Source organism: Wolbachia endosymbiont (group A) of Phasia obesa (genome assembly GCF_964028125.1).
GTDB classification, from domain to species: Bacteria; Pseudomonadota; Alphaproteobacteria; order Rickettsiales; family Anaplasmataceae; genus Wolbachia; species Wolbachia pipientis.
The window spans coordinates 519,045-575,765 of the sequence record NZ_OZ034764.1 but is presented as its reverse complement, the minus strand read 5'-3'; the positions used below and the strand labels follow the sequence as shown (position 1 = coordinate 575,765).

Genomic DNA, 56,721 nt, shown 5'->3' with positions numbered 1-56,721 from the left:
AAGCGAAACGCTATATAAGCAAGCAGCGCCCACACAAAAAGCATTATTGTAACCATCACAAGCATCACAAACGAATGTGACCTAACTACAGCCTCCATTACTTCAGTTGCAGGAGCAGGAAATCCAAATTGCCAGGAAGTAGGAGCAGAGGCAACAGATATATTTGAGTAAAATATTATCAATAGTGCAAATAACTTCACCATATCTTTTGTTTGTTTGCTATAAAACTAAGTGATATACTGTATAATAGTATATATAAACTTACTATGCAAATAGAGATTAGTGATGGTTAATAATTTTTTAGCATTCAACAAGTATAATAGTACAATACTAATTGAGGAAAAAAGCATTTACATAAATCTATTGTAAGTAAAAATATTATAATATTTTAAATTAAGTATTTACTTTAAGTAAATTTTATAATAAGTTTAATAGTGTCTGTTACTGCTAATAACCCTCTAGCCTCACACCTAAAAGCAGTAACAGACACTATTAAACTTTATGACAAGTTTATAATCTGTAAGATCAAAGTCTTACAAGTTTCTTTATTTAATTATACATTGCAGTTTGTTAATTAACTTTTAATGCCTATGGTGGCATTTACAGCTTGGACCAAAGGTTTATGTATTATAGAAAATAATTATAAAAAAACACACTATTTGTATACCATACAAACTTTTTTTATTCTGCATAGCTGAGTTACTAGATTCTGTAAACGAAATCTTTAGAGAAGCCAAATGGGCAAAGTTTCATGAAGGTCTTTGGCATCTCTTAGCATAGATCCCTTACTTAACCATCATACCGCGATTCATTCGCAGTATCTCAAAGCATAGATCCCGCTAACACGTAGCGGGATGACGATTGTCAGGCTAGCTGTCATCCCAGTGTCAAGCACTGGGATGACAAGGTATAAACCTTATCGTCATGCCGCCACAAACCGTCATACCGCGATTCATTCGCGGTATCTCTAGATCCCGCTAACAAGTAGCGGGATGACGATTGTCGTTTAGCCATAAACATTAAGAAATTTACCAAATAAAAAAAAGGCAAAAGAAGCCCTGGGGTTATTATCCGCTTTAAAATATTGGCGTTTTTTATGTTTTAAACGCTTGACAAGCGAAATTCAGCTGCTTTTAATTGCAACTAACCTACGCTGCAAATGTTTAAGAAATTTACTAAGCAGAAAAAAAGACAAAGAATCCCCGAGTTAGCTAGTCTTTTACTATCTCTGTCGAGTATTGGCATTTTTTGATGTCTTGTAACGCTTTATAAGCGCGTTTCGGCTTATATAGGTAAAAACCCAGAAATTTTTAAAGACATGCGATGCACGTAGTGCGAAAAATTAAACATGAGACGCCAAATACCCTAAGTTTGACTCGCGACATAATGTTGAACATTTTTTTTTGCATTTCCAGAGCAAGTTCTTGAAACCTAAACATTATATGTACATCATCATGATCAATTCTAATGCATCTAACTAATGCTATGATGACCTTACCCAGAAAAAGTGGAGAGAAAGTTTGGAATGTTTTTTACAAAAAGAATGATGCATCAAATTGTTCTGGAATGCAATAGTTAATAGTGACGTTGTTTGTTATAAAAAATTTCTATATATTCAAATATAGCAGTTTTGATATGCTGTTTAGAGTGCCGAGAGGTGTCTATTGGTAACTCCCTTTTTAGAGAACTGAAGAAGCTTTCCACAACAGAATTGTTGTAACAACAACCTTTATGACTCATCTATGTTTTTTATGGATAAGAGATATTGATAACCTTGCGAAGTATATTGTGAACCTTGATCACTATGTAATAGTAGATTTTTGGCAGGTTTACGCTTGTTAACGTCCATTAATAAAGAGTCCATAACCAATTGTTTATTTATTGAACTGCTCATTAACTACCATGCGTGAATATAGATCGATTATTGTTGCCAAATATAGCCATCCTTCTTTGGTTTTTATATAAGTAATCCCATACTTTATTTGGTTGATCGACAATAAAGTTTTGGTCTAATATATTGGGAGCTACTGTCCGTTTGTTGTTTCTTAATTTTAAATTTTCTTCTCAATATAGCCTGAATACCATTTTTCTGCATAATACTTTGCACTGTTTTTAAGTTGCAACTTTTACCCAAAGCCTTTAATTCAGCATGAATTTTAGGAGCTCCATATCTACATTTAGAAGCTTGATATATTTTTTGAATATCTGCTAATAACTCTTTATTTGCTGATTCTCTACTGCTTATTTTCCTTGTAGTCCACTTATAGTAGCCACTAGCAGAAAACCCTACATAATTCCTGCACTTTATAGTGTTTACTATGCTCTTTTATGAAAAAATATTTTACTCTTTTTGACTGGCCAGGGCTTTTTTTAAAATGTCTCTTTCCCTTGTTACTCTTGCTTTGTAAATCAAATCTCTCTTTGTCATAAGGTGCTACATCTGGAAATGCATTTGCCGCTGACTTTTTTTCGTTATATTTCTTCATCCATTTTCCTAATACACTATCCCTTATTCCTAGATCTCTTGCTACTTTTGCAACTGGTTGACCTACCTTTCTTTGTTCATTTGCCAGCTTAACAGCTTCCAATTTGAATTCTGCCGTATATTCTCTTGCCATTTCTAATCCTCCAAAATTTTATTTTACCCAAAAAAACTCTTTTCTTTCTCTCCACTTTTTCTGGGTAAGGTCAAGAAGCCTATTGTCTAATTATGTACCTAAATTTTATTACGGCACTTTCACTACTACTTTAACGAGTGAGCTACCTTTCTATAAAAGACCTATCGACTGTTGCAATTATAGGCGTAAACAAGAATGATAAAAGAGTACGAGATTGAGTAACTATGTACACTTCTGCTGGCATACCAGGGTATAGGTATACGTTTTTAAACTGAGCAAGCTCTGGTTTTGGTATCACTACACGTACTGAATAATAACGCCCTAGCCTTGGATCATCAAGGGCATCGGGAGAAATATTGCTTACTATACCATTAATTAAACTTAAACGACGTGCACTGTAAGCACTTAAACGAACTTTAACCTTTAGCCCTTCTAGCCCATCAATAGAGACTATGTTGCTATCTTTCTTTTGTGCTGACAGTATCTCTTCTATGTTTCTGGTCTGAATTTTAGCATCTATTATTAGGTCATCATCCGATGGCACTACGCTCATGATCGGAACTCCAGATTGTATAACACCACCTTCAGTATGGTATCTTATATCTGTGACTATCCCATCTTGAGGCGATTTAATTATTGTACGTGCTAATGAATCTTCAGCAACCATCAGTCTCTCTTTCAAGTCTGCAATAGACGTACTAACTTCCTTAAGTTCAGCGTTTGCTCTTTCTTGAGAATCATTTCTCACGTTTATAATTTCTAATTCGTTCTCTCCAATTTTTTGCTGCACTTGAGATATTGCAGAACGGTAATGTCCAACTCTGCCTTCAATTTCAGCAAACTGCTTTTCTAAAGCTAAAATGTGTGGTTTGCTTATATGGCCACTATCAAGTAATTGTCTTTTTGTTTCCAACTCCTCAGTTATCAAGTCATATTGCTTATGAGCTGCATTTAGTTGAAAGTTTAGCCCCGCTAATTCATCATTTAACTGCTTTATACGTTGTTGCAGTATGTCTGTTTTTCCCAATATGCTCTTTCTCTGAGAGTTGAACAACTTTACTTGATTCTTTATCGCTTTATTTACAAGTTCATCGTGAGATAATTTTTTAACCTCATCAGGAAACTCGAGCGTGTCCAAATCTACTCTGATTGCAAGAAGCCTTGCTTCTGTTGCTAAAAATGATAAGAGCTTCTCTTTGATGATACTTAAATTCGCCTTCTCGTTAACATCACTCAACAAAACTAGAGGCTCATCTTTTTTAACTGCTTGACCCTCTTTTACTAAAATTTTGCTTATTATTCCTCCGCCCAAGTGTTGAACTATTTTTCTATTTGAAGATACAATAACTTCTCCACTTGCATGCACCGCACCGTCAATTGGAGCTATAGCCGACCAAATACCACCTATCCCAAAAAAGATGAGTATTACTACCAGACCAAAAAATAGTGGTCCCCACGTTACTTTCAGGACTTCATTTACGTTATTACTTTCGCGTTTTAAAATAAAATTTATCACTGCATCAATCAATGCAAACGTCTTATCCAAAAATTTTGGGTACTTCTTCTTTTTATTTTTTGCTCCTTGCATATTTATATTATCACCATGGCCAATCAAGCCTGTCAAAGAAAATCCAGCGCTAAGCTTTTTTAACTTACTTATCATAATACTACTGTGAATTTGTGTTAACTCAAGATAACACACAAAAACAAAGAATCTATAATTTAAGCATTCCATTTAGACTGTAGAGCACCAGAATAAACTATTTAGTAACAATTCCTGCATCAACTATGTTTTTAAAATTTTTTGACGTTTAACTTTATTATAACTTTTTCTTTATTTTGTGAATATCTGAGTTACTTATATTATGTAAGAAATCTATTGCCAACTAGTCAATATTCTGTTAGGAATTAAGATAATATAAAGTTATTATGCTTAAATTGGAAAGCAGAAAGTTCCTGATTACTGGCGCATCAGGCGGAATAGGGCAAGCAATTGTAAAAATTATGCACAAAGCCGGAGCAACTTTATGTATTTCTGGCACAAAAAAAGAAGTGCTCGAAGAAGTTGCTAAACAATATGAAAAAAACATGCATGTACTCCCTTGTGATTTATCAAATGCTGAGGAAGTAAATCAACTAATAAATAGAGCAAGTGAGCTGATGGAAGGCTTTGACGGGCTCGTATGCAATGCGGGTATTACGCGAGACAGTTTATTATTGAGAATGACAGATGAAGCATGGCAGAAAGTAATTGATATTAACTTGAGCTCTACATTTAAGCTGAGTAGAGAAGCATGCAGAAAACTAATTAAGAATAATTGGGGAAGAATTATAAATATTTCCTCAATAATAGGGCTGACAGGAAACGCCGGGCAAGCAAATTATGCGGCGTCTAAAGCTGGAATAATAGCTATGAGCAAATCCATAGCAAAAGAAGTTGCAAGTCGTAATATAACAGTAAATTGTATTGCTCCTGGGTTTATAGATACTAAAATGACTGAAGTTTTAAATGAAGGACAAAAGGGAAAAATATTAGATAATATTCCAATGAAAAGAATGGGAACAGGGGAAGAAATAGCAGCAGGGGTCTTGTTTTTAGCAAGTGATGAAGCAAAATATATAACAGGGCATGTGCTTAACATTAATGGTGGGTTATTTATGTAGCAACACTTATGTATGGACAAATTATAATTTTTACTTTAAAATAAAAATATGTGTAGGTTTAGGTTTGCGTTAATTTATTATTTAGAGGCAAAAAAATGAGCTCTATAATAGGATTTTTTGGTGTTTTGTGTGTAGTATTGCTTTTCTCTTTCTCAGGTTATGCAGATAACCCTGGTGTTGATATGGATGACACAACTAAAGTAATATGCAATATTATTGGTTATGTTTGGGGGATAGGCGGTCCACTTATGACGGTAGTAATAATTGGTGCAGCTTTGCTTGCAATATTTGGCAGGATGCCGTGGCCAGCCCTCTTTGCTCTTGGCATGTTCTGTGGTGTATTTTTTGGCGCTAAAACTATCATAACGAAAATTATGCCCAACGTAAGCGATGAAGCAAAAACTATGTTGGAAAAGTGTGGACAAAAATAATCCAAAAAGTGCAGAAATGCTTTTTTGTTATCCATTAAACCGCTTCATATCTTCAACTTGCAACAAATAAGGGCTATCTTTTGGTAGAGTTTTAACAGCTAACTCAGCGTATTTCATAAATTGCTTTAAATCACCTTCAATACAAGCCTTTTTTGTCAAGGCAAAATAATGCATTGCCGTATCAGCTTCACATTTATATGCAATGCTTAAATATTTCCAGACAAAAGCGTTATTTGGTTCTACATTCAAAATCTGCTCCAGGTAAAAAATCGCCTTTTTTGCATCACCGTGTAATAATAAAGTATGAGATAATGCAAGTTTCACTAAATAACTGTTTTTCTCAGATAAATACCTAAGCGATTCCTCATACATTTTTATTGCTTCACTTAAATTTCCGGCCTTGTATAGCATTTCTGCTTTTAATTCATATAGGTATGGATCACTGTGTGATTCTTGAATCAATGAGTTAACTTTAGCAATAGCCTCTTCTATCTTTCCTTGCCTATAGCAAACTATAGCATTTACATACTCAGAATTATCTTCATATTTATTAGATAACACATGAATAGGAGCAAAGAAAGAGTCTAGCTTTGCAACCACACGCTCAAACTTTAGTAACTTATCCGCAAAAATTGGTTTTACGTTGTTTTTAACCTTATAATTTTGTACAGCAAATATGCGTTTCTCACTAAGTGGGTGAGTGCGGAAATATTCCTCGGTGTTCTCATGCTCAATACTTTTAAAATAATCAAAAATCTCTTTCATACCTGAATTATCATAGCCAGATTCATCAAGATACCTTAAAGCATAGCTATCTGCTACACTTTCTTGCTCTTGAGAATAGTTAAAAAATAGCCTTGAACTAAACGCTACACCACTAAGCAAAATTGCACCAGCAACCTGAGGGTTAATGATAATACTAGAAACTAATCCTACCATATAACTAATCATTGCTATCGATTGAAAATAACCCATAGCACTACTCATTTGCAATATATGACCAGCAGATATGTGAGCAATCTCATGTGCTAATATACCAAGCAGGACATAAGGTTTAGCCGAATATTGTAAAAGTCCTAAATGAATGAAAATACTGTTATTGTTAATTACAAAAGCATTAATCGAATTGTCATTAATTATAAAAACTTTTATTTGCTCATGATCAATATCCGCAGCAGAAAATAAAGGTTGCGCTAGCTCTTTCACTATTGCTTCCACTTCACTATCTCTAATAATGTTAATAGAGTAAGCATTATTACAATATGCAAAAAAGAACAATAAGGTCAAAAACTTAGCAACTCTAAACATGAAAATTCTGTGCTTGTATAATTTATAGAAATCCTATATTTTAACACTTAAATTATACAAATTTATAAACGCTAGTTTAAATTTTTAACGTAACTGATAAGTTTGTCGATGGTAGTTAACTTAATTTTATGTTGTTCAGCAAATTTAAGTAACTGAGGTAAGCGCATCATAGAGCCATCATCATTCACTAATTCACAAATAACTGCTGAATGATCAAACCCTACTAACTTCGCCATTTCAACACTCGCTTCAGTATGACCAGCACGTTGTGCCACCCCACCTTTATGTGCAATTACAGGAAAAACATGACCTGGAGTTATGATGTCATCCTGAGTACCATCCTTGTTGATAGCAGCATGTATAGTTTTCGTTCTATCCTCTGCTGAAACACCGGTTGTAATGCCATAACGTGCATCAATTGATGTAGTAAATGCGGTATGATTTTCACCAATATTTTTCTTTTCCATGAAATTAAGGCCCAACCTTTTCATGTGAAATTTAGTCATTGCTAAGCAAACAACCCCTGTACCGTACCTAACCATAAAAGCCATATGTTCCGGCTTTATTTTCTCAGCTAAGACAATCAAATCGCCTTCATTTTCTCTATTTTCATCATCAACTAAAATGAATAATTTACCGGAACGAGCATCCTCTAATACATCTTCCACAGAAGAAATACCTGGTAGACTCATTGAAGCATAAGTGGCCTGTACCATAATAATTTACTTAAATTCAATCTTAACTATTTTATACAATTTCTCTCCATTTGGCACTGTCACTTCCACATATTCACCGACTTTTTTGCCGATTAAGGCACTCCCAAGTGGTGAACTAGTAGATATTAACTGCTTTGAAACATCAGCTTCATATTCGCCTACAACCTTATAAACATATTCCACTTCACCGTTATTATCACTTAACATGCTTAATGTCACAGTTGCACCAAACATTACTGAATCACCAGACAAATTTTTTACTTCTATTACTTCCGCATGTGAGAGCTTACTTTCTATCTCCATTATACGGCCTTCAATAAAACCTAACCTTTCCCGTGCTGCATGATACTCTGCGTTTTCAGACAAATCACCTTGATCACGAGCATCAGAAATAGCCTGTATCACAGAAGGTTTTTCTTCCTTTAATTTTTCAAGTTCGGCTTGCATATTCTCAAAACCTTCCCTCGTCATAGGAAATTTATTAATAATGGATGAAGCCATAATCACCACCTAAACGCAATTAAATTGAGTAACGAAATTACTCACAATGTTAAAAATATCACCTTTTATATCATCACTCATGTCATTTGACAACTTTTTTAAAACCCCAGGGTGTACAGTATGAAAATAATTAATAAGATCATGTTCAAATTTATTAATGTAACTTATTTGTATTTTACTTAACTGATTATATAGGTTAGAAAAAATATACATCAGCACTACTTGCTCTTCTATTGACATAGGTAAATGTTGTTTTTGCTTTAATAACTCGACAAGATATTTACCCTTATTCAAGGATAATTGAACACTAGCATCAAGATCAGAACCAAATTTTGCAAAATCTTCTAATTCTCTATACTGAGCTAAGCTTAGCTTTATAGAACCAGCAACTTTCTTCACAGACTTTAGTTGTGCAGCAGAACCAACCCGTGAAACTGACAAACCTATATTTACTGCAGGTCGAAATCCTTTATAAAATAATTCAGACTCAAGAAAGATCTGCCCATCGGTAATTGAAATAACATTTGTTGGCACATATGCAGATACATCACCAGCTTGAGTTTCGACAATTGGCAAAGCAGTTAAAGAACCCTGCCCTTTTTTATCAGACATTTTAGCAGCTCTTTCAAGCAAGCGAGAATGTACATAGAATATATCTCCAGGGTAAGCTTCACGACCAGGAGGACGTCTGAGCAATAAAGACATCTGCCTATATGCCACAGCATGCTTAGATAAATCATCATATATAATCAAACAATGCATTCCATTGTCACGGAAAAATTCCCCAATAGTGCAACCAGCATAAGGTGCTAAAAATTGCATAGGCGCGCAGTCAGATGCACTAGCCACAACTACAGTTGTATACTCTAATGCTCCGCTTTCTTTCAGCTTATTTACCACTTTTGCTACTGTTGAAATTTTTTGCCCAATAGCAACATAAACACAGTAAACTTTTTGATTTTCGTTTACCTCATCGTTAATCTTCTTCTGATTGATAATAGTATCAAGCGCAATAGTAGTTTTACCAATTTGTCTATCACCAATAATTAATTCACGCTGCCCTCTACCTATTGGAATTAGCAAATCTATAATTTTAATTCCTGTTTGCAGTGGCTCATGCACAGACTTACGATCAATAATGCCTGGCGCTTTAGATTCTATATCCATTCTGTTTTTGGCTCTAATTTCCCCACCGTCGTCCATAGGATGGCCCAACGCATCTACAACTCTCCCTAACAATTCATGCCCTACAGGCACCTGCACAACATCACCACTACATTTTACAACGTCCCCTTCTTTCACATCACGGTCATTACCAAGCACAACTATTCCAGCCGTATCATGATCTAAATCGAGAACTATTCCTTCTACACCACTTGCAAAAAATACCTTTTCACCGAATTTTGCTTTTTCCAGCCCATAAACCAATGCGATACCATCTGTTACTGAAATTACTTCACCTATATTTTCCCGCTTTATAGGATTATCAAACGTCTCAACCTTTTCTCTTATTATACTTGCTATCTCAGAAACATTCATACTGTTCTTCATACAAAATTCCTTACTTTTAATATTTCCATTTTACTTAAGTCAACTAACCTATCCAAGTAACTTTTTAGCGAAGCATCGATCAAATTAAAACCATACCTAACTACGAAGCCACCTAGTATAGAAGGGTCAACCACATTGCTTACTTTTATTATTTTACCAAGAAAGCTCAAAGATTCAGTAATTATTTTTATATCAGATTCCTTTAAAGTTTCTGCTGACTTTATAGTAATTTCGAATTCATTTTCATTTTCTCTTGCAAGACTTAAGAATTTTTCTAATATAAGGATCAATAAACTAGAGCGTTTATTTGCAAATATAACCATAATAAATTTTACTAAATTCTCACTCAAGTGCTCATTTATAGAAAGCATCACTTCTTTTTTGTGTGCAAAAGAAATCATAGGATGAGATAGGTACACAAAAACATCACGTTGATCCTTAAAAAAAGCCAACAAAAATTCTACTTCTTTCCTTATAATACCTAACCTGCTTCCTGAGACATGAAATAGCACTCTAGCGTAAGATGAAACTAAATTATTGTATTGGGTCTTTTTCATATTAAATCCAGTAAATCTAAATTAATTCAGCTACAAATCTTTCATTCTTCAATCCAAGCATTTTTTATATAAACAGGTCTTCTCTTTAAGGAAAGAAAATATAAATCATATCTGACTGAATAATCTAAAAAACTAAGGTTTTTACTTAAGAAATACTTAGAAGAATTTATAATAGACTGACATTGAAGATGAGATATCGGTATTTCTTTTCCAAGTAAACTTGTTTTAACTTCTATAAAAATCAGCTCCTTTTTTTTAGATACAATTAAGTCAATTTCACCGAACTTACAACGGTAACGGCGTTTTATAACATTATACCATTTCAGTTTTAAATATACTAAAACTAATAACTCGCCAAAGTAACCTACAAAGTAGCGTAACCTACTTACCACAAGAAGAACAATTATGATAACAATTAACTTTGTGTAACTACTTTGCCTCCTTCTTTATTTTTACTATAAACCTTACCTCTTGCTGCAATATCCCTATCAACCAGTTCTATCACTGCCATTGAAGCGCAATCACCCTTTCGAGTGCTAAATTTTATTATTCTAGAATACCCACCTTTACGATCTTGATAACGGCTGGCTAAGACGTTTAATAACTTATCAACTGCTAACTTACTATTATGAAGGCGTGAAAGCAAAAGTCTTCTACCATGTAAAGTATTCTTATTCTTAGCAATTGTAATAAACTTTTCGACATATGGACGAAGTTCCTTAGCTTTTGGTAAAGTAGTTACAATCTGCTCATGGTTAATTAATGAGATAGATAGATTCTTTAACGTCGATAATCTATGTTCAGTACAACGAGATAGTTTACGTTTTTTTATTCCATGTTTCATATATCACCTAATCTTCATCAGTATGTTGTTTAGCCAACTCATCTATATCCTTAGGTGGCCAGTTTAGCACATTCATACCCAAAGACAAGCCAAAATTAGTCAAAACTGCCTTAATCTCATTCAAAGACTTTCTGCCAAAATTAGCAGTTCTTAACATTTCACCTTCTGTCTTTTGCACAAGATCACCTATATAAGTGATGTTTTCGTTTTTCAGACAGTTATGAGACCTGACAGATAATTCCATTTCATCTACCTTACGCAATAAGACAGGGTCATAACCCAAATCTTTAGCACCACTAGACGAAGAAACCTGCGATTTTTTATAACTTACATCAGAACTAATAAAGGGCTGAAGTTGCTCCTGTAATATTCTTGCAGCAGAGTCAACAGCTTGACTCGGAGAAATTGTACCATCAGTTTCAATTGACAATATCAGCTTATCCTTATCAGTCACTTGGCCAACACGACTGTTCTCTACCCTGTACGAAACCCTGTTGACAGGGCTATACAAAGCATTAACTGGAATAAAACCAATTAAATCCTGTTCACTCATAAGCTTCAAAAGTTCATTTTCTTTATATTTAGTTACAGGAAGATAACCTTTTCCGCTAGCCACATATATGGTCATGTTAAGCTCCACATTTTGCCCCAGCGTACATATTAACAAATCTTTATTAACAATAGAGCATTGATCATCAGTTTCTATCATCCCAGCTAATACCTGGCAAGGCCCTTTAGCGTTTAAATTTAAGCATTTATTAGAAGCACCATTTAATTTACACCTCAACATACCCATATTTAATACTATATCAGTTACGTCTTCTCTCACCCCTTGAATTGAAGTGAACTCATGAGTTACACCTTCAATTTTTATTCCATAAACAGCACTACCTTTAAGAGAAGATAACATTACACGTCTTAATGCATTACCTAATGTTAAAGCAAAACCACTTTCCAACGGTTCTAGCACTATATCACTTTTTTCACTTGAATCATCTGATATTACCTTAACTGAACTAGGTTTAATCAATTTATCTAAATTGCTACAGAGAGAAACATCATTATTATAATACATAAAACAACCTTTTCAAATATCCTATACTCTTCTTTTTTTTCTTAACCTGCACCCATTATGAGGAATTGCGGTTTTATCTGCAATTGAAGTCACAGTCAACCCACAGCTCTGAAGTGCTTTAACCGCAGCTTCGGTACCAAAGCCAGGACCGCGAATTATTACAGAGACAACCTTCATACCAAATCTCTCCATTGCGTTCTTCGCAGCAGACTCCGCAGCCTTACCTGCAGCATAAGGTGTGGATTTTCTCGAACCTGAAAAACCACATGCACCCACAGAAGTTTGACATAGCGTATTACCATGAACATCAGTTACATTTACAAAAGTATTATTAAAAGTTGCACGAATATGGACAACACCAGTAATAAACTCCTTCTTACTCTTACTAACCGTTTTGACTTTTTTCATTAAAACTCACAATAATAATAAATTTTATTTTTTCCCAGCAATAGGCAACCGAGATCTACCTTTACGAGTCTTAGCATTAGTATGAGTCCTTTGCCCTCTCACAGGTAAACCTTTTCTATGTCTCACCCCTCTATAGCATCCCATTTCCACTAAAGATTTTATGTTCATAGCCACTTCTTTTCTGAGCTCACCTTCTATAACATAATTTTGTCTAATGAAACCGCTGATCTTTTCTATATCTTCATCTCGTAATTCTGAAACACGTTTGCGCTTATCAACTTCGCAAGCGTGACAAATTACATTCGCAGTAGCAATACCTATACCATATATATAAGTTAATGCAAAAGGAACACATTTCCTCACTGGAATATTTATGCCTGCAATACGTGCCACTGGTACCTCGATACTTTATTAATAACAACTCTTAATTTATACCATAAAACAACTCAGAGTCAAACCAAATTACAAGAAATTTTACTTTCAATCTCTTGCGTTACCTCATCAACACTCAAATTAGCGTCAATTGTTAATAATTTGCCTTTATAATACTCGCGTAAACCTTTCATTTGAAGGTGATATTCACTTATTCTCTTATTAATTGCAGACATATCAGCATCATCAATTCTTTTCTCTAACCTCGTACTTTTACATTTAGCACAAGTAGTACTCTTAAAAGAAGATACACTATATATGCTTTTACAGTCCAAACACGCGAGACGATTTTTTAACCTATCGATTGCAATATTATCGTCAAGCTGCAGCTCAACTACAATGTCAACATCCCTATTATATTTTTCTTGCAAAACTTGAGTCAAAAAATGAGCCTGGTTTAAATTTCTCGGAAAACCATCTAATAAGCAATTATCATCCACTAATGCAAGCTGGTCACGTAATAATCCACATATAATTTCATCTTGAATTAAATTACCAGATTCCACGGTACCCTTTATTTTTTTACCTAACTCACTACTGCTAGATATAATATTCCTTAATAAATCCCCTACTGAAATTAATTTTAAATTATATTTTGCTATTAACAAGCTTGACTGAGTACCTTTACCAGAACCTGGAGGACCAAAAATCGCAATGATCATCTTACTTTCCTCGTTTTAGACTCATATTTCTTTATCCAGTTGTCGTACCTATTTGAAAAAATATAAGATTGTATTTGCATAATAGTATCAGTAATAACGTTCACTATAATCAGTAAGCTCGTCCCACCAAAAATAAATGGTATATCATAATAATATCTCATAACTTCAGGTACAGTACATATGACTACCAAATACGCAGAGCCAATGAATGTCAACTTAAAAACTATATCTTGAAGGTAATCAGAAGTATGTTTCCCAGGCCTTCTACCAGGTATAAAACCACCATTTTTTTTAAGAAAATCTGCGTTTTCCTCTGGATTAAATATAAAATTGGTATAGAAAAAATTAAAAAATACTATCAGCACCAAATAGGCTACAATATATACTACTTTATTTGCCATAAAGTAATTCAAAATAAAATCAGAAAAAGCGTGCCCCTTATAGAAATTTGCAATTGAAATAGGTGTCAATAAAATTGCATTAGCAAAAATGGTTGGTACTACACCAGATAAATTAATCTTCAATGGAATATAAGTAAAATCGTCATTATGTAATCTTTTAAATTGCTTTTTAGGATGTTGAACAATAACCTTTCTATAAGAAGACTCTACAAAAATGACTAAGAGTAGCAGCAAAAAAAACAATACCAAAACAAAAAGGATAATAAATAACGATACGCTACCGTTTTTATTTAACGTTAACAAAGATGACAAAGCGCTGTGTAACTCTGATATTATACCCGTGAAAATGATTAATGAGATACCATTGCCTATACCGCTAGCGCTGATTCGTTCACCAAGCCATATTAAAAGCATAGTTCCACCTAAAAGGCTGAAAACACCTATTGTACGAAACATAACACCAGGTTCGATTACAACCAATACCCCTTCCCTATTCATCCCTTCCAATCCAACCAAAATTGGAATTGATTGAAATACACAAATTACTATGGTCAGATAGCGTATATAAGAATTCATCTTTCTACGGCCTGACTCTCCATCATTCTTAACTTCCTTCATTCCTTTAATCGCAGAAGAAAGTAACTGAATAATGATAGAAGCCATTATATATGGCATAACGTTCAATGCTAGAATTGTCATTCTAGCCAATGCACCACCAGAAAATAAATTAAATACTCCAAAAACGCCTGAGCCATCTTTGGGAAATATATCATTAATTACATCAAGATTAATTCCAGGAATAGGCACATAAGTACCCAAGCGATAGCAAATTAAAGCTATTAGCGTAAAAAATATACGCTTTAATAAATCGCCTTTATATAACAACGTAGGATCCAAGCTATTAAATGCCGATTTATTGCCCATGACTTACGATAGTATTTCCACACTACCACAAACTGAAGCTACAGATTTTTTTGCAGCTTCTGACGCAAAATCAACATGAAACACAAATTTTTCGCTCAACTTACCTTTATTAAGAAGTTTAATTTTATCCTTAATAGACTTTATAAAACCTAATTTATACAGCCTCTCCTTATCTATAACAGAGTCTTTCACTATTTTTTTAGCTTCCATTAAGCGCTGTATATCGCCAACATTAATTATAGAGTATATGCTCCTACGTATAGGCTTAAAACCTCTTTTAGGCAAACGAGTATATATAGACTGTTGTCCACCCTCAAAACCATTTATAGAAACTCCACTTCTAGCCTTCTGCCCTTTATGCCCTCTACCGGATGTTTTACCTTTACCACAACCGATACCTCTACCCAGCAACTTAGGCTTCTTTTTCTTAGATAATTTAGTAAATATAGAGTTTAATTTTACAGCATTATTCATACTTTACCTGTTTCCAACTATCTCGCTAATCTTTTTGCCTCTTTTGCTTGCTACCTGACGAGGAGATAACATACTATCAAAAGCCTTAAACACCGCACATATAACGTTATGAGGATTATTTGATCTAGTGGATTTAGCTACCACATCCTTTATACCTAACACCTCAAAAACTGATCTAATCGCTCCACCAGCAATAATACCTGTTCCGGCTCTTGCGGTTCTTAAAACTATCTCACCAGAACAAAATTTAGCTTTAATATCATGATGCAAAGTTCTACCTTCACGCAAGTACACTCTAATCATTGATTTCTTTGCAGCATTTACAGCTTTGACTCTTGCTTCAGCAACTTCTGCGTGCTTACCTATTCCACACCCTACCCTACCCTTCTCATCGCCAACAACAACCAAAATTGAAAATGAAAATCTTCTACCACCTTTGGTAACCGTTGTCACTCTTCGTACCGAAACTAAAAGCTCTGATAAATCATTATTATTTTGTAAATTCTTTATAGCCATATTCAAAACCTTCTAAAATTCAAATCCAGAACTTCTTAAAGCCTCAGCAAATTGAGAAACTAATCCTGTGTATTTATACGCTCCACGATCAAACGTAAGCTGCTGCTCTAATTTCATGCCAGACAGACGCTCAACCATTAAAGAAGAAACCTGTTTTATAGTTTCAGCGTTGACTTTCCCTTTACATACATCCTTAATTTTAGCATCCAAAGTAGAAGCTGAAGTGAGAGTTATTCCTTTTACATCATTAATTAACTGGACATAAAAATGCCTATTAGATTTAAATATGGATATACGTAAACGTTCAGCGCTCTTGTCAAGCTTCGCTCTATTACGTAACTTCCTTTTTTCAGAATTACTTAAAAAATTATACGATCTTTTCATTTTTATTACTTCTTTTTACTTACAACCTTACGCAGCATAAATTTGCCTTTTATTACAACACCCTTACCTTTATAAGGATCATATTTTCTAATTTTGCATATATCAGACGCCACCATATAGACCTTCTGCTTATCCATACCACTAACTACTAAGTGAGTTGGCTTTATGCACTTAATCTCAACATCTTTAGGCACTTTATATTTAACATTATGGCTATAACCAAGATATAAAGTCAAATACTTACCATCACACTCTGCCTTATATCCCACACCGTTAATCTCAAGATTAACAGAAAAACCATCAACCATGCCGTTAATGATATTATTAATATTACTCCTATAAGTGCCCCACATAGGCTTTATTTTATCATAATTATCTTTATCTTGATCAACAGAAAGCAATAGCTGATTATCAATAATCTGACACACAACATCCCTGATCAAGCTAACTTCCTTTTCAGCCTTAGCGCTCTTTATTAACATACTACCATTATTATATTCAACTGAAACACCAGCAGGAATATTGATAGGAGCAGCACCTATACGAGACATGAATTTCTCCTATTATTTAAAACACACGACACAAAACTTCTCCACCAACCTTTAACTTATGTGCATTATAATCAGTCATCACTCCTTTGGGTGTCGATATAATAAAAATACCAAGACCATTATATGCTTTAGAAATGTCCTTATACTTAGAATAACGACGACAACCAGGCTTTGACACCCTAACTATGTCACTAATTACAGGTGACTTCTCATAATACTTCAATTTTACAATGAAAGAAGGTAAATTATCTACAACTTGCTTTTCATAATCAAGGATATACCCTTCCTCTTTTAAAATCTCCAATATAGAAGAATTCATCTTAGAAAATAGTACCCTTGTTGCCCTATGCATTGCCAATTGAGCATTACGTATCCTTGTTAAAAAATCACCAATACTATCAGATAACGCCACAATATACTCCTTATATTATATTTACCAACTAGACTTTGTAACTCCTGGAATTTGCCCAAAAGAACATAAATCACGCAAAACAATTCTACATAAACCAAATTTTCTATATACTCCTCTTGGTCTCCCAGTTAAAGCACACCTATTTCTAATTTTGGTTTTAGAAGAATTTCTAGGCAATTTTTTAATTAATTTATTTTGAGCTGTAAACCTTTCTACAATAGACAAATTCTTATTATTTATTATAGATTTCAATTTTTCTCTTTTTTCTTTATATTGATCGCACAACTTTATTCTGCGAAGATTTCTTTCTATCATAGATTTTTTTGCCATATATTTCTCCTCTCAATTAATCAAAAAAAGGAAATTTAAGAGCCAGTAATAATTCCTTTGCTTCCTTATCACTAACTGCACTTGTTATAATATTAATATCCATACCTCTAATTTTACTTATTTTATCATAGTCTATTTCTAAAAACGAGATATGTTCCTTTATACCAAAGGAAAAATTACCATTACCGTCAAATTGCTTCACACTAAATCCTCTAAAATCTTTCTCCCTTGGCAAAGCAATATATATCAATCTTTCTAAAAACTCATACATTTTATCTCTACGCAAAGTTACTTTGCAACCTACTGTAGCACCTTTTCTGATCTTGAAGCCAGAAATAGATTTTTTTGCAAAAGTTGATAAAGGCTTCTGCCCAGCAATCAAATATAGGCTATCAAGTGGTTCATTTATTGCTTTACTATCTGTAGCAGCATCTCCAACGCCCATATTGATACACACCTTGACAAGTTTAGGCACTTGCATTATATTGCCGTAATTAAACTTATCCTTCAAGGACTTTACTATGCTATCTTTATACAATTCTTTAAACATATCAACCTAATCTATCACTTCTCCAGAAACTTTTGCAAAACGCACTTTTCTACCGTCTATAACCTTAAACCCCACTCTAGTTGGAGTTTTATATTTAGGGTCCAATGTTGCAACGTTGGATATATCAATAGCTAACTCTTTATTTAATATACCACCACTACTACCAGCTTTTGGTTTAGTATGTCTCTTATGCACATTCACTCCAGAAACAATTACTTTCTTTTTAGCATCACGTGCTATAACTTTGATTACCTTACCAATTTTTCCCTTATCTTTACCAGTTAAAACTATAACGTTGTCACCACTTTTTATTTTAGCACTCATTATAAAACCTCAACAGCTAATGACATTATCTTCATAAAAGAACCAGATGATAACTTTTTTACCGGACCAAACACCCGAGTGCCAAGTGGTTCACCTTGATCATTAATCAAAACTACAGCATTGCTAGAAAAACGAATTACAGAACCATCAGATTTTCTAATAGGGCTTTTCACCCTCACCACAACTGCTCTATATACTTTTCCCTTCTCAACTTTCCCTCTTGGAGTAATAGATTTAGTAGATACAATAACTGTGTCACCTATAGATGCAGATTTTCTACCACCCAATAAACCAATACAAAGCACTGCACGCGCACCAGAATTATCAGCTACTTCCAACAATGTATTTTTTTGAATCATATAAATATCCTATTCAATGTGAGCTATTAACAATAACCCATTTTTTAGTAGTAGAAATAGGCTTGTGTTCTTGTATTAAAACCTTGTCCCCTTCTTTACAACTATTATTCTCATCATGTGCTGTATACTTCTTGTATTTTTTTATAACCTTTTTATACAGCTCATCCTTATACACTTGTAATACCGAAACCTTTACAGTCTTATCACACTTAGCCTTAGTTACAGTACCACAAAAAACCTTTTTAGGCATTCTTTTCCTCTCTTCTTCTTTTATTTAATGTAGTTAAAATACGAGCTATGCTCTTTCTTATTAAGCTAAAACGCGAAATATTGTTGCACTGGCCCAGCTTCTTTTGAAAAACCAAATTAACAAACTCTTTTCTCAAATTCACAAGAATTTCATGCAATTCTTGCGAGGACCTCGATTCAATGTCAGCTATATCCATTGCAACTCCATTTAATTATGATTAGATACAAATTTACACTTCATAGGAAGCTTAGCAGTTGCCTTTTCAAGCGCCAATCTTGCTAAATGCATGGGAACATCACTGCTAATTTCAAACAACATTCTACCGGGCTTAGCTTTAAATACCCAAAACTCAACACTACCTTTCCCTTTACCCATACGCACATCCGCCGGCTTTTTACTAACAGGGGTATCAGGAAAAATTCTTATCCACACTTTACCAGAGCGTTTTAATGTTCTAGATATTACACGCCTTGCAGTTTCAATATGCTTAGATTGAATCCTACCTGCTTCCATAGCCTTTAGACCATAATCTCCAAAAGATAATGTGCTACCACCTTTCGTGTTACCCTTAATTCGTCCTTTAAATACTTTTTTATATTTACTTTTTTTAGGAATAAACATTTCAATATACCTAATTAGTTACCAATATAAACCCAGACCTTAACTCCTATGATGCCATATATAGTTTTTGCTTCAGCAAAAGCATAATCTATATTAGCACGTAAAGTATGCAAAGGCAAACGGCCTTCTTTATACCACTCAGTACGAGCTATCTCAGCTCCGCCAAGGCGCCCAGAACAACTTACTTTAATACCTCTAGCACCCATCCTCAAACAACTTTGAATAGCTTTTTTCATCGCTCTTCTAAATGAAACCCTTTTTTCTAACTGCTGTGCAATGCTGTTTGATATTAAAACTGCATCTATTTCAGACCTTTTAACCCCTACTACATTCACTTCCACATTATTTTTTACTTTTTCAGCTATCTTTTGCTTTATCTTCTCAATATCCGAGCCTTTCTTACCTATTATCACTCCAGGTCTAGAAGAATGTATTATTACAGATACCAAATCGATCGTACGCTCTATAATTACTTTAGAAACACCAGCATGCTTAAAAGATTCATTTATATAACTGCGAATAGATAAATCTTGATGCAACCCTTGTTTATAACCCTTCTCAGCATACCAAATAGATGACCAAGTATTAATTATTTTTAACCTAAATCCTTTAGGATTAACGTTTCCCATATTTTTGCACTTTCCTTATTAATTTTCTATTTTTATGAATCATATAATTTCCCCCAATTTTACAGTTATATTACTATAACGTTTACTAACTCTATTAGCTCTACCCATAGCTTTTGGACATACCCTACGCAAAGTAAGAGACTTACCTATTAAAATTTCTTTTATATATAAATTATCGATATCCAATCCATAATTTTGAGCATTAGCAATCGCAGAATTTAATACCTTCCTTATAAGACCTGCAGCTTTCTTTTCACAAAATCTTAATTGCACAGTGGCAAAAGAAACTTTTTTATTACGTACTAAACCAGCAACCAAATTCAATTTACGAGGAGTTGATTTTAAAACCCTAGAACCAGCTTTAACTATTACATCTCTGTTTTTCATATCAATTACCTTCTTGTCGCCTTTTTATCACCACTATGCCCAGTAAATTTACGAGTGGGTGAAAACTCACCAAACTTATGACCTATCATATTCTGATCATTAACATTCACAGGAATGTAATCCTTACCATTATAAACAGCAAACTTTAAACCTAAACAATTAGGAAGAATTACAGAAGCCCTGGAATGAACTTTTATAGCCATGTTAACAAACCCCTTGTTTAAAGCATTATTCACCGACTTTAATATAGAAGGATGACAAAAAGGAGGCTTCCATGCAGATCTACTCATAAACTAACCTTTCAATTGTTTTATATACTTATCACTAGATTTATTTCTCCTTCGAGTTTTCTTTCCTTTTGTTGCAACACCCCAAGGAGTAACAGGATGACGACCACCAGAGGTTTTTCCTTCCCCGCCTCCATGAGGATGGTCAACCGGATTCATTGCAACTCCACGTACAGTAGGTCTAATCCCAAGCCACCTACTTCTCCCAGCTTTACCCAACTTTCTATTCTTATGGTCAGGGTTAGATACTACACCAATAGTAGCCTTGCAAGAAGATAAAATCAACCTAATTTGACCAGACCTGAGTCGTAATAAAACATATTGGCCATCACGACCAACGATTTGTGCATAACAACCAGCAGCTCTAGCAATCGCAGCACCATTACCTGGCTTCAGCTCAACATTATGAACGAAAGAACCAACAGGTATATGCTTGAGTAGTAAACAATTCCCTGGCAAAATATCAGCATCATTCCCAGCTGTAACAACATCACCTGGCTTCATACCTTGAGGAGCTAATATATAAGACTTAATATCATCTTCCTTATATGATATTAACGCCAAAAACCCACTTCTATTTGGGTCATACTCTATTTTTTCAACTATACCTTGACCACTTCTATTACGCTTAAAATCTATCACTCTATACTTCTTTTTGTGACCACCACCCCTATGACGAGTCGTAATTCTACCATGATTATTTCTTCCACCACTGGACTTTTTACCGGATGTAAGAGACTTTTCTGGCTCATCTTTTGATAAACCAACTTTACTTACTAACACAGTCCCACGAGAAGACGGAGTAACAGGATTAAAAAATTTCATACCCATACTAAACGCTCATTATATCTAATTTTTGACCATCCATCAAAGAAAAATAAACTTTCTTTTTCTGTTTTTCACAACCAATCACACCCCTAAAACGCCTATATTTAGGCTTAATTCTAACAACATTTATAGAAGAAATTTTAACATCAAATAGAGACTCTATTGCCAACTTTATTTGACGCTTATTTACATTTACAAAAACATACAAAGAATATTTATTAAACTTCTCCCTCAAAAAAGAGGCCTTTTCTGTAATTATAGGAGATTTTATTATATTATTATATTTGATCATAACAATCTACCTTCAAGATGCTTTAAAGTATCCTTTGTCAACATCACGCATTCGTGATTCAATATATCAAAAACATTTAACCCAATAGGTTTGATTAAGTCTACATAGTGCAAGTTTTTAGCCGCACGCAACAAATCATCTCCATAATCACCAACTATCAAAAAGGAAGAAAATTTAAAATTTTTAATACATTTACACATTTCAGACGTTTTCTTCACATCAATATTTAAATTATCCAGAATAATTACTTGATTATTTAAATACTTTAGAGATAAAGCAATTTTTAAACCAAATTTGCGTACCTTCTTATTAAGAGAATAAGTATGACTCCTCACAACAGGGCCGAAAATAATCCCACCACCTCTAAATTGAGGAGATCGCAAGCTCCCTTGTCTTGCCCTACCGGTACGTTTTTGATCATAAGGTTTAGCTGTTGTACCAGAGACATCACTAATACCTTTTGTTTTATGAGTACCAGCTCTTCTCTTCGCTAATTGCCATCTCACTATATCATGCAAAATACTCAATTTTTGCTTAGCAGAAAATATCAAAGGATTGAGCTGAGCAGTACCTACATTATCATTAGATAGATTAACTAAATTACATTCCATAACTAACTTACCAAATTACTAGCATCATCATTTACATCTAACAGTAAACCTACCGGAAAAGGAACATCTTTATGTAAAGATTTTTTAACTGCATCTCTTACAAAAACATAGGAATTTTTAAACCCAGGAACATTATTACCCTTCACAGCAATTATACTATTTTCATGATCAATGGATAATATCTTCATATTTTGTGCAGTTATCCTGCTGTTACCTAAATGACCAGCCATTTTCTTTCCTTTGAATACTCTACCAGGATCCTGACATTGGCCAGTGGAACCTTGTGATCTGTGAGCAATAGAAACACCATGAGATGCCCTAAGCCCACTGAAATTATGCCGCTTCATCACACCAGCAAATCCTTTACCTATAGAATAACCCGTAATATCAAGATATTGACCAACCACAAAATGATTGATTCCCACTTTTTTACCACATTCTATTCCCGACAGGTCATTTAATCTACTTTCGTATAACTTACATTTATTATTTATACCCTTTTTCTTTAAATATTCCAACTGAGGTTTTGCTATATTTTTAAAATCTCCTGTGCCTAAAATGACTGAATTATAGCCACATTTATCTTGTCCTTTTATATCAATAATATAAGTTTCGCTGAGATGCAATAAAGTTACAGCCATGCGACTATTGTCAGAATACATAGCAGTATGACCAATATTCATCATTAGTAAACCAATTCTCCTCAGCGAATTTATTCTCTTCATTTCCTTCTCCTAAACCTTAACTTCCTTGACTTTTAAATCCACTTCTACGCCAGCAGAAAAAGATAAACCTGTAAGCATCTGCATCATAGTAGGAGTAAGATCATGTAAAACAATCAAACGCCTAGAAGTTCTCATTTCAAACTGTTCACGAGATTTTTTATCAACGTGAGGAGATCTATTAACAATAAATTTAGAATCTTTCCTTGGCAACGCAATCGGACCAGATAATTTTGCACTGGACCGCTTTAATTCATCAACAAATTTTCGAACACACTCCTCCAATAAAGAACAATCGAAAGCCTTAATGTTAATATATATATCTTGCTTCATCTTAGTTACTACACTCACTCCAAAATTTCAGAAACAACACCAGAACCAACAGTTCTACCGCCTTCTCTTATCGCAAAACGCAATCCCTTATCCATTGCTATCGGTACTTGCAATTCTACTTCTACACTCACATTATCTCCTGGCATTACCATCTCCTTCCCATCTAGCAATTTTATGCTCCCAGTTACATCCGTTGTCCTTAAATAAAACTGTGGCTGGTAATTCGCAAAAAATGGTGTATGCCTTCCTCCTTCCTCTTTCTTTAATATATAAACCTCCGCCTTAAACTTTCTATGCGGTGTTATCGTCCCCGGTTTCGCTAATACTTGCCCTCTCTCCACTTCTTCTCTTTTTGTTCCTCTTAACAATATTCCTACATTGAGTCCTGCACTTCCCTTATCCAGCAACTTCTTAAACATCTCAACACCTGTGCATATCGTCTTTTGCGTCGCTTTCAGACCTATTATCTCTATCTCTTCTCCCATCTTTATCTCTCCCTTCTCTATTCTTCCTGTTACCACTGTTCCTCGCCCCGATATCGAAAATACATCTTCGATTGGCAATAAAAATGGTAAATCCACAGGCCTTGGTGGAACCGCTACATATTCATCTAACTTTTCCATCAATTTGTCTATTGATTTCTTTCCATATTCGCTGCTGTCATCCTCCAGCGCCTTGAGCGCTGAACCAACCACCACAGGCACTTCATCCCCTGGAAATCCGTATTTACTCAGTAATTCCCTCACTTCCATTTCTACTAAATCTATCATATCAGTATCAGCAACATCAGCTTTATTTATATACACCACGATATATCCAACACCTACCTGCTTCGCCAGCAATATATGCTCTCTCGTTTGTGGCATTGGCCCATCAACCCCCGACACTACCAATATCGCCGCATCCATCTGTGCTGCACCTACTATCATGTTCTTTACATAGTCAGCGTGTCCAGGACAATCAACGTGTGCATAATGCCTTTTTTCCGTCTGATACTCAACATGCGCTGTTGCTATCGTTATCCCCCTCTTCCTTTCTTCTGGCGCTTTATCTATCTGATCGTACGCTACAAAATTTCCATAATGCTTCGTTATCGCCGCTGTTAATGTCGTCTTCCCATGATCCACATGTCCTATTGTTCCCACATTTACATGCGGCTTTCCAAATGCTTCCACTACTGCTGTCATAATTTAAACTTTTCTACCTAAAATACAAATACATCAATAAATAATATGTTGATTTTATAAAAATACAACAAAAAAAAGAGCGGATAGTGGGAATCGAACCCACGTCACTAGCTTGGAAGGCTAGAGCTCTACCATTGAGCTATACCCGCACAATGGAGGAGGTAGGATTCGAACCTACGTACGCTCACGCGGACAGATTTACAGTCTGTTACCTTTAACCACTCGGTCACTCCTCCGCAAAAATTTGTTAAGAGAATACTATTTTAGCATCTTAACTTAAGCTCTTATTGTATTTAATACTAAACCCCTAAAATTAAAAAATCAAGCAATAAAACCTACCCTGATTAAAATCACGCAGATTTCATTTTATACAACACAATATTGTCAATAAAACGTTTAAACAAATAATGCGAATCATGCGTACCTGGCGCTTCTTCTGGATGGTATTGCACAGAAAAGACTGGGTAATCCTTCATCATTATTCCCTCTACACTATTATCAAATAGAGAAATGTGAGTAATTTCAACATTACTTAGAAGAGAAGCTGAATCAACAACGAAACCATGATTTTGGCTAGTGATCTCAACTTTTCCACTAATTACATCATAAACTGGATGGTTACTCCCTCGGTGACCTATATCCATCTTGATGGTCTTTGCCCCCAAAGTAATCGCAAGTAATTGATGGCCCATGCATATGCCAAAAATTGGTATTTTAGATTTTATAATAATGTCTATTTCTGAAACTACACTTTCTCCTATTTCTTGCGGATCACCAGGACCATTTGAAAGCACTATCCCATCTGGATTCATACTCAACACTTTTTGAGCAAAACCTGTGCTTGGTCTGATTAATTCAACTGTACAACCAAGTTCTATTAAGCGTGAAACTATACTGATTTTTACGCCAAAATCAACGATTACAACCCTATATTTTGCATTAAGGTCACTTTTAAAATTACTATGCAAGCTGACTTTATTGGTTATTTCTATCCCATTTACAGATTTGTATTCCTTCAATTTGTCCAACGCATGCGCCTTACTCGATGAGCATATCATTCCATTTTGAGATCCATGTTCTCTCAAATGTCTCGTTAAAGCTCTAGTATCAACTCCTGATATCCCAATCACGTTATTTTTCTCTAACCAATCATTTAAACTGATATATGAAGAAGGGTGGGACATAGAAGAAAGTTCACGCATAACCACACCACTTGCAAAAATTTTCTTTCCTTCATTATCCTTATGGTTTATTCCAACGTTACCAATATGAGGAAAAGTGAACGTTATAATTTGATCGGCAAAAGAAGGATCAGTTATAGTATGCTGATAACCGGTCATACCAGTGGTAAAACAGACCTCACCTATGCATTTGCCTTTTTTACCTACTGATTTTCCCCAAAAGCACTTGCCATCTTGTAAAATTAAAACTGCGTCCTGCACTTCATTATCTATTTAACTGATTCAAAACAGTATACAAGAATTTCAAATAATACGTAACTCTTTCTAAAATTCCAAATTTAACCACGAAGCAGCAAAAAATAACATGAAAAACTTTTAATACAATCTTTCATATAAAATATATAGTTGACTACCTTCATATTTCGTATTAGATATAGGTAAATCATAAGTAAAGTGGAGGGTAATAATGAACACTGGTACAAATCAATCAAAAAAAATAAATGAGAAGTGGTTAGCTGGAGGAATTGGCGCGCTATTATTTGTAATGATGCTACCGTCGATTCTTCTTTTAGCAAAAATAGCTATAGAGCTAATTATGGTTTCAGTTGCAGCAATAGCGATAAAAGTTGCCTTAAAAACAATATCGAATGCTTTAGAGGATAAACAGGCAGATCAAAGCCAAGCGACGCAACAAACAACACAAAGTAAAATTATAAACCTGGCTATTGGATTAACATCTATATTCGTAGGAGGATTATTACTATTCATTATAGCACAAACTGGCTTAATTGCAGCATGTGCAGCTATAACTGCTTTAGCTCTACACGAATATGTTAAAAATCAAGAAATAGGAAAAGAGATAAATGATAAATTCGATAAGGTAGCTGACGATACAATCAATTTTATTGTTAGCAGTGTTGAAAAACTTATTCCAACAAAGCCGCCAGGCATAACAGCCTAAACTGTCTCCGTTCAGGGCATAAGTGTTACAAGTAGCATTATATAAAGCGATTAATGGCATCCTCCTGATAATAGAATAATTGTATCTGTTCAGGGGCATCGCAAATATTGAAGCAAAAGTGGTCAGTGCTTACTATACGAATATTGTGATTTGAATCCACTAGGGAGGATGTCATCCCAGTGCCCAGACACTGGGATCCAGGAATTTTGATTAGAGATTAAATTGGTGAGTATAAAAGTAGCTAATCCTACGTTAAAATACAACGTTTTTAATGGGACTGCGTAAAAGGGCTGGATTCCAGTGTCAAGCACTGGAATGACACCTTTGTGTTTGAGGCAAAACCTGCTATAACATTTCTTCGCAAACAAACGTTCGTACAGTTATGTATCAGCTACTTTCATGGCACCATTTGTTGTAAACTCACATTTCTCTATGATTATCTTTATTTGCCGCTTTCCCGAACGGATGCTCTACAGTTATTTCCTCATTAATAGAGCGAGGTGCACCGGAACCAGGTACAACGATATTCTCGTGCGATTGCATATCCTTCTTTTCCTCACATGGTGTTTGCTTAATGAAATGTGCTGCTAAAACTTCATGTAAAGCTTTACCTTTTATAAGCACAGCCTCGTTTTGCTTAGCTAACTCTAAAATTTTCTTTGGTTCAACATCTTTACCGTCAATAGTTGATTTTTTAATACTAACTTGACCTAAATTTATATTTAGAACAACAGTACAGTTAAGGTCTTTTCCAGATTCATCTTTTGCACCCCAACTAATTTCGATGTCACATATTGCAAATTTTGTAAAGGAGTAGTTCCTCTATTGTTTCTCATTCTTCTCAATTGTTACTATTCTTTCACCATTGCTGTATATTTTTGCTCTTTTTACCTCGCTTTTCTCTTCTTCCATTCTTTTAGTTTTTTCAGTGAAAAGACGACTGGTTTCTAAACTTTGTTCAGGTTTAGTAATGTTGATATTAAGATGGTCATAATGATTAAGAAGACGGTTTGCATATGGACATGGCACATAACACCCATCAAAGAAAGCAATTGCACTACCAGTTTTTAGAAATTCTTGTCCATCGCTCATTCCTTCACCAATTCGAATAAGATATCTACCCAACCTCTTTTTAAAATTTTCTTTTAACTCCTCCTGATCTTTAGAAGTAAGCTTCTTATCCAATATACCCATTATTTCTTTTCGCTTACTCAATACCACATAATTGAAAAGGAAAATATCATCCTCTCGATAATAATTTGCTATCTTGTCAAATGGATCTGCCGGCCAACCGTTATTATAATTTACAGAATCAGAAGAATCTTCACACTTATTATCCTTAAAATCAAAATTCAATCTTTCAAAATCTGATAATACTTTTTCTGCCCTATCTTCAAAAGACCGAAGTCCATCTTGAAGTTCTTTTCCATAACTCATTCCTTTGTCAATTTGAAGAACATATTGACCATATTTCTTTCTAAACTCCTCCTGTTCTTCGAGGAGAGGAAGATTCCTATCTAATATATCGATTATTTCTTTCCGCTTATTCAATATTACATAGTTAAAAAGGGCACTCTCCCCCTTCTTTTCATAATCGTCTGCTATTTTGTCAAAACACTTATTATCCTTAAACTCCAATTCCTCAAAATCTGAGAGCACACTTTGTACCTGAGTCTCATCGAATTGAAGATTTGCTTGAGGAGATAGAAGAGTCAACTTTTCTTCACTTTCCTTGGTACTCGAATTTTTGAAAAAACCATTCAATAGATTTACAATACTAGAAAACATTTCACACCTCTATTGTTATAAGTAAACTTAATTATATCTTAATGCTAAATGTTGTAAAGCTAAAATTAGAAACTAAAAAAGCTAACATAAGTTCTGCATTGTTTGCAGCTTTATCAGGTTGTTAGGTAGAATTATTAAAGAACTAGTTGAACATATGTTATCAACTCCATCCACAAGTTCTCCGCTTGTTACTCCAGTTGCAATGAACACTGATTCACCTCTTGCCATATCTTTTACGGCGTAGACTTTTTCTGGGTCATCAATATTTAAATTTTTTGCTCTTTCTTTTAACTGATCTGTGTCAAATATCAATCTTCCCTCCATCTGCCCACCGATTGAACTCAGCGCTGCAGCCGCAAGCACCCCTTCTGGTGCCCCTCCTATTCCGATATACATATCATGATTGCCATTTACTAGTGAAACTACGGCCACAATATCACCATCATCTATTAGTTTAATTTTTGCTCCTAACTTCCTGATTTTTACTATTAATTCATTGTGCCTTTCACGATTAAGTATAGTTACCACGAGATCATTTACTTTGCATTTTTTTGCCTTGGCTAAATTGTCTAGATTCTTTTCAATGCTATTTTTTAGTGAGACTACACCCTCTGGAAGATTTTTTCCTACCGCTATTTTTTCCATATAAACATCAGGTGCATGTAAAAAATTACCTTTTTTCGTTGCAGCAAGAACAGACATTGCCCCTGGTTTGTAATGAGCACAAATCGTAGTGCCCTCAAGTGGGTCAACGGCAATGTCGATTTCAGGACCATTTCCAGTGCCAACCTTCTCGCCAATATATAGCATCGGTGCTTCATCTCTCTCACCTTCACCAATTACGATAGTACCATTTATTTCCATTGAATTTAATACTGTACGCATTGCATCAACTGCAACCTGATCAGCCTTTTTTTCATCGCCGAAGCCTGCTAGTTTATATGCAGCAAGCGCCGCAGCTTCGGTCACTTTAACTAATTTATAGGCTAAATCTTCCATCATTTGCTTTAAGAACTATATTCAATATGTATCATGATATATCATGCTGCTTGAAACTGCAATATGTCTTGACTGATTATTAGGGAGTTGATATAATATAAGCATTATAGTAGTGGGATTATAGTTATGGCATATAGTGATGATGATGTTAGAAATTTCTATCTAGATATAGATAGAATTACAGGACGTGATAACACAGTTACTAGTTTGGAAGAACTAAAAAAGAGGTTAAGGAAAGAAGTTAATTTTCAAGATGAATGTGAAGGAGGCAATTCATTAGGGAACCTACTTCTAAAACATGCAACCGAAAATAACAACCCACGCGTTAAGGATTTTCTCCTCCAAAATGGGTGTGAACCCCTTCAACAAGAGCAAATAACCGCAGCAATAAACAAGGAAGAAGAGGCACCTAATGTGGAAGAGAATAGAGCAGACAGTAATGAAGTAGATTCTAGTAACTTCATAAACCCTGGTATGACTGCTGAAGTACTTTACGAGCAACTAATACAAGGGAAAGAAACAAATCTGGCAATTTTTGACTCGTTTGCAAATGCTGTAAGAGAGTCCAATATTACCGGCGATCGTGGCATATTTCTAGATGTTGTAAAATTGTTTACAGATTTAGATGCTGTAATCCATCTTACAGATACTGCTTCCAGAACTATATTGGGCATAGCTACAATAACAAAACAAGCTGACGTTGTTAAGGTACTTTTGGATAGTGGCAAATTTTATGAAGAAGAAAAATTTAACGCTCTGTGTCTTGCTATTACTCAGGATAATGCCCAAGAAGCTGAGCTAATTTTAGGTTACGTGAGTCCTGCAAACAGGAAAGAGGCTTTACAAGTGGCCATACAGGTAGGTAAAACTGAAATTGTTAATGCGTTCTTGAATAGAGGTAAGCTTAATGAAGAAAATAGAGCAGAACCCAGCAGCAGTAATGGAAACATTGGTAGTAGACCTGTAGCAACAGTGCCTCCAGTTAGTACTAATGGTGATAATCGCAATCACGACAATGAAATACCTGTAGTAACAGAGACTAACCAAACTACCACGCCAAATAGTGATAATGTTAATGGCCAATCAAATCATAATAACAAAAATAAAACGCCTGTAATACCAGAGGCTAAGCAAACTGCCACACCAAATAATGATAATAAAGCTAACGGCTTTGTAGATGCTCAATTTTCTGTGCCAAATGAAAAAGAAGCTAAATATAAAAAAAGCAAGGAAAATTTTTACACCTCATTAACAAAAGATGTTGTTGGAGTTGTTATTACAGGATTATTCATTACTGCTGCTGTGATGGTTCCATTTGTAACTGGTGCAGTGATTTGTGGTGTTATAGCTGCTTTGGTTGCAATAGCTACCGGGTTGCATGTAAAAAATTCTACATTACCAAGCTATAGAGAAATGGAAGAAAATAAAGTTGAACACGTCCAAAAAACTGCAAAAACGTTGTGATTCAATTTCGCTAGGGAGGATGTTATGCCAGTGCGTGACACTGGCATCTAATTTACCCAACACACTTAGATTTTATGCTAAACTGTGCTGCCACTAACTTTGCAACCGGCACTCTATAGGGTGAGCATGAAACATAATCCACCCCTGATTCGATGAGAAACTCTATAGATTTTGGATCTGCTCCATGCTCTCCACATATACCCAGTTTTATTTCTTTTCGGGTTTTTTTGCCTCTTTCAATGGCCATCTTGATTAACTCCCCTACCCCTTCGATGTCCAGCACTTCAAATGGGTCGTTTTCGAATATGTTGCTTTCCTTATAAGAATCGAGGAAATTAACTGAATCATCTCTTGAAAGTCCCATGGTTGTTTGCGTTAAATCATTAGTGCCAAAACTAAAGAACTCTGCATGTTTTGCTAACTTATCAGCAATCAGTGCTGCTCGTGGTAGCTCTATCATTGTTCCAATTGAGTACGCCTTGTCTGATGTCATTCCAGCGCGTGACGCTGGAATCTGCTTCTTGATCCTAGCTGAGATGACAGAGGATTCTTTCTTCACTAACTCGCATATCAAAACAAACTCTTTCTCATTCATGATAAAGGGGACCATGATTTCAGGCTCCACTTCTATCTTCTTTTCTTTCTTTAATTCACTTGCAGCACTAAGTATTGCCCTAATCTGCATGCTATATATTTCAGGATGAGAAATGGCAAGTCTACAACCTCGATGGCCAAGCATTGGGTTCTTTTCTGATAACTGTGCTATTTTATTTTTTACTGATTCAACTGACTTACTAAGTGATTTGGCGATTTTTTCTATAGTAGACTGATTATTGGGTAAAAATTCATGCAAAGGTGGATCAAGCAACCGTATAGTGACCTCCCTGCCCTCCATAATAGAAAATATTTCTTTGAAATCAGACTTTTGCATTTCTTCCAGTTTAATGAGCGCATTTGCCCTTTCATTTTCATCGTCAGCCATTATCAACTTTTGAATGAATTCGATTCTATCACTAGCGAAAAACATATGTTCTGTGCGACATAAGCCTATACCTTCTGCACCGAATTCTTTTGCAATTTTTGCGTCTTTTGGAGTATCAGCGTTCGCTCTCACTTTGACCGTTTTGATTTCATCTATCCAGTTGATTATCGTTTTGAATTCTTGCGATAATTCAGGTGAAATTGTAGGAAGAATGCCAAGCATAACCTCCCCTGTTCCTCCGTTGATGGTAATTGGTTCACCTTTATTTACTTTTGTATCCCCCACAGAAAAGAAAGTTCCATCTTTATCGATATAAAGTCCACTTACACTGCAAATGCATGGCTTACCCATTCCACGGGTTACAACAGCAGCGTGCGAGGTCATCCCTCCCCGTGCTGTTACTATGCCACTTGCAGCATTCATTCCATTAATATCTTCAGGACTCGTTTCTGACCTTACTAAAATCACTTTTTTACCCTGCTCTGCAGCTTTTTCAGCATCACTTGCACTAAACACTACATATCCAGAAGCAACCCCTGGAGAAGCCGGCAGTCCCTTCCCTATTACTTTTTGGTCACTCTTAACGTCAAGAACTGGATGCAATAAATTGTCAAAAGTTTTTGGATCAATTCTCAATATTCCTTCTTCTTTTGTAATCGTTCCTTCGTTTACCATATCAACTATTATGCGAATAGCAGCTTCAGCCGTGCGCTTGCCAGACCTAGTCTGCAAAATCCATAATTTACCGTCCTGTACAGTAAATTCGATATCCTGCATGTCTTTATAATGCCTTTCAAGTTTTTCACATACCGCGCATAATTCCAGGTAGACACTTGGCAGCAACTTCTCCATGGTGTTTTTTTGCTCTCCGTCAATTGGCATAGGAGTATAAACACCAGAAACCACATCCTCACCCTGAGCATTAACCAAAAACTCACCAAAAAGCTTTTTTTCCCCAGTTGAAGGATTTCGTGTAAATATCACACCAGTTGCAGAATTATCATTTAAATTACCAAAAACCATTGCTTGCACGTTGACCGCTGTTCCAAGGTTTTCAGGAATATTATGTATTTTTCTATAGGAAACAGCCCTATCATTTTTCCAAGAAGCAAATACTGCATTAACTGAGTTTAACAATTGCTCTTCAACGTTCTGCGGGAAATGTTTCTCAGTTTTTTCATATACTATCTTTTTAAAATCGTTAACAATTCTCTTTAAAACATCAACATCAAGATCAGCTAAGCTTTTTGCTCCACTCTTTTGCTGCTCATTATCAATAACATCTTGAAATAGGTGATGATCAAGCTGTAGTACAACATTGGAGTACATCATGATGAAACGGCAGTAGCTATCGTAAGCAAAACGTTCGCCACTTTTTTTTGCAAGCCCAACAACGGTTTCATCATTTAGACCAACATTTAAAATAGTATCAAGCATGCCCGGCATTGAACTAACACTACCAGAGCGTATGGAAATTAATAAGGGATTATTTAAATCCCCAAATTTACAACCGATGTCATTTTCGAGCATCGTCATGTAGTTTTTAATTCCACTACATATGTCATTCCAGTGCGTGACCACATTTTTTTCTGGATCCGAGTAATCAGATACTTGGATGACAGAAGATCTATTGTCTTGATAATAGACTTTGCAAGCAGAGGTGGAAATTGTGAAACCAGGTGGAACAGGAATGCCAACATTGCACATTTCTGCTAAATTTGCCCCCTTTCCTCCCAGCAGATTTTTCATTTCTGCATTGCCTTCGCATTTACCCTGGCTAAAGTAATGTATTAACTTTTCCCCCATCATTTTCTCCGGATTTTCACTGATAAACACATTGTACATATAGTTCCAATAAACCTGTGAGAACTTGAAACCTTAGGATAATAAATTTTACAAAATTTTGCAACAACGTTCCCTCTGGCAACATCAGTAAAGTTAACAAAAAAGATGACAAATTATTGAATTATTATCAATAAGAATATATAATATAAAGATACATTTAAAAATTTTTTTATGGCTCTTTCTAAGTTTCTCGACCCCAAGAATGATGTTGCGTTTCGGCGTATTTTTGGTACTGAAAAAAATAAAGACATCCTCATTCACTTTCTCAATGATATTTTGGGGTTCACTGGCAAAGATGAAATAAAAGAAATAGAATTCCTCAGCACTATTCAAGATGCTGAAATTGCCTCTAAAAAACAAAGTATCGTTGATGTTCTTTGCAGGGATGAAAATGGGGTGCAAGTAATAGTCGAAATGCAAGTTGCCAAAACTAAAGGCTTTGAAAAACGCGCTCAATATTACGCTGCTAAAGCTTATTCAAGGCAAGCTGATAAAGGTGATCAATATCAGGGTCTTAAAGAAATCATTTTTATAGCTATTGCTGATTGTATTCTCTTTCCTAATAAATCTGAGTATAAGTCAGATCATGTAATGTTAGACAAAGATAGCTATGAACATGATTTAAAAGATTTTTATTTTACATTTATTGAGTTACCAAAATTTCCTAAAACTAAAGAAGACCAATTGGAGAGTATAGTTGAAAAATGGATCTATTATTTTAAATATGCAGATGAAACTAGCGAAGAAGAATTGGAAAAGATAATAGGTAGTGATGTAATAATTAAAAAGGCATATGAAGAACTAAATAGATTCAACTGGTCAGAGAAAGAATTTATTGCCTACGAACAGGAAATAAAACGTATTCGTGATGAACGGGCTGTTCTTGAACAAAAACTTGATGATGCTAAAAAGGAAGGAAAAATTGAAGTTGCAAAAACAATGCTAGCTAATAATGTTGATGTCACCACTATTGTTAAGTTTACTGGCCTCTCCATGAGTGAGATCAAAGAATTGCAGAATTAAGTGGACCCGCAAACGGTTACACGAAATAATGCTGCAGCCTGACCAGATGATAAGTACATTTAGCCTATTTATCTTTATACTTTCATGTCAATTTTATAAATCAAATTTATTTCTGTGAGTAGCTACAATTTAAAGACCTTGCTTCATCAATGTAATGGAACAAAACCTTTTTAGTAAGTTCAAAACCCTCTAAAGTCTCTCCTTCGCATCTTGCTGTAATGCAGTTTTGCGTATTTGATACCCTAAGAAGCCACCAACCTTTATTATCGGTTACCTTAACACCATCAAGATCTGAAAATACAATATTTTGCTGCTCCAGTGTTTTCTTTATTGACTCAATTATTTGAAACTTTTTCTCATCTTTCACTACAATCTTCACTTCATGAGTGATATATAACTTCGGTAAATCCTCAATCACCTGAGATAGGCTTTGGTTTTTCTTAAGCAAAATGTCAACTGCTTTAACAGCAGAATATAGCCCATCATCAAAACTTAGCTCAGAAAAGAAGAAGTGCCCGCTTAATTCACCAGCAAACTTTGCCTCTTCCTCTACCATCTTCTTCTTAACTAGTGAATGTCCAGTAGCACAGGTGATAACTTGCCCTCCTAACTTGCTAACAAAATCATGCACTTTCATACTCATTTTTACGTTAGCAATAACTTTGCTTTCTGGATATTCCTCCAACACTTCACGTGCAAAAATTATAAATAAATGGTCATTGGAAACAACGTTGCCTTTATTATCAATTAAGCGCACCCTATCGCTATCGCCATCTAGCGCAATGCCAAGATCACATCCATATTCCTTCACAATGTCAATTAATTGAGCAAGATTTTTTTCCTCTATGGGATCTGGATCATGCAGTGGAAATGCCCCATCTATAGAGTTATTGGTTACGATGTGCGTATGACCAGGCAAGATCTTTTCAATATACCTTATAATTCCACTTGCTGGACTATTTCCACAATCCCAGGCTATTTTTAATTTCTGTGTAGTATTATTCTTCACTGCACTTTTCAATATGCTAATGTACTCACTATATATATTTATGTTAATTAAGCTTCCAATTCTTGTGCTGTTTTTAATTGGACTGCTTATAATTTCCTTCATTTCTTGATCTGAGAAGACTTTTTTATTACTAAAAAATTTAAAGCCATTATATTCGCTGGGGTTATGAGAGGCAGTTATTATGATACCAAGATCCGCCTGTGTGATTTGTGTTGCAGCGTAAAGCATAGGTGAAGAGCATAGTCCAACGCGTATAACATTTGCACCGGATAAAGTTAAGCCCCTAATTAATTCTCTTTCTATACCTGGTGAATCTATTCTGCTGTCGTAGCCGACACAAACACTAGCTACGGTTTGGCCAAACTTTCTACCTATCTCGTACCCATCATTAATCTGCAAATCTTTGCCTACTATACCTCTAATATCGTATTTTCTTATAATGGTATTGTCCATACTGTACTTCTTGAAGTGACTACTATATAACATTTTGGCCAAATGCTCAAGTTTATTTATCCAACAATTAGTTGACTCTTTAAAGAAATCTGTTAATATTATAGTATATTTTTTAAAATGTAAAATTATGCCACAGGAAAACGAAAATGTATTTATAGCTGAAAGTCAAAGTTTAGATGTAGATGAACAGCAGAAAAAGGATATTTTAGATGTGATTGAATCTTGTAGCAGCTTTCAAGAGACTATAAAACAATTGGAGGAAAAAAATTTAATCTGGTATTTTATTGGCCCTTTACGCAAAGATGAGGACATTACAGGACAGATAAATTTAAAGTGGGAAAAGGAGTTCCAAAAATTTGAGCAATCAATAAATGAAACACATAGAGAATTTGAAGCATCTTTACCAAATCAAAATTTCTTAGCGTATTCAACAAAAGATGATGACTTCAAAATTAGATTTGAAAATGAAGAAAAACCAATAGAAATTAGCAATATTTTAAGAGCTAGCAGTGAAGGTAAGGTTTATAACATATCTTTAGGGAAAGATAGTCAAATAACTGCAACCAAAAAAGGCAGCGAAAGGCACTATGATTTTACTGGTTCAAGCTCATGTGAAATGACCATTAATTGGCAGGCTAAGGATTCTGAAGGTAACAGCATAGACTGTAGCATGACCGTAAAATTGGATTCTGGTGGTATACAGAGTGTTATTGGTGAGCCAAAATTTGGAGGAATAACGAGTTCAGAAGAAGTATTAAAGTTAGTTGGACAAAATAAAGAAGTTTTTATCAACAGAAAAACTCTGTATCAAGCTTTTACTGATATAGGTCAAGATATGGACAGTCTCGAGCCCACACAAGATCTATCATCGCAATTGCCTACACCAAGCAGCAGTGGGTATTCCTCTCCTAGCACACCTTCTTCACGTAGAAGTTCTATATCCACCAGCAGTGAATTTAGTGATGAAGATGAAATATTTGAGGATGATATGTCTGGTGATGAAGAAGAGTATGAGCAAGAAGGATTAAAAGATAAAGTAGATGAAATTATAAACGAAATTGAGGAACTAAAGGAAGGAAAAGAAACATTTGCTCAACATTTTGCAGCGCAGGCAAAGCAGCTTGAGGATCTAAGATTAGAACGTGACTCCTTGAGAGATAAAGTCAATGAACAACAGCGAGCGATATTTGAAAGAGGTCAAAGAATAAAGGAACAAGAGGAAGAACTACAGGATAAAAATGATGTAATAAAGAACTTAAATAATCAGTTGAAAGATAAGGAAGGTGAAACAAATGAGGCAAATAAAGAATTACAGAGAAAATTGAAGCAAAGTGAAGCTAATTTAACTGTACTAAAGGAAAAGAATGCAAATTTGGAGAATGACCTGAAGAAAATAGTGGAAGGTTTAAAGGATGATCATAAAAAGCAGTTGGCAGAACAGTTAATGGAAACAAAAAAGGAAAACAATACATTGGCTGAAACGGCGAGCCAATTGTCTGAAGAATTAAATGAATTACAGAGAGAAAAGGAAGACTTAGAGAGGGAAATTCGACAACTTGAACCTGGAAGATCACTTGCAGATTAGCTAAGCGAAGAAAATACGAAGGGGGAAATAGAAAAGCTTCAATATCAACTTAAGGAAAAGGAAGGGATGTTAACGTGTACACAGGAAGAGCTGGCATCTGTCAAAGAGAGTCTAGAGCAACTGCAGAACATATTACAGCAGGAAAAAGGTCAGGCAACTCAAACTGAAGTTGAATATGAAAGTAGAGGAACAAGCATGCAGCAGCAAGACCAAGGTATACAAGCTGTAAACAACAACTCAAGCAGAACAGCTAGTGGGTTAAGACAAGAAAACAAAAAATTGACTAGAGACAAACTAACTATATCTGAACAATTAAAACAAAAAATAAGAGAGATTGACGAGTTAAAGAAAAATTTAAAGCAACTGCAAGAAGAAAATAAACAACTCAAACAAGAAGTTACTAAAAATGCAGGAGTTGATGCATCATCTTCAACAGGTCAAAAAGAAGCTAAAGAAGCAGAAGTTATACCGCAAAACATTATGGATTGGCCTGTTCCAATTCCAGATGATAAACCGGAAGAGCAGAAAACTCCATTAGAGCCAATCAAGGTAAATACAGAATTATCAGATCCAAAATCAATCCCTGCTGAGGGTCCGGAAAAATCTCCTCCTCTTTCAAAATGATGAGTTTTGCTTCTATAGCTGACCCAAGCAACACGTCATCCCGCGATTTATTCGCGTTATCTCAGCCGCTAACACGTAGCGGGATACTTAACCGTCATACCGTGATTTATTCACAGTATCTCTTAGCCACTAACAAGCAGCGGGATGACAGCAATCCTACGTCATGCCGCCGCGGTACCTCTAGATCCCGCTAACTAGTAGCGGAATGACGAATTTTTGTTTTTCAAATTATAGCTAAACATACTGTAATTGCTATTGAATGATGGAGAGACATACTCCATTATTTTAGCACGAAGTAACAAATTCAATGAATTGGTTCTTCAAAAATAATTTAAACTTTTACAGTAGGTCATGAAATATTATAGCGATCTCATTAAAAGAAACTTTTATAAGTATCGTTGATGAGAAAGGAAAAGTTGTTAAGGAAGAAGTTGTTGCAAGCGAAAGTAAGGCAATAGCAGATTAGCCAAGGCAAAAAATACGAACCCATAGGAATAGAAAGTGGATAGTTGTCAATATCAATGTGCAAAGAGTTAAGGAGTTTTGGATTACCAGCAATTTGTGTAGATGCAAGGCATATGGCAGCAGCGTTGTCTGCAAGAATCAATAAGAATGATAAAAACGATGCGAGGGGTATAGCGCAGATGATGAGAAGTGTTAGTAAAATCAGTTGTCAAATTAAAATAGCGCTTGGAAGCAGAAGACAGCTAATGTGTAGCAAACAGCAGGTTATTGGAACAATAAGAGGGTTGTTGAAGATACATGGTCGGTAAAGGATCAAAATTTGAAACTTTCGCTTTAAGAATACAAGAGGCAATAAATAATTTGGATGAAATCAGTAGGAGTTCAATTGAAGCGTTAGTTTGTAGTTTGGAAGCAATAGAAAAGTCATTAAGAAAGCTTGACAAAATGCTTTCAGAACAAGGTGAAAAAGACGATGATTGTAAATTGTTAACTACTGTTCCAGGAGTGGGGATTATAGTAGCAATGACGTATAAAGCTGCAATTGATAACCCACATAGGTTTGAGAAATCTGATACAGTTGGAGCATATATAGGGTTGACACCAAGGCAATATTCTTCTGGAGAAGTTGATCGGCATGGCAGCATATCAAAGATGGGACCACCGGAATGTAGAAGTATGTTATATGAAGCTGCACAAACAATGCTTACAGTTACCAAGAGGACATTTAAATTAAAAAACTGGGGTTGCGAAGAAAAAAGGAATGAAAAAAGCAATTGTAGCAGTAGCAAGAAAATTAGCTGTAATTATGCATAGGATGTTGGTTGATAAAACAGAATTTTATTATCAATAAACATCAAAAGAGCATAGGACAATAATTTTATTGAAAATAAAGATAGCAATGCCGATGGAAGGGACAAGCAAGAACTTAGTTAGACTTCGTGGTAAATATGTTGCCGTCCACTTCCGCCTAACAAGTATAATGCGGCTTGACAAATTTATTGTCATCTCAGACCGCGGAGAGAACCATATGCTACTTTTAACTTATGTAAAATTACCAAGGATTATGGAGAAGATATGCTGTTTTGATTTGTGTGAAAATTATTGTTGACTTATGTGCAATTAGAGAACCTAAGTCACTTTAGCTATAATTCAGAATTGAGAGCTTTTAATAACTTTCCAATTCCCACTTTGGTCTTGGTGCAAAATTAAGTGGATCTATATAATTTTTCTGTAACCTTTCAATTCCTGTCCATCCAACCATAATTGCATTGTCTGTACATAGGTCGTTAGGGGGAAAAAATATGTTTAAGTTTATGTGTTGTTTTAATTTTTCTCTCAAGAAATTATTTGCTGCAACTCCGCCGGTAATCACAAAGTCATTGATTTTGATATTTAAAGATTCGGCCATAATAATCGCATTACTAACCCTGTCCAGCAGTATGTCACTAATACACTCTTGAAACGAAGCACATACATCACACACATCTTGCTCGCTCATTTTAAGTTCTTGTACTAAGTTTTTTACTGCTGTTTTAATCCCAGAAAACGAAAAGTTACATCCAGAACGTTTTATCATTGCCCTTGGCAGTTTGAATCTTGTGCCATTGCCTTTTTTAGCCAACTTTTCAATTAATGGGCCTCCTGGGTAGCTTAAACCCAGCATCTTAGCAACTTTATCAAATGCTTCTCCTAGTGAATCATCGAGCGTTTCTCCAAGTTTAATGTATTTACCTACATCCTGTGCAATTAAAAATTGACAGTGACCACCTGATATTAGTAGGACTAAAAATGGAAATTTTACCTCATGCAGTAACCTAATAACCAATGCATGCGCTTCTAAGTGATTCACTGCAATGAACGGTTTTTGTGCTACATGCGCAATTGCTTTAGCCATCATTGTACCAACTATTAATCCACCTATGAGTCCTGGTCCTGATGTTGCTGCAATTGCATTGAGGTCACAAAAGTTAAGGTTAGATTTTTCCACGGCGCTTTTTATTAGACCACTTAAATGCTTCATATGAGCACGTGAAGCTATTTCAGGGATCACCCCACCGCGTTTTTTGTGTTCTACTTGAGAAAGAATCTTGTGAGCAAGGACTTGCTTGTCACTATTTACAATCGCTACTGCAGTTTCGTCGCAGCTTGTTTCAACAGCTAAAATGGTTTTCATGTATATTTAGTTACTGTATTACCAAAACTATACTTTGAAACGCTGTAGAAGTTAACTGCAAAGTTAACTTCTATAGCTAAAAGATTTACCGACAACCGTCATTCCGCTACGTGTTAGCTGATGAGATACCGCGCACAACTGTACGAACATTCATTCTTAAAGGTAAACTGCACAGCAAATGGTGTCATTCCAGTGCTTGACACTGGAATCCAGCCTTGCCGTAATCTCATCAAGAACGTTGTGTTTTAACATAAGATCAGCCACTTTTATGCTCACCAACTTAGTGCCCAATCCAAATTCCTGGATTCCAGTGTCAAGCACTGGAATGACACCATCTACTACTCAAATTACCTGCAAATTGCAATGTTCGTACACCAAAAGAATGAATCGCGGTATGACGGTTCGCGGCGGCATGACGTAGGAAAACCTGCACTATAAGCTAATCATCATCTCCAAATATAGAGCTAATTTTTTTGCCCCCAGGAGAAAATTTATTAGTCCAACTGCTTTGCACTTTGGTTACGTCTTTAGTGGCAGTTTTATTGCTGTATTCCTTGATTTCCTTATCTATTCTCTCCATCATTTGTGAATCAAGGTAGCTCTTTTTCCATTGGCCAGTAGCAAGGAACACTTTGTTTAAGTCTTGAGTGCGGATTAAGTATTCTTTATCTTTAGGGTAAACCTCCTGCGCCCAAGCAAATAGCTCAAAATAGCGTGCAAATAATTCAGATGCACGTGATTTTGCAGTTTGATAAGCCTGTATCTCCTTAAATATAACTTGGCCGATAATTTTCTGCACAAGAATATTTGCTTGCTTTAGGTTCTGCTCAATATCCTGGTAAACTTTATGGAGAAATTCCTGTTCCAAACTTAAGTTCAGTTCATTTTCAACCATGTGTGAAAGTTCATGCACTATAATGTATGGGTTTGACTTCCTCAGTACAATAACATATCTATTTACACTGGAAGACCTGATTGTCTTACACACTCCCTCTTCCATATCCACTAATCCCTCTTGGTATATTTCAAATGAGAGCCTGTTTTGCTTTATTAGTGATAAAGTGAGGTTTAATGTGTTTCTAAACTTCTCAAATTGATAGAGATATTCGACATACCGTATTGCATTTTCACTGCTTCCTACTTGAGTTGCTTGTTTTATTAAATTCCTGATTAGCATACCTTATTATTAAAGGAATTCTTTTTATACTCAAGAATTGATTGGCTACAAAGTGTTTTTAGGAAGCCTGATTGCATAGCTAAAGTAATTCATGTTTACTGATAACCGTCATACCGCTGCTTGTCAGCGGGATCTATGGTGAGATACCGTGAATGAATCCATAGCTGTACGAACATTCATTTTTGAAGGTAAATTGCACAGCAAATGGTGTCATTCCAGTGCTCTTTTTTTGTCATCCCAGTCTGGGATCTATTTTGCATGTAACTCCAATTGTGTTTTGGCATAAAACGCGACACGTATTAGACTTATTTGCAAGCAAAGCTTGCTAGATCCAAGTAGTCAGGGCACTGGGATGACATTACAGGGGCACTGAAATGACACCATTTTCGGTCTCTTAAATTGCTTTAGCCATAAATATTTAAGAAATTTACTAAATAAAAAAAAGGCAAAAGAAGCCCCGTGGTGGTTGGCTATTTACTATGTACTAAAATATCGGCGTTTTTTTTATTCTAAAACGCTTGATTAAGAGCGATTTAGCTGCTTTTAACTTGCAACTAACCTACACCGCAAGTGTTTAAGAAATTTACTAAGCAGGAAAAAAGGCAAAGAAACCCCGTAGTAGCTAGCATTCAAATTCTCCCTTGTCAATTTGACGTTTTTTGCTGTCTTAAACGCTTTGTAAGCGCGTTTCGGCTTATATAGGTAAAAACCTAAAAATTTTTAAAGACATGCGATGCACGTAGTGCGAAAAATTAAACATGAGACGCCAAATACCCTAAGTTTTTTGTCATTAACCTGCACAGATTGCGAAGATAAATAAATAGCTTCACTGTTATGATAAGGGGGCTGGCGAAACTTGTAAAGGAATTTTTTACATCTAATTTATAGCTCCCTGCATGATATCACGTATTATCTATACCAAGGAGTTCTGCTTGTAGATATTATACCAACAATCCACTATTTTTTTTATGTCTTGTGGTTTAGTTTCTGGACCTATACTGATTCTAATTGAACACTCTGTTTGCTCTTTTGTTGCCCCCATTGCAAGCAAAACATGAGAAGGCTCAACTTTTCCAGAAGAACATGCGGAGCCATTACTAACTGCAATATAATTCAAGTCAAAATGCATGAGCTGCACATCACTCTTTACTCCTGGCATATAAATAAAACTTGTGTTTGGCAGCCTCTTAGAGTTTTTACCGAAGATTCTTATGTCACTGACAAGATTTAATAATTCACACTCTAATTGATCGCGTAGCTCCTTTACTTCATCCATTTTTGATAGAAGATCTGGAATATTTTGCAGTGCAGCAGAAAGGCCTGCAATCGCAACAATATTTTCCGTACCACCACGAAATCCCTTCTCTTGTCCACCACCTATTATAATAGGTTCTATCGCAAGTTCTTTATTGAATATTAAAACTCCACTGCCTGCTACACCGCCAAATTTATGGGCGGATAAAGTGAGTAAATCCACTCCTAAATCTTCCATATTAACTTTAATTTTCCCAACACTTTGAGCAGTGTCAGTGTGGCAAATTGCTCCAAATTTGTGGGCTATTTCAGCTATTTCCTCAATAGGTTGAATAACTCCGGTTTCGTTATTTGCCATCATAACTGAAACTATTGCTTTGTTTCCTTTAAGTTCGCTTAGAATTTTTTCTAGCTCTAAAAAGTCAACAATGCCCTCCTGATTAACGGGTATTATGTATGGATTACATGCAGAATTAAGAATTGAAGGATGCTCTATAGCTGAAATTACATGCAGGTAGCCTGCTATTCCTCTCATAACAAGGTTATTCGCTTCGGTTGCACCAGACGTGAAAACTATTTCTTTATCACTTGAGACGCCAATAGCACCACGTACGTTATCTCTTGCATCCTGAAGAATCTTCCTCGCTTCTTGTCCTCTTTTATGTAGTGATGATGGATTGAGCGTTTGTTTTAACAAGACCTCAAATATACTTTTTTTTACATTTTCACTAATTGGAGCAGTTGCATTGTAATCAGCATATACGCAACCACTATTTTCTAAAGAGAATGGACTCATCTGTCACTTAAATAAGTTTACCATCAACTATAGCCATAACTATGTACGTTAGCTTTAACACGATAAAAAATTTATTGCAAAAACAGCGAAATTAATACATAATTAATAACTCACGTCATTAATACCTGTCAAGCGGGTTCTTATTAGGGGTTACCATGGTTGAAGTTTTTTTGAATAATGCAACAAGAAAGATAGAAGGTGAATACCACCAAAGCAAAGATGCCAACGCGCCGGTTGTGCTGGTTTTACATCATCATCCTCAATATGGTGGTAATATGGATAGTAAAATTGTACATAGTACATATACGTCTTTTATCGATAACAATTTTTCTGCATTGAAGATTAACTTTCGTGGTGTGGGAAAATCTACCGGAACTTTTGATAAGGGTATAGGAGAATTAACTGACGCTGCGGTAGCCATTGATTGGCTTCAGGAACATAATCCTAGCAATGTTCCAATTTGGATCGCTGGTTTTTCTTTTGGAGCATGGGTGGCTATGCAGCTAACAATGCGCCGCCCTGAGATAGTGGGTTTTATTGCTCTTTCTCTTCCGGTAACTAAGTACGATTTTTCTTTTCTTTCTCCCTGTCCAGTTTCTGGGCTTATAATACAAAGCAGTAATGATACAATCTCAGAAGAAAGCGATGTAACAGAATTAGCAAAAAGGTTGATAAATTCAGTAAGAAGTGATCACATGAAATACCATATAATAGATGATACTAATCACTTTCTAAAGAATAAAGAAGAGGAAGTGACTCAAATCGTGGACAATTATATAAAACTGCGCTTGAATAGTGCAACTATTTCTTTTCAAAAGGTCAAAAAAGAGGTAAGGGTAAAAGAATATGCCTAATCTTTACAAACAAGAGAAATGAGTGTAGTAATATAAATGAAAAGGTTTTGTTATGTTTAAAAAGCTATTATTTTTTGTTTTAGCTGTGTTTATGTTATCGGGGTGTTCCCTAAGTAAACAGCGCAAGTTAAAAAGTCCGTGTATAAAAAGCAATGAAAGCATTTCATGCGAGTTGTACTCTGTTAATGATCATTGGTTAGATAAGTATAAGGCATAGAAATTGTGCTATTTTTCCTATTCACAACTTCACTAATGATCGATCTCTCAATTGGAAAATGCAGTCTGCCTTTTCTGCAAGGAGATGATTGTGTGTTACTATAAGCATAGAGCTGTTATTTTCCTTTACGTATGAATGTAGCAGTAAAAACACCTTAAAAGAATTTGTTGGATCTAAATTTCCTGTTGGCTCATCTGCAAGTAAAAGCTTTGGAGAATTTACAATGCTTCTTGCAATTGCAACTCTCTGCCTTTCCCCACCCGAAACTTCAGATACCATGCTACTTGCTTTGTTTTCCAGACCAAATTTTTCCAACATTGCTTGCGAATTTTTTTTTGCTTCAGCTTTGCTTTTTCCTGCAATGAGTTGAGGAAGCATAATATTTTCCAACACCGATAACTCTTGTAACAAATAGTGAAATTGATAAACAAAACTAAGAAAATTTCTTCTTACATGAGTTTTATGCTTATTACTGGCTTGTGTGCAATTTATTCCATCTATCGTAACTATACCTGAAGTTGGCTTGTCCAACAAGCCTGCGATTTGCAATATAGTTGTTTTCCCTGCACCTGAATTGCCAATCAGCGCTACTACTTGCCCTCTTGTAACACTTAAATTGATATCCTTTACAACAGCAGAATTGTCCTTGAAGCTTTTATCTACAGAAGTTAGTTCTAGTGCTACATTACCACCCATGTTTAAAAGATCCAGAAGGCATCTAAGTTTTAGTAATAATTAAACCGAAAAACTGTTACCACAACCACATTGAGACTTAGCAAAGGCATTCTTTATTTGAAAACCAGAACCACTGAGATCCTCAGTATAATCTATAACTGAGTTATTTAAAAATTTTGCTGAACAATTATCAACCATTAATACAGGGTTTCCATTTTCATCATTAATTACTATATCTTTACCTTTTTTGCTAAAACTGGAGTGGCTTCTATAGTCCTCACTTTCTTCATAGTCATCATCTTCGTCTTCGTCATCAAACTCATCATCGTAATCATCGTCTTCATCATCCAAAGATAGATTTTTATTCATTTGATCCATAAGAAAATTGTATTTGAAGCCAGAACATCCACCACCTGAAACTGCAACCCGTAAAATGGAACTCTTATCCCCTTCCTGCTCTGCAAGAGAGTGGATTTTTTTTAGTGCATTATCAGTTAAGTTGATGTTGTAATTTGTTGACATAGTAACCACCGTTTATTATTGATAACTTATTATAGTAGAAATTTTACATGTCAAACAATAATTTTCTATTAAATTATGCATGTTTTCCAAGCAAAACAAAAGGGAGATACTTCAAAGAGCCAGAAGATGAGAATCGCAGCTGCTTTCAGCGTGATAGGGACCGTATCATTCACTCTAATGCGTTTAGAAAGTTGGAGTACAAAACACAAGTTTTTATCAATTATGAGCACGACTACTATCGCACTCGGCTTACTCATAGCCTTGAAGTTGCACAAATTGCAAGGTCCATTGCGCGTAGACTTGGCTTAAATGAGGATATCACTGAATGCATAGCGCTCGCACATGATCTTGGTCATCCTCCATTTGGTCATGCAGGTGAAGATGCTCTAAAGAAATCAGTTCAAGATTTGAATCTTGATAATGAGAAGTATGAGTTTGATCATAATGTTCAAGCTATAAGGATTTTAACTTATCTTGAACAAAAACATGCTGATTTTGATGGTATGAATCTAAGTTGGGAGGTGATTGAAGGAGTTGCAAAACATAACGGTCCCTTGCTTGGTCAAAACGCGGAGTCTTCTACAAGTAATCAGCTGTTATTAGAATACAACAAAAAATATGATCTAAAACTTGAAGAATTTTCAAGCATTGAAGCGCAAGTTGCTTCAATTGCCGATGATATTGCTTACAGTGTTCACGATCTTGATGATGCACTCAGGGCGAATTTAGTAACCATCGAAGATTTGCTGAATGTTCCTTTAATTGAAAAAATGTTTAAAGACATAAGGAGCAGATATTCAGAATTGCCTCAGAGCAAACTCATACATGAATCACTGAGTGGAACTATAGGAACTATGATAAGTGATGTTGTTTCTCAGACTGAAAGAAATATTGAAGATCACAAAATAAAAAGCGTAGAAGACGTAAGAAGTCTAAATAAAATGCTAGTCACATTTTCACCAGAAGTTGCGAATGCTACAAAAGAAATGAAAAGATTCAACATGGAGAAAATATACAGAAGCTATAAACTGAGTAGAACGATGAACAAAGCAAAACGCATAATACAGGAACTCTTTCAATGTTTTTATGAAAACCCAGGATTACTTCCCACAGAGTGGAGCAAACTCGCTTGTGAATCTCAGCGTTCAGTAATAATATGTGACTATATCTCAGGTATGACAGATAGATTTGCTATACACGAGCACAGAAGAATTTTTGATACCTCATACGAAATGACTTCTTTCTAATGACTGATGATCATTTCATGTCAATTGCATTAAGGCTTGCAGAAAAAAATCTTGGAAATGTTGCACCAAATCCTGCTGTCGGGTGTGTTATTGTAAAGGATGGTACAATTGTTAGTGAGGGATACACAGGGATTGGTGGGCGTCCGCATGCGGAGGTAGTCGCTTTGCAAAACGCTAAAGATTCAACTCATGGCGCAACTATATATATCACTCTTGAGCCATGTTGTCATCACGGAGTCACGGGGCCTTGCACTGCAAAAATCATAAAAGCTAGCATAAAAAGAGTAGTAATTGCAACTATTGACCCAGATAGTAGAGTTTCAGGCAGAGGCATGAAAGCTCTGAAAGAAGCAGGAATTGAAGTTGAGCAAGGTATTATGCAAAAAGAGGCAAAAGAACTGAATGTCGGTTTTTTCACCACTAAAGAATTACATAGACCATTTATAGCTTGCAAAGTCGCAACAACTCTTGACGGAAAAATCGCAACATTTACAGGCGATAGCAAATGGATAACAAGTGAAAATACGAGAAATTGGGTGCATGAGCTTAGAGCAAAATATGATGCAATTATGATTGGCAGCAATACTCTTATTAATGATGATCCACTCTTAACTTGCAGATTACCAGGACTTGGAAGTAGATCGCCAATAAGGCTAATTATAGATAGCCAAGGGAGATTAAAGGAAGAGCATAACATTGCAAAGACTGCAGACAAAGTAATAACTTGGGTCATCACAAATAAAGAAGTAGAGAAAAAAATAAAAAACATTAACTACTTAGTAGTTAATTCAAGCAACGCAGGTAAGGTTTGCCTAAAGGACATGGCATTAAAACTTGTTTCAGAAATTGGTATAACAAGATTATTAGTTGAAGGTGGAGGAGTGTTAATCACAGAACTATTAAAGTGTAATTTAATCGACAGGTTGATAATATGCCGCAGTGGTAAAATTTTAGGCAATGATGCCACTCCTTTTGTAGGAGATTTAGGGATTCAATTCATTAACAACTGTTATCAGTTTAAAAAAACAAAGATAATAGAGTTTAGTGAGGATATAGTTGAGGTTTGGGATAGGTCGTCATAATCCTTACATACTCAAACAGTAAAAAAAAGGTATCCGTTCAGCGGAGCGGTAAAATAAAAAGTAGACAAGGAGTGCTAAAAACATAATATCACAAGTAGTATGTGTGGTAAATATGTCTGATCTACTAGCTAGTCTTCTCAAGCTCTGTGAAAGCTTTAAAATAGAGATAGAGCAACTAAAAGCAGAGATAAAGAGGTTAGAGATAGAAAACGAAAATTTTAGATCTGAGAATAAGGCGCTAAGAATCGAAAATGCTGAATTGAAAGAAAGACTAGGTCTGAATTCACAAAATTCATCGATACCGAGCTCAAAAGAGTTATACAAGCTAAAGAAGAAAAAGAAAAAAAGTGACAGGAAAATAGGGGCACAGATTGGGCATGAAGGAAAGTATCGCCCTAAAATGGAAGCAGATGAAGTGGTGAAAATAGAGTTCTTGCGAGTGCGGAGGAGAAATTGCGATATCGAAAGAGCCATACATTCATCAAAAAGTTGATTTGCCAGCTTATGTTGTGGAATACCAATGGCCGCTGTTGCAAGTGTGGAAAAAGAAAAAGTAGCAGGCTACCAGAAGGTGTTACTGCGGATACATTTGGTCCAAAAGTTAAGTCAACAATTGCGGCGCTGAGCGGATTTTACAAGAACTCGAAAAGAGAAGTAGCAAATATTATAAAAAATATTTTCAACCTGGACATCAGTGTTGGTAGCGTGTCAAATAGCGAGGCTAGAGTTGCAGAAAAATGCCAAGAAGCATATGAGCAAATCGAGCAAGAAGTAAGTAAAAGTGAAGTTCTGCATATCGATGAAACGAGCCATTATAACAAAGGTAAACTTGGTTGGTGCTGGATGTTTGCCAGTAATACAGCAAGTTTTATAAAATTGACAGAGTCAAGAGGAATGAAGGTTTTACAAAATAGTAAGTTCTGCAATCGCAATAGCTTACGACAGGTACGCAGCATACAACTACTTTGCCGATAAGAACAGGCAAATCTGTTGGGCACATTTATCAAGAGATTTTGAAAGATTAGCACATAGTTGAAGTTAAAGTTCTGGGCTGTTACTTAAGAAACGTAGCCACTGAATTATTTGCACTAAAAAAGGCCTTGCTAAAAAATGAGATAGATGTTTTTAGATTTACCAGACGTGCCAGAAAATTGCGAAAACGTACAAGGTATTACTTGAAGCCGTTTACCTGAAGCAATTGGAGCTTCTCGAGTTGCAAAAAATATTTTGAAATCTGAAAGAATAATGTGGAATTTTTTAGATGACCCAGAAAACATTCCGCTGACAAATAACCATGCTGAACGGCAAATACGGCATTATGTCGTTTATCGCAAAAATTCATATTTTACCCAATCGAAGTGGGGAACTTGAACGGATAATTTCATTATACTTGACATGGAAACAAATGGGCTTTCCAAAACCTCTTATCTATCATCTCTCACACCGCTTAGCTGAACGGATACAACCCAAGAAAGGTTTTTCTACGTCATACCGCCGCGGTATCTCAGCATAGATTCCGCTAACGAGTAGCGGAATGACGAATTTGTTGTTTTTCAAATTGTAGGTAAACCTAAGCCACTTTAGCTATATAGGGTCACAACGATGGATTTTTAAGATCGTTTACGGCTTTCTTAATGTCTTCAGCCTTGAATATCGCCGATCCCGCAACTAAAATATCTGCACCTGCTTTTATTATATCAGCTGCGTTAGAAAAGTTAATTCCACCATCTACTGAAATTTGTGTTTTAAGATTACGCTCCTGTATCATTTTTTTTATAGTAGATATCTTGTTCAACTGTGAATGAATAAATTCCTGCCCTCCAAAGCCAGGGTTGACTGTCATAATCAGCACAATATCTAGCTCATGTATTATATATTCAAGCACACTTGGGGAAGTTGAAGGAACAATTGAGACTCCAGCTTGAATCGGTTTTTTTGCATCGTTTACATTTTTGTATGACTTTATCTTTCTTATCAACCTCTCAAGGTGTATCTCTGCTTCTGCATGTACAGTGATAATATCAGCACCAGCATTTATAAAGCTTTCAATGTGGTTACCAGGAGATTTGACCATTAAATGCACATCAAAAGGAAGATTGCTATATTTACGTATTGCAGAGACAACGCTAGGACCAATTGTAATATTTGGAACGAAATTCCCATCCATAACGTCTATGTGTATGTAATCTACACCTAAATCGCTAATTTTTCTTACTTCTTCTCCTAATTTTGCAAAGTCTGCTGAAAGTATAGAAGGTGCAATTTTAATACTCATGAGCTGCCTTTTTTACTAAAAAATAACTTATTTTTAAACTCTGTCACCCTAAACACCATCTAAGTAGCTAGAGAAGCTGGATACCGATATCGGTATGCCTATTTAACTAGATCTTAAATTAGATAAAAAAAGGTAGTCTTGATAAAACTTATTTACAGCAAGTTTTTTTACATTTGGACTTTCTGTTTGTTCTTTTTTGTACCCTAATTTATAGCTTATTGAATCCTTGTATAAACTGATCGTTTTGTATGCTTTGTTCATCTCTCTAGGAAAGATGCCATTAGCAATTACGACGCATAACCCTGTAGCTGTTGCAAAAGCTAGAGTGGTAAATGCTAGATTTTGTAAAAAATTCCTTCCACTAACTTTTTTTTCCTGTATATTAGCAGAGTGCGATTTGTTTGACACTTCTTCTAGATATTCATGCCATATGTGATTGCAGTTCGTACATTTTACCTTTCTTCCAGATGCACCTATTTGCTTAGGAGATACTAAGTAAGTTTTAGTACAACTATTACATTGTATTTTCATAGCACTTACATATAAGTAGTAACAAGCCCAAATGATACGAGCTACAAATTTAATATCAATATATATATAACAAATGGAAGGTTTGCAACTAAAAAAAACACAGAGTGAGATAGAAGATATTTGGAAAAATAGAGAAAAATTTAATGACTGTAATCTAAAGAAAACAGCAAGAATAGCAATTAAAGAGGTAATTGAGCTCCTTGATAGTGGCAAAATTAGAGTAGCAGAAAAGCTATCAAGTGGAGAATGGGTAGTACATAAGTGGATAAAGCAGGCAATATTATTACATTTTCTCACCGAAGAAAATAAAATAATAGATAATACTAATTGCTGGTTTGACAAGATCGGTAACAAATTTAGTGAATGGAATGAGGAGAAATTTCGCCAGTTAAAAATTAGAGCAGTTCCTGGGTGTTTTGTTCGCCGATCTGCTTATATAGGTACAAATGTTGTTCTAATGCCAAGTTTTATCAACGTTGGTGCATATGTTGATTCAGGAACAATGATAGATACCTGGTCAACGATTGGTAGCTGTGCGCAAATAGGAAAAAACTGTCATATTTCCGGTGGAGTGGGAATAGGTGGAGTTCTTGAGCCTATTCAAGCTTCACCTGTCATTATAGAAGATAATTGCTTTATTGGAGCACGTAGCGAAGTGGCCGAGGGTGTGGTAGTGAGAGAAGGATCAGTCCTTGGCATAGGTGTGTTTATTGGGGCATCAACAAAGATTATTGATAGAGAAACTAGCAAGGTATTTTACGGCGAAGTGCCACCTTATTCTGTAGTGGTACCAGGGTCTATTCCATCTAAAAATAATATTTCAACCTATTGTGCAGTCATAGTAAAAAAAGTGGATGAAAAGACGAGATCGAAAATCTCTATAAATGAAATATTGAGGGATTAAACTATCTTACTCCTTGTCGTCACTTTTTTTATCATTATTACTAACCACAGTAATGGCATACGCGCATAACTCTGAGAAAGAGACTCCATTTTCTTGAGATAGTTTATATAATTTTTGTAGACTTTCTTTTACTTTATTAGGAATATTCCCTCCACGTTCTTTTACAAGCCAGGAATCTTGATGATGAATTGGATGAGCATCACTTTTTGGATTTCCTATGTATATTGCAAAAGGTGAACTTTGTCCTTTGAAGTCACATTGTACAGTAAATTTTTTTATAGATTCAGCCATCTAAAGACCTCTACTTTTCTTTTTGGTCGATTTTATAGCAGGTGGAAGAGGTGGTTTCTTTATAAAATCTTGTCTATTGACAACACTTTCTCTACCTTCCAAAGCTCGGCGAACATCAGCTCTGCTTAATTGCGACTCTTTTGCTACCTTCATTCCATGCTTTGCCATAATATTAGCATATGCTAGTACTTTTTTTACCAATGCTAGATCACCATCTAGCATTTGAACTAGCACTTGAAACACTTCCGCTAAAGTTAGCCCATCAGCATTTATAACCTTGTTTTCTATAAAATTGACAGCTTCTTCAAATTTGTATTCAATACTATCATCTTGAGCTATAAGGACAACATAATCGGTGTTTTTGTCGTCCATAACTGAAGCACTATTACTCACAAACTTAAGTGTATACTATATATATAAATACTCTACTATTTTATATTATGGCACGCTATAGTTAAACATTTATTAATAACATGCTCACTTATATACACGAATTAATTGACAAAAGTCAAGGATCAATATCCATCAGTGATTTCATGAATGCCGTTTTGTACCATGAAAAATACGGCTATTATACAAGTAAATTACCGCTTGGTAAGGATGGTGATTTTACTACCGCACCTGAGATCAGCCAATTATTTGGTGAAGTAATTGCAGTTTGGATAATGCATACATGGGAAAAATTAGGAAAGCCATCAAAATTTTCTCTAGTTGAACTTGGGCCAGGCAAAGGAACACTCATTCACGATATAATAAGAGTCACTAAAAAATACAGCAGCTTTTTTAATTCAATGTTGATCCACTTAGTTGAAATAAGCCCTACTTTACGGAAGATACAAAAGGAAAAATTAAAAAGCTTAGATGTTAATTGGCACAAAAATATTGACAACCTACCAGAACAACCAACCATTTTTTTAGCAAATGAGTTCTTTGACGCTCTTCCGGTAGATCAGTTTGTTTACCGCGATGGGCAGTGGTATGAAAATATGGTGACAAAACAAGATGATGGCAGTCTCTTGGTGTCATGCCAGTGCGTGACACTGGAATCCAGAAAAAAAGAATCATGGATTCCAGTGTCAGCTACTCAGATGACAAATGGAAAATTCTTTAATGGTGCAGTGGTGGAAATATGTTCAGTTGGGGTTGAAATATTAAAAAAACTTGAGAAGAAGATATATAATAATAAAGGAGCTGCTTTGATTGTAGATTACGGTTATGTATACCCCGCATATAAGAGCACTTTGCAATCGATAAAACAACATAAGTATGCTAATTTTCTTGAGAATGTTGGTAATAGTGATATTACCGCACTTGTGAACTTTCAAGCGTTAAGAGATTCATTAAAGCATGTAGATTGTGAGATTTTAACTCAAAGGGAATTTTTATATCTTTTTGGCATAAAAGAAAGAACCCAGGCTTTAATGAAAAGCGCAAGTGATGAACAAAAGAATAGGATCTTTAGTGAATTCCTAAGGTTGACTGAAAATATGGGCACTCTTTTTAAAGCAATGCTATTGATATAGCTAACCCAAGAAAGGTTTCCCTACGTCATACCGCCGCGATATCTCAGCATAGATTCCGCTAACGAGTAGCGGGATGACGAGCTTATCGTCATGCTGCCGCGAACCGTCATACCGCCACGAACTGTCATACCACCACGAACCGTCATACCGCGATTCATTCGCGGTATCTCTAGATCCCGCTAACAAGCAGCGGGATGACGGTTGTCTCCTAGCTGTCATCCCAGTACTGGTAGACTCAAATCACAATGCTCGTATAACTGCAACCCTGTAGGTACTGTTTCTCACCCACTGCAAATATTGCACGGTACTGTCCACTTGGTCGTCGTGGCGCGTTTCAGGAAACATTAAAATCTCATACTCAAAATCGTTCAGCCATACTGCTTGATGTGGCAGAAAAACCTTGCCAGACTCTATAATCGGAACAATTTGATGAAATCGAGTGAGCTTGTCATCATGTGGCACTATTTCAATAATCGGTAAATCACTGTTTGTCTTTAGCTCTTGCACCAATTGTTGACCACTTGTTTTTGCTTCGATTAAAATTGCGTGTGGCGTCCATCTTGCAGCTAGTGACAAAACCTGTTCTTTAAGCTTTGGATACTCAAGCTTTGCGCGATATACGTCGAGTAAATAGAATTTATTATCTATTTTTGCCCAGGTGGTGCAGACACTAAAGTTGCTCATGTTACTTGTTGAAACCGCAGTATCCCAACTTTGTGTTATATGCGAGAGATTATCAGGAAATTTTTTATAGCGTTTCAACCACTCTGGTTTAATTATACCACTTGAAAGCGGCAGAGGGTTTTGTTGATATTGAGCAGCAAAAGTGTAACTCCCAAGTTCAGCTTTTATTATCTCAACTTCTTCTTTTCCTCCATCGAGGGGATATAACAACTGACCTTCTTCTCTTGAATATAATATCCTTACAGGTGACGCTGGTTTATTATATAATCGCCTGGTCGCACAGTGCTGAGCTACTCGGATGATAGGAACGGGAGGTATTGGCTTTTTGATTGAATAAATAACCTGCTTATTTTCAGAAATCATTGGCAAACAAATATGATGCCATATGTTTTTTGGCTTGGAGAGAAGGTGTCCAGTTAAGTCCTCCTGGTGTAGCCTGTGCATTACAAGAACGATGACTCCTTTTTTTCTATCGTTCAGCCTGGTTACTAAAGTCTGATCAAACCAGTTTGTGGCACGCTTTCTAAGCGTTTCACTCAAAGCTTGAGCAGAACTGAGCGGATCGTCCACAATGATAAAATCACCACCTTCACCAGTTAGTGTTCCACCAACTGATGTTGCGATTCTGTATCCTCTCTGCACTGTTTGAAATTTATATTTGGTATTCTGGTCTTTGGATAGTTCTATCTCTGGAAATAGCGCTCTATACCAACTAGACTGCATCACGCACCTGGTGTCGAGCGAGTGCTTTTCGCTGAGCCGCTGAGAATAACTTGCAACTATTATTCTCGCAGTTGGTTGGTTTCCCAGTATCCATGCGGGCCACGCAACGCTTATGCACATGGACTTCATCGAGCGCGGAGGCATATTGAATATTATTCGTTTCACTTCACCAGCGCTCGCTGCTTCCAGCCTATCTGCTATGACTTTTATATACTGATAATCGTTATACTCACACCCCGGCACTACCGTTTGAAAGCACAGTTCAATGAATTTTA

69 protein-coding genes, 2 tRNA genes and 1 pseudogene (2 of these 72 running past the window's edge) are annotated in these 56,721 nt (G+C 35.6%); 15 read left to right on the top strand and 57 right to left on the bottom strand.

Annotation, left to right across the window (positions count from 1 at the left end; translation table 11 throughout):
• The 5 genes from coxB to ABWU29_RS02945 all read right to left on the bottom strand — a co-directional run.
• Positions 1–203 carry the beginning of a cytochrome c oxidase subunit II gene (gene coxB / locus ABWU29_RS02965; RefSeq protein ID WP_015589127.1) on the bottom strand. It extends 562 nt beyond the left edge of the window, so the window shows 203 of its 765 coding nt (coding positions 1–203); it begins with the start codon at positions 201–203; its stop codon lies off the left edge, out of view.
• 1,372 nt (positions 204–1,575) lie between these two features.
• Positions 1,576–1,740: an IS3 family transposase gene (locus tag ABWU29_RS02960; RefSeq protein WP_353271419.1), complete on the bottom strand. Its 165-nt coding sequence runs from the start codon at positions 1,738–1,740 to the stop codon at positions 1,576–1,578.
• A 238-nt stretch (positions 1,741–1,978) separates the two neighbouring features.
• Positions 1,979–2,194 (bottom strand): IS3 family transposase, encoded by a 216-nt coding sequence (locus ABWU29_RS02955; protein ID WP_245836010.1) that lies wholly within the window; start codon positions 2,192–2,194, stop codon positions 1,979–1,981.
• A gap of 79 nt (positions 2,195–2,273) precedes the next feature.
• Positions 2,274–2,618, bottom strand: a complete 345-nt coding sequence (locus ABWU29_RS02950; protein WP_353280067.1) for a transposase — start codon at positions 2,616–2,618, stop codon at positions 2,274–2,276.
• A 142-nt stretch (positions 2,619–2,760) separates the two neighbouring features.
• Positions 2,761–4,281, bottom strand: coding sequence for an HlyD family type I secretion periplasmic adaptor subunit (locus tag ABWU29_RS02945; protein WP_174516815.1), 1,521 nt, complete (start codon positions 4,279–4,281; stop codon positions 2,761–2,763).
• A gap of 266 nt (positions 4,282–4,547) precedes the next feature.
• Here ABWU29_RS02945 and fabG point away from each other — a divergent pair, with 266 nt between their 5' ends.
• Together fabG and ABWU29_RS02935 are read left to right on the top strand one after the other, a co-directional pair.
• Positions 4,548–5,282, top strand: a complete 735-nt coding sequence (fabG, locus tag ABWU29_RS02940; protein WP_015589136.1) for a 3-oxoacyl-[acyl-carrier-protein] reductase — start codon at positions 4,548–4,550, stop codon at positions 5,280–5,282.
• Between the two features lie 95 nt (positions 5,283–5,377).
• A complete protein-coding gene (locus tag ABWU29_RS02935) occupies positions 5,378–5,713 on the top strand; it encodes a TrbC/VirB2 family protein (protein WP_007550269.1) in 336 nt (111 codons plus the stop codon).
• A 27-nt stretch (positions 5,714–5,740) separates the two neighbouring features.
• Here the strand turns inward: ABWU29_RS02935 and ABWU29_RS02930 are convergent, their stop codons facing one another.
• From ABWU29_RS02930 to carA, 36 genes are all read right to left on the bottom strand, one after another.
• Positions 5,741–7,021, bottom strand: a complete 1,281-nt coding sequence (locus tag ABWU29_RS02930) for a M48 family metalloprotease (RefSeq protein ID WP_012673175.1) — start codon at positions 7,019–7,021, stop codon at positions 5,741–5,743.
• A gap of 71 nt (positions 7,022–7,092) precedes the next feature.
• Positions 7,093–7,737, bottom strand: a complete 645-nt coding sequence (gene ribB / locus ABWU29_RS02925; protein WP_007549343.1) for a 3,4-dihydroxy-2-butanone-4-phosphate synthase — start codon at positions 7,735–7,737, stop codon at positions 7,093–7,095.
• A gap of 6 nt (positions 7,738–7,743) precedes the next feature.
• On the bottom strand, positions 7,744–8,238 hold the full coding sequence (gene greA, locus ABWU29_RS02920) for a transcription elongation factor GreA (protein WP_007549342.1): 495 nt from the start codon (positions 8,236–8,238) through the stop codon (positions 7,744–7,746).
• A 9-nt stretch (positions 8,239–8,247) separates the two neighbouring features.
• A complete protein-coding gene (gene atpA / locus ABWU29_RS02915) occupies positions 8,248–9,789 on the bottom strand; it encodes a F0F1 ATP synthase subunit alpha (protein ID WP_353280115.1) in 1,542 nt (513 codons plus the stop codon).
• Entirely contained in the window at positions 9,786–10,346 is a 561-nt protein-coding gene (gene atpH / locus ABWU29_RS02910) for an ATP synthase F1 subunit delta (protein WP_010962742.1), read from the bottom strand. Before atpH ends, atpA begins: the two co-directional genes overlap by 4 nt.
• 41 nt (positions 10,347–10,387) lie before the next feature.
• Positions 10,388–10,738: a YraN family protein gene (locus ABWU29_RS02905; protein WP_012673177.1), complete on the bottom strand. Its 351-nt coding sequence runs from the start codon at positions 10,736–10,738 to the stop codon at positions 10,388–10,390.
• Positions 10,739–10,761: 23 nt separating this feature from the next.
• On the bottom strand, positions 10,762–11,190 hold the full coding sequence (rplQ, locus tag ABWU29_RS02900) for a 50S ribosomal protein L17 (protein ID WP_007550873.1): 429 nt from the start codon (positions 11,188–11,190) through the stop codon (positions 10,762–10,764).
• Between the two features lie 7 nt (positions 11,191–11,197).
• Positions 11,198–12,265, bottom strand: coding sequence for a DNA-directed RNA polymerase subunit alpha (locus ABWU29_RS02895; protein WP_012673178.1), 1,068 nt, complete (start codon positions 12,263–12,265; stop codon positions 11,198–11,200).
• Between the two features lie 21 nt (positions 12,266–12,286).
• Entirely contained in the window at positions 12,287–12,673 is a 387-nt protein-coding gene (gene rpsK, locus ABWU29_RS02890) for a 30S ribosomal protein S11 (protein WP_015589137.1), read from the bottom strand.
• Between the two features lie 24 nt (positions 12,674–12,697).
• Positions 12,698–13,066 (bottom strand): 30S ribosomal protein S13, encoded by a 369-nt coding sequence (gene rpsM, locus ABWU29_RS02885; RefSeq protein WP_010962745.1) that lies wholly within the window; start codon positions 13,064–13,066, stop codon positions 12,698–12,700.
• A gap of 59 nt (positions 13,067–13,125) precedes the next feature.
• On the bottom strand, positions 13,126–13,767 hold the full coding sequence (locus ABWU29_RS02880; RefSeq protein WP_353280113.1) for an adenylate kinase family protein: 642 nt from the start codon (positions 13,765–13,767) through the stop codon (positions 13,126–13,128).
• Complete coding sequence (secY, locus tag ABWU29_RS02875) at positions 13,764–15,092, bottom strand: preprotein translocase subunit SecY (protein WP_010962747.1); 1,329 nt, start codon at positions 15,090–15,092, stop codon at positions 13,764–13,766. The genes ABWU29_RS02880 and secY overlap by 4 nt, the downstream gene beginning before the upstream one ends.
• Positions 15,093–15,095: 3 nt before the next feature.
• A complete protein-coding gene (gene rplO, locus ABWU29_RS02870) occupies positions 15,096–15,566 on the bottom strand; it encodes a 50S ribosomal protein L15 (RefSeq protein WP_141456930.1) in 471 nt (156 codons plus the stop codon).
• Between the two features lie 3 nt (positions 15,567–15,569).
• The gene (gene rpsE, locus ABWU29_RS02865) at positions 15,570–16,082 is read right to left on the bottom strand and encodes a 30S ribosomal protein S5 (protein WP_010962748.1); all 513 of its coding nucleotides are present in this window, start codon (positions 16,080–16,082) and stop codon (positions 15,570–15,572) included.
• Positions 16,083–16,094: 12 nt separating this feature from the next.
• The gene (rplR, locus tag ABWU29_RS02860; RefSeq protein ID WP_006279867.1) at positions 16,095–16,466 is read right to left on the bottom strand and encodes a 50S ribosomal protein L18; all 372 of its coding nucleotides are present in this window, start codon (positions 16,464–16,466) and stop codon (positions 16,095–16,097) included.
• A gap of 5 nt (positions 16,467–16,471) precedes the next feature.
• Entirely contained in the window at positions 16,472–17,017 is a 546-nt protein-coding gene (gene rplF, locus ABWU29_RS02855) for a 50S ribosomal protein L6 (RefSeq protein WP_007551152.1), read from the bottom strand.
• A gap of 16 nt (positions 17,018–17,033) precedes the next feature.
• Positions 17,034–17,429, bottom strand: coding sequence for a 30S ribosomal protein S8 (gene rpsH, locus ABWU29_RS02850; protein WP_007551150.1), 396 nt, complete (start codon positions 17,427–17,429; stop codon positions 17,034–17,036).
• A 21-nt stretch (positions 17,430–17,450) separates the two neighbouring features.
• The gene (rpsN, locus tag ABWU29_RS02845) at positions 17,451–17,759 is read right to left on the bottom strand and encodes a 30S ribosomal protein S14 (RefSeq protein ID WP_006279345.1); all 309 of its coding nucleotides are present in this window, start codon (positions 17,757–17,759) and stop codon (positions 17,451–17,453) included.
• Between the two features lie 16 nt (positions 17,760–17,775).
• A complete protein-coding gene (gene rplE, locus ABWU29_RS02840) occupies positions 17,776–18,309 on the bottom strand; it encodes a 50S ribosomal protein L5 (protein WP_010962750.1) in 534 nt (177 codons plus the stop codon).
• Between the two features lie 6 nt (positions 18,310–18,315).
• Positions 18,316–18,633: a 50S ribosomal protein L24 gene (rplX, locus tag ABWU29_RS02835; protein ID WP_141456928.1), complete on the bottom strand. Its 318-nt coding sequence runs from the start codon at positions 18,631–18,633 to the stop codon at positions 18,316–18,318.
• The gene (gene rplN / locus ABWU29_RS02830) at positions 18,633–18,992 is read right to left on the bottom strand and encodes a 50S ribosomal protein L14 (protein WP_006279348.1); all 360 of its coding nucleotides are present in this window, start codon (positions 18,990–18,992) and stop codon (positions 18,633–18,635) included. Before rplN ends, rplX begins: the two co-directional genes overlap by 1 nt.
• A 13-nt stretch (positions 18,993–19,005) precedes the next feature.
• Positions 19,006–19,242 carry a 30S ribosomal protein S17 gene (rpsQ, locus tag ABWU29_RS02825; protein WP_007549925.1) on the bottom strand — a complete coding sequence of 79 codons (237 nt, stop codon included), beginning with the start codon at positions 19,240–19,242 and terminating at the stop codon, positions 19,006–19,008.
• Positions 19,235–19,438, bottom strand: coding sequence for a 50S ribosomal protein L29 (gene rpmC / locus ABWU29_RS02820; RefSeq protein ID WP_006279350.1), 204 nt, complete (start codon positions 19,436–19,438; stop codon positions 19,235–19,237). The genes rpsQ and rpmC overlap by 8 nt, the downstream gene beginning before the upstream one ends.
• A gap of 11 nt (positions 19,439–19,449) precedes the next feature.
• A complete protein-coding gene (gene rplP, locus ABWU29_RS02815; RefSeq protein ID WP_010962752.1) occupies positions 19,450–19,863 on the bottom strand; it encodes a 50S ribosomal protein L16 in 414 nt (137 codons plus the stop codon).
• 14 nt (positions 19,864–19,877) lie between these two features.
• Positions 19,878–20,492: a 30S ribosomal protein S3 gene (rpsC, locus tag ABWU29_RS02810; protein ID WP_010962753.1), complete on the bottom strand. Its 615-nt coding sequence runs from the start codon at positions 20,490–20,492 to the stop codon at positions 19,878–19,880.
• 39 nt (positions 20,493–20,531) lie between these two features.
• Positions 20,532–20,879 (bottom strand): 50S ribosomal protein L22, encoded by a 348-nt coding sequence (rplV, locus tag ABWU29_RS02805; RefSeq protein WP_007549821.1) that lies wholly within the window; start codon positions 20,877–20,879, stop codon positions 20,532–20,534.
• A gap of 5 nt (positions 20,880–20,884) precedes the next feature.
• Positions 20,885–21,169, bottom strand: coding sequence for a 30S ribosomal protein S19 (rpsS, locus tag ABWU29_RS02800; RefSeq protein WP_006279181.1), 285 nt, complete (start codon positions 21,167–21,169; stop codon positions 20,885–20,887).
• Positions 21,170–21,172: 3 nt separating this feature from the next.
• Entirely contained in the window at positions 21,173–21,997 is an 825-nt protein-coding gene (gene rplB, locus ABWU29_RS02795) for a 50S ribosomal protein L2 (RefSeq protein ID WP_015589143.1), read from the bottom strand.
• Position 21,998: 1 nt separating this feature from the next.
• Positions 21,999–22,286, bottom strand: a complete 288-nt coding sequence (locus ABWU29_RS02790; protein WP_015589144.1) for a 50S ribosomal protein L23 — start codon at positions 22,284–22,286, stop codon at positions 21,999–22,001.
• Positions 22,283–22,897, bottom strand: a complete 615-nt coding sequence (rplD, locus tag ABWU29_RS02785; RefSeq protein ID WP_015589145.1) for a 50S ribosomal protein L4 — start codon at positions 22,895–22,897, stop codon at positions 22,283–22,285. The genes ABWU29_RS02790 and rplD overlap by 4 nt, the downstream gene beginning before the upstream one ends.
• 2 nt (positions 22,898–22,899) lie before the next feature.
• A complete protein-coding gene (gene rplC, locus ABWU29_RS02780) occupies positions 22,900–23,622 on the bottom strand; it encodes a 50S ribosomal protein L3 (protein ID WP_006279218.1) in 723 nt (240 codons plus the stop codon).
• A gap of 9 nt (positions 23,623–23,631) precedes the next feature.
• A complete protein-coding gene (rpsJ, locus tag ABWU29_RS02775) occupies positions 23,632–23,952 on the bottom strand; it encodes a 30S ribosomal protein S10 (RefSeq protein ID WP_012673184.1) in 321 nt (106 codons plus the stop codon).
• A 14-nt stretch (positions 23,953–23,966) separates the two neighbouring features.
• The gene (gene tuf / locus ABWU29_RS02770) at positions 23,967–25,139 is read right to left on the bottom strand and encodes an elongation factor Tu (protein ID WP_353280111.1); all 1,173 of its coding nucleotides are present in this window, start codon (positions 25,137–25,139) and stop codon (positions 23,967–23,969) included.
• A 78-nt stretch (positions 25,140–25,217) separates the two neighbouring features.
• Positions 25,218–25,288, bottom strand: a tRNA-Gly gene (locus ABWU29_RS02765).
• A gap of 4 nt (positions 25,289–25,292) precedes the next feature.
• A tRNA-Tyr gene (locus ABWU29_RS02760) sits at positions 25,293–25,375 on the bottom strand.
• 114 nt (positions 25,376–25,489) lie between these two features.
• A complete protein-coding gene (carA, locus tag ABWU29_RS02755) occupies positions 25,490–26,581 on the bottom strand; it encodes a glutamine-hydrolyzing carbamoyl-phosphate synthase small subunit (RefSeq protein ID WP_015589146.1) in 1,092 nt (363 codons plus the stop codon).
• Positions 26,582–26,786: 205 nt separating this feature from the next.
• Between carA and ABWU29_RS02750 the strand changes: the two genes are divergently transcribed.
• Positions 26,787–27,281, top strand: a complete 495-nt coding sequence (locus ABWU29_RS02750) for a hypothetical protein (RefSeq protein WP_353280110.1) — start codon at positions 26,787–26,789, stop codon at positions 27,279–27,281.
• 420 nt (positions 27,282–27,701) lie between these two features.
• Here the strand turns inward: ABWU29_RS02750 and ABWU29_RS02745 are convergent, their stop codons facing one another.
• The 3 genes from ABWU29_RS02745 to glpX form a co-directional block, all read right to left on the bottom strand.
• Positions 27,702–27,905 carry a hypothetical protein gene (locus tag ABWU29_RS02745; protein ID WP_223823107.1) on the bottom strand — a complete coding sequence of 68 codons (204 nt, stop codon included), beginning with the start codon at positions 27,903–27,905 and terminating at the stop codon, positions 27,702–27,704.
• Positions 27,906–28,103: 198 nt separating this feature from the next.
• Entirely contained in the window at positions 28,104–29,069 is a 966-nt protein-coding gene (locus ABWU29_RS02740) for a hypothetical protein (protein WP_255498608.1), read from the bottom strand.
• A gap of 81 nt (positions 29,070–29,150) precedes the next feature.
• Positions 29,151–30,068: a class II fructose-bisphosphatase gene (glpX, locus tag ABWU29_RS02735; protein ID WP_041573528.1), complete on the bottom strand. Its 918-nt coding sequence runs from the start codon at positions 30,066–30,068 to the stop codon at positions 29,151–29,153.
• A gap of 126 nt (positions 30,069–30,194) precedes the next feature.
• On the opposite strand from glpX, the gene ABWU29_RS02730 reads away from it, so the two are divergent.
• Positions 30,195–31,532 carry a hypothetical protein gene (locus tag ABWU29_RS02730; protein WP_015589149.1) on the top strand — a complete coding sequence of 446 codons (1,338 nt, stop codon included), beginning with the start codon at positions 30,195–30,197 and terminating at the stop codon, positions 31,530–31,532.
• A 52-nt stretch (positions 31,533–31,584) separates the two neighbouring features.
• Here the strand turns inward: ABWU29_RS02730 and ppdK are convergent, their stop codons facing one another.
• Positions 31,585–34,320: a pyruvate, phosphate dikinase gene (gene ppdK, locus ABWU29_RS02725; protein ID WP_174516890.1), complete on the bottom strand. Its 2,736-nt coding sequence runs from the start codon at positions 34,318–34,320 to the stop codon at positions 31,585–31,587.
• Between the two features lie 210 nt (positions 34,321–34,530).
• Here ppdK and ABWU29_RS02720 point away from each other — a divergent pair, with 210 nt between their 5' ends.
• Positions 34,531–35,382 (top strand): Rpn family recombination-promoting nuclease/putative transposase, encoded by an 852-nt coding sequence (locus tag ABWU29_RS02720; RefSeq protein WP_015589151.1) that lies wholly within the window; start codon positions 34,531–34,533, stop codon positions 35,380–35,382.
• 106 nt (positions 35,383–35,488) lie between these two features.
• Here ABWU29_RS02720 and ABWU29_RS02715 read toward each other — a convergent pair whose 3' ends face one another.
• Positions 35,489–36,844: a phosphomannomutase/phosphoglucomutase gene (locus ABWU29_RS02715; protein ID WP_227738550.1), complete on the bottom strand. Its 1,356-nt coding sequence runs from the start codon at positions 36,842–36,844 to the stop codon at positions 35,489–35,491.
• A 127-nt stretch (positions 36,845–36,971) separates the two neighbouring features.
• Between ABWU29_RS02715 and ABWU29_RS02710 the strand changes: the two genes are divergently transcribed.
• From ABWU29_RS02710 to ABWU29_RS02695, 4 genes are all read left to right on the top strand, one after another.
• On the top strand, positions 36,972–38,429 hold the full coding sequence (locus tag ABWU29_RS02710) for a hypothetical protein (RefSeq protein ID WP_246039479.1): 1,458 nt from the start codon (positions 36,972–36,974) through the stop codon (positions 38,427–38,429).
• A gap of 66 nt (positions 38,430–38,495) precedes the next feature.
• A complete protein-coding gene (locus tag ABWU29_RS02705) occupies positions 38,496–39,053 on the top strand; it encodes a hypothetical protein (protein WP_246039478.1) in 558 nt (185 codons plus the stop codon).
• A 521-nt stretch (positions 39,054–39,574) separates the two neighbouring features.
• Complete coding sequence (locus tag ABWU29_RS02700) at positions 39,575–39,826, top strand: hypothetical protein (RefSeq protein WP_051062211.1); 252 nt, start codon at positions 39,575–39,577, stop codon at positions 39,824–39,826.
• Entirely contained in the window at positions 39,816–40,331 is a 516-nt protein-coding gene (locus ABWU29_RS02695; RefSeq protein ID WP_051062213.1) for an IS110 family transposase, read from the top strand. The genes ABWU29_RS02700 and ABWU29_RS02695 overlap by 11 nt, the downstream gene beginning before the upstream one ends.
• Positions 40,332–40,683: 352 nt before the next feature.
• Here ABWU29_RS02695 and tsaD read toward each other — a convergent pair whose 3' ends face one another.
• From tsaD to ABWU29_RS02675, 4 genes are all read right to left on the bottom strand, one after another.
• Positions 40,684–41,691 carry a tRNA (adenosine(37)-N6)-threonylcarbamoyltransferase complex transferase subunit TsaD gene (tsaD, locus tag ABWU29_RS02690; protein WP_015589155.1) on the bottom strand — a complete coding sequence of 336 codons (1,008 nt, stop codon included), beginning with the start codon at positions 41,689–41,691 and terminating at the stop codon, positions 40,684–40,686.
• Positions 41,692–41,847: 156 nt separating this feature from the next.
• Positions 41,848–42,012 carry a hypothetical protein gene (locus tag ABWU29_RS02685; protein ID WP_022626335.1) on the bottom strand — a complete coding sequence of 55 codons (165 nt, stop codon included), beginning with the start codon at positions 42,010–42,012 and terminating at the stop codon, positions 41,848–41,850.
• 118 nt (positions 42,013–42,130) lie between these two features.
• Positions 42,131–42,868, bottom strand: a complete 738-nt coding sequence (locus ABWU29_RS02680; protein ID WP_010081987.1) for a hypothetical protein — start codon at positions 42,866–42,868, stop codon at positions 42,131–42,133.
• Between the two features lie 913 nt (positions 42,869–43,781).
• On the bottom strand, positions 43,782–44,918 hold the full coding sequence (locus tag ABWU29_RS02675) for a cysteine desulfurase family protein (protein WP_151808057.1): 1,137 nt from the start codon (positions 44,916–44,918) through the stop codon (positions 43,782–43,784).
• 155 nt (positions 44,919–45,073) lie between these two features.
• On the opposite strand from ABWU29_RS02675, the gene ABWU29_RS02670 reads away from it, so the two are divergent.
• Positions 45,074–45,772 carry an alpha/beta hydrolase gene (locus ABWU29_RS02670; protein WP_353280108.1) on the top strand — a complete coding sequence of 233 codons (699 nt, stop codon included), beginning with the start codon at positions 45,074–45,076 and terminating at the stop codon, positions 45,770–45,772.
• Between the two features lie 238 nt (positions 45,773–46,010).
• On the opposite strand, the gene ABWU29_RS02660 is transcribed toward ABWU29_RS02670, so the two are convergent.
• Entirely contained in the window at positions 46,011–46,685 is a 675-nt protein-coding gene (locus tag ABWU29_RS02660) for an ABC transporter ATP-binding protein (RefSeq protein ID WP_015589159.1), read from the bottom strand.
• A 39-nt stretch (positions 46,686–46,724) separates the two neighbouring features.
• Positions 46,725–47,186, bottom strand: a complete 462-nt coding sequence (locus tag ABWU29_RS02655; RefSeq protein WP_141456915.1) for a HesB/IscA family protein — start codon at positions 47,184–47,186, stop codon at positions 46,725–46,727.
• Between the two features lie 47 nt (positions 47,187–47,233).
• Between ABWU29_RS02655 and ABWU29_RS02650 the strand changes: the two genes are divergently transcribed.
• The 3 genes and pseudogenes from ABWU29_RS02650 to tnpC all read left to right on the top strand — a co-directional run bounded on the left by ABWU29_RS02650 (position 47,234) and on the right by tnpC (position 50,966).
• Positions 47,234–48,433 (top strand): deoxyguanosinetriphosphate triphosphohydrolase, encoded by a 1,200-nt coding sequence (locus ABWU29_RS02650; RefSeq protein WP_065106726.1) that lies wholly within the window; start codon positions 47,234–47,236, stop codon positions 48,431–48,433.
• Positions 48,433–49,515, top strand: a complete 1,083-nt coding sequence (gene ribD, locus ABWU29_RS02645) for a bifunctional diaminohydroxyphosphoribosylaminopyrimidine deaminase/5-amino-6-(5-phosphoribosylamino)uracil reductase RibD (RefSeq protein WP_015589162.1) — start codon at positions 48,433–48,435, stop codon at positions 49,513–49,515. Before ABWU29_RS02650 ends, ribD begins: the two co-directional genes overlap by 1 nt.
• A 112-nt stretch (positions 49,516–49,627) precedes the next feature.
• A pseudogene (tnpC, locus tag ABWU29_RS02640) lies at positions 49,628–50,966 on the top strand (IS66 family transposase).
• Positions 50,967–51,109: 143 nt separating this feature from the next.
• On the opposite strand, the gene rpe reads toward tnpC, so the two are convergent.
• Together rpe and ABWU29_RS02630 are read right to left on the bottom strand one after the other, a co-directional pair.
• Positions 51,110–51,790, bottom strand: coding sequence for a ribulose-phosphate 3-epimerase (gene rpe / locus ABWU29_RS02635; protein WP_015589163.1), 681 nt, complete (start codon positions 51,788–51,790; stop codon positions 51,110–51,112).
• Positions 51,791–51,892: 102 nt separating this feature from the next.
• A complete protein-coding gene (locus ABWU29_RS02630) occupies positions 51,893–52,321 on the bottom strand; it encodes a zinc-ribbon domain-containing protein (RefSeq protein ID WP_010962781.1) in 429 nt (142 codons plus the stop codon).
• A 73-nt stretch (positions 52,322–52,394) separates the two neighbouring features.
• On the opposite strand from ABWU29_RS02630, the gene dapD reads away from it, so the two are divergent.
• The gene (dapD, locus tag ABWU29_RS02625) at positions 52,395–53,225 is read left to right on the top strand and encodes a 2,3,4,5-tetrahydropyridine-2,6-dicarboxylate N-succinyltransferase (protein WP_015589164.1); all 831 of its coding nucleotides are present in this window, start codon (positions 52,395–52,397) and stop codon (positions 53,223–53,225) included.
• Between the two features lie 6 nt (positions 53,226–53,231).
• Here dapD and ABWU29_RS02620 read toward each other — a convergent pair whose 3' ends face one another.
• Complete coding sequence (locus tag ABWU29_RS02620; protein WP_010962783.1) at positions 53,232–53,516, bottom strand: DUF2610 domain-containing protein; 285 nt, start codon at positions 53,514–53,516, stop codon at positions 53,232–53,234.
• Positions 53,517–53,888, bottom strand: coding sequence for a hypothetical protein (locus ABWU29_RS02615; RefSeq protein WP_041573529.1), 372 nt, complete (start codon positions 53,886–53,888; stop codon positions 53,517–53,519). It abuts the gene before it with no gap.
• A gap of 101 nt (positions 53,889–53,989) precedes the next feature.
• Here ABWU29_RS02615 and ABWU29_RS02610 point away from each other — a divergent pair, with 101 nt between their 5' ends.
• A complete protein-coding gene (locus ABWU29_RS02610; RefSeq protein ID WP_015589166.1) occupies positions 53,990–55,039 on the top strand; it encodes a class I SAM-dependent methyltransferase in 1,050 nt (349 codons plus the stop codon).
• A 240-nt stretch (positions 55,040–55,279) separates the two neighbouring features.
• Here the strand turns inward: ABWU29_RS02610 and terL are convergent, their stop codons facing one another.
• On the bottom strand, positions 55,280–56,721 hold the 3' portion of the coding sequence (terL, locus tag ABWU29_RS02605) for a phage terminase large subunit (protein WP_353280044.1). It continues 10 nt past the right edge of the window; only the last 1,442 of its 1,452 coding nucleotides appear in the window; the start codon falls outside the window, past its right edge; it ends in the stop codon at positions 55,280–55,282.

Coding starts and splice junctions, on each gene's coding strand:
- rpmC (WP_006279350.1), bottom strand. CDS start 19,438: ATGGATATAGCTGACATTGAATCGAGGTCCTCGCAAGAATTGCATGAA.
- ABWU29_RS02935 (WP_007550269.1), top strand. CDS start 5,378: ATGAGCTCTATAATAGGATTTTTTGGTGTTTTGTGTGTAGTATTGCTT.
- ABWU29_RS02960 (WP_353271419.1), bottom strand. CDS start 1,740: ATGAGTCATAAAGGTTGTTGTTACAACAATTCTGTTGTGGAAAGCTTC.
- rplP (WP_010962752.1), bottom strand. CDS start 19,863: ATGTTTATTCCTAAAAAAAGTAAATATAAAAAAGTATTTAAAGGACGA.
- tuf (WP_353280111.1), bottom strand. CDS start 25,139: ATGACAGCAGTAGTGGAAGCATTTGGAAAGCCGCATGTAAATGTGGGA.
- ppdK (WP_174516890.1), bottom strand. CDS start 34,320: ATGGGGGAAAAGTTAATACATTACTTTAGCCAGGGTAAATGCGAAGGC.
- ABWU29_RS02720 (WP_015589151.1), top strand. CDS start 34,531: ATGGCTCTTTCTAAGTTTCTCGACCCCAAGAATGATGTTGCGTTTCGG.
- rpe (WP_015589163.1), bottom strand. CDS start 51,790: ATGAGTATTAAAATTGCACCTTCTATACTTTCAGCAGACTTTGCAAAA.
- fabG (WP_015589136.1), top strand. CDS start 4,548: ATGCTTAAATTGGAAAGCAGAAAGTTCCTGATTACTGGCGCATCAGGC.
- rplO (WP_141456930.1), bottom strand. CDS start 15,566: ATGAATAATGCTGTAAAATTAAACTCTATATTTACTAAATTATCTAAG.
- glpX (WP_041573528.1), bottom strand. CDS start 30,068: ATGGAAGATTTAGCCTATAAATTAGTTAAAGTGACCGAAGCTGCGGCG.
- ABWU29_RS02750 (WP_353280110.1), top strand. CDS start 26,787: ATGAACACTGGTACAAATCAATCAAAAAAAATAAATGAGAAGTGGTTA.
- rpsN (WP_006279345.1), bottom strand. CDS start 17,759: ATGGCAAAAAAATCTATGATAGAAAGAAATCTTCGCAGAATAAAGTTG.
- ribB (WP_007549343.1), bottom strand. CDS start 7,737: ATGGTACAGGCCACTTATGCTTCAATGAGTCTACCAGGTATTTCTTCT.
- ABWU29_RS02630 (WP_010962781.1), bottom strand. CDS start 52,321: ATGAAAATACAATGTAATAGTTGTACTAAAACTTACTTAGTATCTCCT.
- rplB (WP_015589143.1), bottom strand. CDS start 21,997: ATGGGTATGAAATTTTTTAATCCTGTTACTCCGTCTTCTCGTGGGACT.
- ABWU29_RS02710 (WP_246039479.1), top strand. CDS start 36,972: ATGCCACAGGAAAACGAAAATGTATTTATAGCTGAAAGTCAAAGTTTA.
- rplR (WP_006279867.1), bottom strand. CDS start 16,466: ATGAAAAGATCGTATAATTTTTTAAGTAATTCTGAAAAAAGGAAGTTA.
- rplD (WP_015589145.1), bottom strand. CDS start 22,897: ATGGAATGTAATTTAGTTAATCTATCTAATGATAATGTAGGTACTGCT.
- ABWU29_RS02895 (WP_012673178.1), bottom strand. CDS start 12,265: ATGTATTATAATAATGATGTTTCTCTCTGTAGCAATTTAGATAAATTG.
- ABWU29_RS02620 (WP_010962783.1), bottom strand. CDS start 53,516: ATGGCTGAATCTATAAAAAAATTTACTGTACAATGTGACTTCAAAGGA.
- ABWU29_RS02730 (WP_015589149.1), top strand. CDS start 30,195: ATGGCATATAGTGATGATGATGTTAGAAATTTCTATCTAGATATAGAT.
- ABWU29_RS02615 (WP_041573529.1), bottom strand. CDS start 53,888: ATGGACGACAAAAACACCGATTATGTTGTCCTTATAGCTCAAGATGAT.
- rpsC (WP_010962753.1), bottom strand. CDS start 20,492: ATGGGAAACGTTAATCCTAAAGGATTTAGGTTAAAAATAATTAATACT.
- rpsS (WP_006279181.1), bottom strand. CDS start 21,169: ATGAGTAGATCTGCATGGAAGCCTCCTTTTTGTCATCCTTCTATATTA.
- ABWU29_RS02880 (WP_353280113.1), bottom strand. CDS start 13,767: ATGATCATTGCGATTTTTGGTCCTCCAGGTTCTGGTAAAGGTACTCAG.
- ABWU29_RS02675 (WP_151808057.1), bottom strand. CDS start 44,918: ATGAGTCCATTCTCTTTAGAAAATAGTGGTTGCGTATATGCTGATTAC.
- rplQ (WP_007550873.1), bottom strand. CDS start 11,190: ATGAAACATGGAATAAAAAAACGTAAACTATCTCGTTGTACTGAACAT.
- ribD (WP_015589162.1), top strand. CDS start 48,433: ATGACTGATGATCATTTCATGTCAATTGCATTAAGGCTTGCAGAAAAA.
- ABWU29_RS02695 (WP_051062213.1), top strand. CDS start 39,816: ATGGTCGGTAAAGGATCAAAATTTGAAACTTTCGCTTTAAGAATACAA.
- ABWU29_RS02930 (WP_012673175.1), bottom strand. CDS start 7,021: ATGTTTAGAGTTGCTAAGTTTTTGACCTTATTGTTCTTTTTTGCATAT.
- atpH (WP_010962742.1), bottom strand. CDS start 10,346: ATGAAAAAGACCCAATACAATAATTTAGTTTCATCTTACGCTAGAGTG.
- ABWU29_RS02680 (WP_010081987.1), bottom strand. CDS start 42,868: ATGCTAATCAGGAATTTAATAAAACAAGCAACTCAAGTAGGAAGCAGT.
- rplN (WP_006279348.1), bottom strand. CDS start 18,992: ATGATTCAAAAAAATACATTGTTGGAAGTAGCTGATAATTCTGGTGCG.
- ABWU29_RS02670 (WP_353280108.1), top strand. CDS start 45,074: ATGGTTGAAGTTTTTTTGAATAATGCAACAAGAAAGATAGAAGGTGAA.
- ABWU29_RS02705 (WP_246039478.1), top strand. CDS start 38,496: ATGTTAACGTGTACACAGGAAGAGCTGGCATCTGTCAAAGAGAGTCTA.
- tsaD (WP_015589155.1), bottom strand. CDS start 41,691: ATGAAAACCATTTTAGCTGTTGAAACAAGCTGCGACGAAACTGCAGTA.
- rpsQ (WP_007549925.1), bottom strand. CDS start 19,242: ATGCCTAAAAAGGTTTTTTGTGGTACTGTAACTAAGGCTAAGTGTGAT.
- ABWU29_RS02660 (WP_015589159.1), bottom strand. CDS start 46,685: ATGGGTGGTAATGTAGCACTAGAACTAACTTCTGTAGATAAAAGCTTC.
- ABWU29_RS02700 (WP_051062211.1), top strand. CDS start 39,575: ATGTGCAAAGAGTTAAGGAGTTTTGGATTACCAGCAATTTGTGTAGAT.
- rpsE (WP_010962748.1), bottom strand. CDS start 16,082: ATGGCTATAAAGAATTTACAAAATAATAATGATTTATCAGAGCTTTTA.
- ABWU29_RS02740 (WP_255498608.1), bottom strand. CDS start 29,069: ATGTTTTCTAGTATTGTAAATCTATTGAATGGTTTTTTCAAAAATTCG.
- ABWU29_RS02655 (WP_141456915.1), bottom strand. CDS start 47,186: ATGTCAACAAATTACAACATCAACTTAACTGATAATGCACTAAAAAAA.
- ABWU29_RS02610 (WP_015589166.1), top strand. CDS start 53,990: ATGCTCACTTATATACACGAATTAATTGACAAAAGTCAAGGATCAATA.
- atpA (WP_353280115.1), bottom strand. CDS start 9,789: ATGAAGAACAGTATGAATGTTTCTGAGATAGCAAGTATAATAAGAGAA.
- rplC (WP_006279218.1), bottom strand. CDS start 23,622: ATGAAGAGAATAAATTCGCTGAGGAGAATTGGTTTACTAATGATGAAT.
- ABWU29_RS02950 (WP_353280067.1), bottom strand. CDS start 2,618: ATGGCAAGAGAATATACGGCAGAATTCAAATTGGAAGCTGTTAAGCTG.
- dapD (WP_015589164.1), top strand. CDS start 52,395: ATGGAAGGTTTGCAACTAAAAAAAACACAGAGTGAGATAGAAGATATT.
- greA (WP_007549342.1), bottom strand. CDS start 8,238: ATGGCTTCATCCATTATTAATAAATTTCCTATGACGAGGGAAGGTTTT.
- ABWU29_RS02650 (WP_065106726.1), top strand. CDS start 47,234: ATGTCAAACAATAATTTTCTATTAAATTATGCATGTTTTCCAAGCAAA.
- ABWU29_RS02715 (WP_227738550.1), bottom strand. CDS start 36,844: ATGGACAATACCATTATAAGAAAATACGATATTAGAGGTATAGTAGGC.
- ABWU29_RS02790 (WP_015589144.1), bottom strand. CDS start 22,286: ATGATCAAATATAATAATATAATAAAATCTCCTATAATTACAGAAAAG.
- rpsJ (WP_012673184.1), bottom strand. CDS start 23,952: ATGAAGCAAGATATATATATTAACATTAAGGCTTTCGATTGTTCTTTA.
- rplX (WP_141456928.1), bottom strand. CDS start 18,633: ATGAGTGCTAAAATAAAAAGTGGTGACAACGTTATAGTTTTAACTGGT.
- rpsK (WP_015589137.1), bottom strand. CDS start 12,673: ATGAAAAAAGTCAAAACGGTTAGTAAGAGTAAGAAGGAGTTTATTACT.
- ABWU29_RS02945 (WP_174516815.1), bottom strand. CDS start 4,281: ATGATAAGTAAGTTAAAAAAGCTTAGCGCTGGATTTTCTTTGACAGGC.
- rplE (WP_010962750.1), bottom strand. CDS start 18,309: ATGTTTAAAGAATTGTATAAAGATAGCATAGTAAAGTCCTTGAAGGAT.
- secY (WP_010962747.1), bottom strand. CDS start 15,092: ATGGGCAATAAATCGGCATTTAATAGCTTGGATCCTACGTTGTTATAT.
- rplV (WP_007549821.1), bottom strand. CDS start 20,879: ATGAAAAACAGAGATGTAATAGTTAAAGCTGGTTCTAGGGTTTTAAAA.
- rplF (WP_007551152.1), bottom strand. CDS start 17,017: ATGTCTCGTATAGGTGCTGCTCCTATCAATATTCCTGCTGGTGTTTCA.